This is a genomic window from Planococcus notacanthi (assembly GCF_030407825.1).
Lineage (GTDB): Bacteria > Bacillota > Bacilli > Bacillales_A > Planococcaceae > Planococcus > Planococcus notacanthi.
Genome location: NZ_JASDCQ010000009.1, coordinates 1 through 51,862 on the forward strand (window position 1 = coordinate 1; position 51,862 = coordinate 51,862).

General features: G+C 45.7%; 47 protein-coding genes, 1 tRNA gene and 1 rRNA gene. 44 read left to right on the top strand and 5 right to left on the bottom strand.

The window, feature by feature from the left end; all coding sequences use genetic code 11:
* Positions 1-104 precede the first annotated feature (104 nt).
* The 12 genes from rrf to rsmI all read left to right on the top strand — a co-directional run bounded on the left by rrf (position 105) and on the right by rsmI (position 11,040).
* Positions 105-220, top strand: a 5S ribosomal RNA gene (gene rrf / locus QMA01_RS17510).
* 160 nt (positions 221-380) lie between these two features.
* On the top strand, positions 381-1,814 hold the full coding sequence (locus QMA01_RS17515) for an aminotransferase class I/II-fold pyridoxal phosphate-dependent enzyme (protein ID WP_290215557.1): 1,434 nt from the start codon (positions 381-383) through the stop codon (positions 1,812-1,814).
* Positions 1,815-1,876: 62 nt separating this feature from the next.
* Positions 1,877-3,403: an exopolyphosphatase gene (ppx, locus tag QMA01_RS17520; protein WP_290215558.1), complete on the top strand. Its 1,527-nt coding sequence runs from the start codon at positions 1,877-1,879 to the stop codon at positions 3,401-3,403.
* A 90-nt stretch (positions 3,404-3,493) separates the two neighbouring features.
* Positions 3,494-5,605 (top strand): RNA degradosome polyphosphate kinase, encoded by a 2,112-nt coding sequence (locus tag QMA01_RS17525; RefSeq protein WP_290215559.1) that lies wholly within the window; start codon positions 3,494-3,496, stop codon positions 5,603-5,605.
* Positions 5,606-5,711: 106 nt separating this feature from the next.
* Positions 5,712-6,362: a dTMP kinase gene (tmk, locus tag QMA01_RS17530; protein ID WP_191716900.1), complete on the top strand. Its 651-nt coding sequence runs from the start codon at positions 5,712-5,714 to the stop codon at positions 6,360-6,362.
* Between the two features lie 117 nt (positions 6,363-6,479).
* A complete protein-coding gene (locus QMA01_RS17535; protein WP_191716901.1) occupies positions 6,480-6,809 on the top strand; it encodes a cyclic-di-AMP receptor in 330 nt (109 codons plus the stop codon).
* A 93-nt stretch (positions 6,810-6,902) separates the two neighbouring features.
* On the top strand, positions 6,903-7,895 hold the full coding sequence (gene holB, locus QMA01_RS17540; protein ID WP_203341414.1) for a DNA polymerase III subunit delta': 993 nt from the start codon (positions 6,903-6,905) through the stop codon (positions 7,893-7,895).
* Positions 7,896-7,898: 3 nt separating this feature from the next.
* Positions 7,899-8,711, top strand: a complete 813-nt coding sequence (locus QMA01_RS17545) for a PSP1 domain-containing protein (protein ID WP_191716903.1) — start codon at positions 7,899-7,901, stop codon at positions 8,709-8,711.
* An 11-nt stretch (positions 8,712-8,722) separates the two neighbouring features.
* The gene (yabA, locus tag QMA01_RS17550) at positions 8,723-9,082 is read left to right on the top strand and encodes a DNA replication initiation control protein YabA (RefSeq protein ID WP_191716904.1); all 360 of its coding nucleotides are present in this window, start codon (positions 8,723-8,725) and stop codon (positions 9,080-9,082) included.
* A gap of 98 nt (positions 9,083-9,180) precedes the next feature.
* Complete coding sequence (locus QMA01_RS17555; RefSeq protein ID WP_290187223.1) at positions 9,181-9,918, top strand: tRNA1(Val) (adenine(37)-N6)-methyltransferase; 738 nt, start codon at positions 9,181-9,183, stop codon at positions 9,916-9,918.
* Positions 9,905-10,174 (top strand): GIY-YIG nuclease family protein, encoded by a 270-nt coding sequence (locus QMA01_RS17560; RefSeq protein WP_203341416.1) that lies wholly within the window; start codon positions 9,905-9,907, stop codon positions 10,172-10,174. Before QMA01_RS17555 ends, QMA01_RS17560 begins: the two co-directional genes overlap by 14 nt.
* The gene (rsmI, locus tag QMA01_RS17565) at positions 10,171-11,040 is read left to right on the top strand and encodes a 16S rRNA (cytidine(1402)-2'-O)-methyltransferase (RefSeq protein ID WP_290215560.1); all 870 of its coding nucleotides are present in this window, start codon (positions 10,171-10,173) and stop codon (positions 11,038-11,040) included. Before QMA01_RS17560 ends, rsmI begins: the two co-directional genes overlap by 4 nt.
* A gap of 106 nt (positions 11,041-11,146) precedes the next feature.
* Here the strand turns inward: rsmI and QMA01_RS17570 are convergent, their stop codons facing one another.
* A complete protein-coding gene (locus QMA01_RS17570) occupies positions 11,147-11,425 on the bottom strand; it encodes an AbrB/MazE/SpoVT family DNA-binding domain-containing protein (RefSeq protein ID WP_006830747.1) in 279 nt (92 codons plus the stop codon).
* A gap of 335 nt (positions 11,426-11,760) precedes the next feature.
* Here QMA01_RS17570 and metG point away from each other — a divergent pair, with 335 nt between their 5' ends.
* The 19 genes from metG (at position 11,761) to QMA01_RS17665 (ending at position 33,520) form a co-directional block, all read left to right on the top strand.
* A complete protein-coding gene (gene metG / locus QMA01_RS17575; protein ID WP_290215561.1) occupies positions 11,761-13,719 on the top strand; it encodes a methionine--tRNA ligase in 1,959 nt (652 codons plus the stop codon).
* A 201-nt stretch (positions 13,720-13,920) separates the two neighbouring features.
* Positions 13,921-14,697 (top strand): TatD family hydrolase, encoded by a 777-nt coding sequence (locus QMA01_RS17580; protein ID WP_191716909.1) that lies wholly within the window; start codon positions 13,921-13,923, stop codon positions 14,695-14,697.
* 77 nt (positions 14,698-14,774) lie between these two features.
* Positions 14,775-16,136: a G5 and 3D domain-containing protein gene (locus QMA01_RS17585; protein WP_290187221.1), complete on the top strand. Its 1,362-nt coding sequence runs from the start codon at positions 14,775-14,777 to the stop codon at positions 16,134-16,136.
* Positions 16,137-16,251: 115 nt separating this feature from the next.
* Positions 16,252-16,812 (top strand): ribonuclease M5, encoded by a 561-nt coding sequence (gene rnmV, locus QMA01_RS17590; RefSeq protein WP_191716911.1) that lies wholly within the window; start codon positions 16,252-16,254, stop codon positions 16,810-16,812.
* Complete coding sequence (gene rsmA / locus QMA01_RS17595; RefSeq protein ID WP_203341420.1) at positions 16,809-17,687, top strand: 16S rRNA (adenine(1518)-N(6)/adenine(1519)-N(6))-dimethyltransferase RsmA; 879 nt, start codon at positions 16,809-16,811, stop codon at positions 17,685-17,687. The genes rnmV and rsmA overlap by 4 nt, the downstream gene beginning before the upstream one ends.
* Before the next feature lie 163 nt (positions 17,688-17,850).
* Positions 17,851-18,114: a biofilm formation stimulator Veg gene (veg, locus tag QMA01_RS17600; RefSeq protein ID WP_006830753.1), complete on the top strand. Its 264-nt coding sequence runs from the start codon at positions 17,851-17,853 to the stop codon at positions 18,112-18,114.
* Positions 18,115-18,261: 147 nt separating this feature from the next.
* The gene (gene ispE / locus QMA01_RS17605) at positions 18,262-19,125 is read left to right on the top strand and encodes a 4-(cytidine 5'-diphospho)-2-C-methyl-D-erythritol kinase (protein ID WP_191716913.1); all 864 of its coding nucleotides are present in this window, start codon (positions 18,262-18,264) and stop codon (positions 19,123-19,125) included.
* Between the two features lie 57 nt (positions 19,126-19,182).
* Positions 19,183-20,010 (top strand): pur operon repressor, encoded by an 828-nt coding sequence (purR, locus tag QMA01_RS17610; protein ID WP_191716914.1) that lies wholly within the window; start codon positions 19,183-19,185, stop codon positions 20,008-20,010.
* A 1-nt stretch (position 20,011) separates the two neighbouring features.
* Entirely contained in the window at positions 20,012-20,389 is a 378-nt protein-coding gene (locus QMA01_RS17615; RefSeq protein WP_290187218.1) for a RidA family protein, read from the top strand.
* 211 nt (positions 20,390-20,600) lie between these two features.
* Positions 20,601-20,885 (top strand): septation regulator SpoVG, encoded by a 285-nt coding sequence (spoVG, locus tag QMA01_RS17620; protein WP_191716916.1) that lies wholly within the window; start codon positions 20,601-20,603, stop codon positions 20,883-20,885.
* Between the two features lie 244 nt (positions 20,886-21,129).
* Positions 21,130-22,503 (top strand): bifunctional UDP-N-acetylglucosamine diphosphorylase/glucosamine-1-phosphate N-acetyltransferase GlmU, encoded by a 1,374-nt coding sequence (gene glmU / locus QMA01_RS17625; protein ID WP_290187217.1) that lies wholly within the window; start codon positions 21,130-21,132, stop codon positions 22,501-22,503.
* 15 nt (positions 22,504-22,518) lie between these two features.
* Entirely contained in the window at positions 22,519-23,481 is a 963-nt protein-coding gene (locus QMA01_RS17630) for a ribose-phosphate diphosphokinase (RefSeq protein ID WP_006830759.1), read from the top strand.
* 113 nt (positions 23,482-23,594) lie between these two features.
* Positions 23,595-24,242, top strand: coding sequence for a 50S ribosomal protein L25/general stress protein Ctc (locus tag QMA01_RS17635; protein WP_191716918.1), 648 nt, complete (start codon positions 23,595-23,597; stop codon positions 24,240-24,242).
* A 105-nt stretch (positions 24,243-24,347) separates the two neighbouring features.
* Positions 24,348-24,911, top strand: a complete 564-nt coding sequence (gene pth / locus QMA01_RS17640) for an aminoacyl-tRNA hydrolase (protein ID WP_191716919.1) — start codon at positions 24,348-24,350, stop codon at positions 24,909-24,911.
* A 68-nt stretch (positions 24,912-24,979) separates the two neighbouring features.
* A complete protein-coding gene (mfd, locus tag QMA01_RS17645; protein WP_290215562.1) occupies positions 24,980-28,513 on the top strand; it encodes a transcription-repair coupling factor in 3,534 nt (1,177 codons plus the stop codon).
* A 75-nt stretch (positions 28,514-28,588) separates the two neighbouring features.
* A complete protein-coding gene (locus tag QMA01_RS17650) occupies positions 28,589-30,193 on the top strand; it encodes a putative polysaccharide biosynthesis protein (protein WP_290215563.1) in 1,605 nt (534 codons plus the stop codon).
* Complete coding sequence (yabN, locus tag QMA01_RS17655; protein ID WP_290215564.1) at positions 30,190-31,653, top strand: bifunctional methyltransferase/pyrophosphohydrolase YabN; 1,464 nt, start codon at positions 30,190-30,192, stop codon at positions 31,651-31,653. The genes QMA01_RS17650 and yabN overlap by 4 nt, the downstream gene beginning before the upstream one ends.
* 2 nt (positions 31,654-31,655) lie before the next feature.
* On the top strand, positions 31,656-31,946 hold the full coding sequence (locus QMA01_RS17660) for an RNA-binding S4 domain-containing protein (protein ID WP_146559535.1): 291 nt from the start codon (positions 31,656-31,658) through the stop codon (positions 31,944-31,946).
* 131 nt (positions 31,947-32,077) lie between these two features.
* Positions 32,078-33,520, top strand: coding sequence for a D-alanyl-D-alanine carboxypeptidase family protein (locus QMA01_RS17665; RefSeq protein WP_290215565.1), 1,443 nt, complete (start codon positions 32,078-32,080; stop codon positions 33,518-33,520).
* Between the two features lie 55 nt (positions 33,521-33,575).
* Here QMA01_RS17665 and argF read toward each other — a convergent pair whose 3' ends face one another.
* The 3 genes from argF to QMA01_RS17680 are packed head-to-tail and all read right to left on the bottom strand — an operon-like array spanning position 33,576 to position 38,687.
* Positions 33,576-34,529, bottom strand: a complete 954-nt coding sequence (gene argF, locus QMA01_RS17670) for an ornithine carbamoyltransferase (protein WP_191716923.1) — start codon at positions 34,527-34,529, stop codon at positions 33,576-33,578.
* The gene (locus tag QMA01_RS17675; RefSeq protein WP_290215566.1) at positions 34,526-37,624 is read right to left on the bottom strand and encodes a carbamoyl phosphate synthase large subunit; all 3,099 of its coding nucleotides are present in this window, start codon (positions 37,622-37,624) and stop codon (positions 34,526-34,528) included. The genes argF and QMA01_RS17675 overlap by 4 nt, the downstream gene beginning before the upstream one ends.
* Entirely contained in the window at positions 37,617-38,687 is a 1,071-nt protein-coding gene (locus QMA01_RS17680) for a carbamoyl phosphate synthase small subunit (protein ID WP_290215567.1), read from the bottom strand. The genes QMA01_RS17675 and QMA01_RS17680 overlap by 8 nt, the downstream gene beginning before the upstream one ends.
* Before the next feature lie 280 nt (positions 38,688-38,967).
* On the opposite strand from QMA01_RS17680, the gene QMA01_RS17685 reads away from it, so the two are divergent.
* Both QMA01_RS17685 and QMA01_RS17690 read left to right on the top strand, forming a co-directional pair.
* Entirely contained in the window at positions 38,968-39,390 is a 423-nt protein-coding gene (locus QMA01_RS17685) for an FtsB family cell division protein (protein ID WP_191716926.1), read from the top strand.
* A gap of 116 nt (positions 39,391-39,506) precedes the next feature.
* The gene (locus QMA01_RS17690; protein WP_203341430.1) at positions 39,507-39,926 is read left to right on the top strand and encodes a S1 domain-containing RNA-binding protein; all 420 of its coding nucleotides are present in this window, start codon (positions 39,507-39,509) and stop codon (positions 39,924-39,926) included.
* Between the two features lie 186 nt (positions 39,927-40,112).
* On the opposite strand, the gene QMA01_RS17695 is transcribed toward QMA01_RS17690, so the two are convergent.
* A tRNA-Met gene (locus QMA01_RS17695) sits at positions 40,113-40,186 on the bottom strand.
* Between the two features lie 126 nt (positions 40,187-40,312).
* On the opposite strand from QMA01_RS17695, the gene tilS reads away from it, so the two are divergent.
* The 11 genes from tilS (at position 40,313) to lysS (ending at position 51,660) form a co-directional block, all read left to right on the top strand.
* A complete protein-coding gene (tilS, locus tag QMA01_RS17700) occupies positions 40,313-41,710 on the top strand; it encodes a tRNA lysidine(34) synthetase TilS (RefSeq protein WP_191716928.1) in 1,398 nt (465 codons plus the stop codon).
* A 25-nt stretch (positions 41,711-41,735) separates the two neighbouring features.
* Positions 41,736-42,287 (top strand): hypoxanthine phosphoribosyltransferase, encoded by a 552-nt coding sequence (gene hpt, locus QMA01_RS17705; RefSeq protein WP_191716939.1) that lies wholly within the window; start codon positions 41,736-41,738, stop codon positions 42,285-42,287.
* 121 nt (positions 42,288-42,408) lie between these two features.
* On the top strand, positions 42,409-44,427 hold the full coding sequence (ftsH, locus tag QMA01_RS17710; protein ID WP_191716929.1) for an ATP-dependent zinc metalloprotease FtsH: 2,019 nt from the start codon (positions 42,409-42,411) through the stop codon (positions 44,425-44,427).
* 115 nt (positions 44,428-44,542) lie between these two features.
* Positions 44,543-45,310 carry a type III pantothenate kinase gene (locus QMA01_RS17715; RefSeq protein ID WP_290215568.1) on the top strand — a complete coding sequence of 256 codons (768 nt, stop codon included), beginning with the start codon at positions 44,543-44,545 and terminating at the stop codon, positions 45,308-45,310.
* Between the two features lie 17 nt (positions 45,311-45,327).
* Positions 45,328-46,209 carry an Hsp33 family molecular chaperone HslO gene (gene hslO, locus QMA01_RS17720; protein WP_191716931.1) on the top strand — a complete coding sequence of 294 codons (882 nt, stop codon included), beginning with the start codon at positions 45,328-45,330 and terminating at the stop codon, positions 46,207-46,209.
* Positions 46,193-47,134 (top strand): peptidyl-prolyl cis-trans isomerase, encoded by a 942-nt coding sequence (locus tag QMA01_RS17725; protein WP_290215569.1) that lies wholly within the window; start codon positions 46,193-46,195, stop codon positions 47,132-47,134. Before hslO ends, QMA01_RS17725 begins: the two co-directional genes overlap by 17 nt.
* 131 nt (positions 47,135-47,265) lie before the next feature.
* Complete coding sequence (cysK, locus tag QMA01_RS17730; protein WP_290187212.1) at positions 47,266-48,207, top strand: cysteine synthase A; 942 nt, start codon at positions 47,266-47,268, stop codon at positions 48,205-48,207.
* Between the two features lie 132 nt (positions 48,208-48,339).
* On the top strand, positions 48,340-49,152 hold the full coding sequence (gene folP, locus QMA01_RS17735; protein WP_290215570.1) for a dihydropteroate synthase: 813 nt from the start codon (positions 48,340-48,342) through the stop codon (positions 49,150-49,152).
* Positions 49,152-49,517 carry a dihydroneopterin aldolase gene (gene folB / locus QMA01_RS17740; protein ID WP_290187210.1) on the top strand — a complete coding sequence of 122 codons (366 nt, stop codon included), beginning with the start codon at positions 49,152-49,154 and terminating at the stop codon, positions 49,515-49,517. The genes folP and folB overlap by 1 nt, the downstream gene beginning before the upstream one ends.
* Positions 49,514-50,005 (top strand): 2-amino-4-hydroxy-6-hydroxymethyldihydropteridine diphosphokinase, encoded by a 492-nt coding sequence (gene folK / locus QMA01_RS17745; protein ID WP_290215571.1) that lies wholly within the window; start codon positions 49,514-49,516, stop codon positions 50,003-50,005. The genes folB and folK overlap by 4 nt, the downstream gene beginning before the upstream one ends.
* Before the next feature lie 170 nt (positions 50,006-50,175).
* A complete protein-coding gene (gene lysS, locus QMA01_RS17750; protein WP_290215572.1) occupies positions 50,176-51,660 on the top strand; it encodes a lysine--tRNA ligase in 1,485 nt (494 codons plus the stop codon).
* Positions 51,661-51,862 lie beyond the last annotated feature (202 nt).

Here is a 51,862-nt window from a genome sequence, read left to right on the forward strand (position 1 = left end):
CGATGGTAGTTGGGGGTCTCCCCCTGTGAGAGTAGGACGTCGCTGGTCTATTTTATATTTTTTTCTAGTTATTCTTTTGAGTGAACAAACACTCAATCAAACAGTCCAGTGATGATGGCAAAGAGGCCACACCCGTTCCCATCCCGAACACGGAAGTTAAGCTCTTTTGCGCTGATGGTAGTTGGGGGTCTCCCCCTGTGAGAGTAAGACGTCGCTGGGCACAATGAAAGAAAGTCGTTACCGATTCCGGTAACGGCTTTTTTGTTTGGAGAAAACCGGTCACAGCCATTGAAAACATCCAACCGACTGTTTTCCGAACCGCTGCTCTCAACCGGAATTGTTATAATGAAGTTAATCAATCAATGTGAGGATGGAAAATCATGACGCAACGACGCCCAATTGTGGATGCATTAATCGAATTTCAAAATAAACAACCCATTTCTTTTCATGTACCAGGACATAAACATGGCATCCTGTCAGGACTGCCGCAAGAAATTCAGTCAGCTCTTCAGTATGATGTGACAGAACTGGCGGGTCTGGATGATCTTCATTATCCGGAAGAGGCGATCAACGAGGCACAGCTTTTATTAGCGGAAGCTTATGGTGCGAAACGCAGCTTTTTGTTGGTCAACGGTTCAACTGTCGGAAATCTGGCGATGATTCACGCCGCTTGCAGAGAAGGGGATGTGGTCATTGTTCAGCGCAATTCCCATAAGTCGATCTTCCATGCGTTGGAGCTTGCACATGTGCGGCCCGTTTACGTTTCACCGCAATGGGATGAGGAATCCATGACAGCGGCTGCAGTGCCTCTAAAGGCAGTAGAAGAAGCGATAAAGGCCTATCCGAAAGCCAAGGCCATTGTACTGACCTATCCCAATTATTATGGAATGGTTTCCTACGAACTTACTGCCATTATTTCTTTATGCCATGAACATGGAATTGTGGTTCTGGTGGATGAAGCCCATGGTGCCCACTTTCAGGCAGGTGCCCCGTTTCCAGTCTCATCCTTGTCTCTAGGTGCTGATGTAGTCGTGCAGTCGGCCCATAAAACACTGCCGGCTATGACGATGGGCTCTTTTTTACATATCGGAAGCGAACGTGTAGACGCGAAAAGAATCCAAAAGTACTTACGGATGTTTCAATCAAGCAGTCCGTCGTATCTGATCCTTGCCTCATTGGATGATGCACGGTCCTATCTTCAAAACTATTCGCAGCCTGACATGCGGATGTTCAATGAAAAGAGGGAGCGTTTTCTCAGCAGCCTGCGGATGATTCCGCATTTGACGGTGGTAGAGTCTGATGATCCACTGAAAATCATGCTGAGGGTTGCCCATCACAGCGGCTACCAGTTCAAACAGATGCTGGAGAAAACGGGGGTTCATGTTGAGCTGGCAGACCTTTATCAGGTCTTGTTGATCTTGCCTTTAATGAAACAATGGCATGCCTATCCATTTGCCGAAATTCGCAGCCGTTTAAAAGAAGCGGTACAGCTGTTGGAAGGCGAAGCGAGAAAAGACATGAGAGTCCAAGTGAAAACAGTATCCCAAGTAACAGTTCCCGAATTGTCTTTTGAAGAAATTGATTTGACGGATCAGGAATGGGTGCCTTATACACAAGTTATCGGCCGTATTGCAGCGGGTATGGTGATTCCATATCCACCGGGGATTCCGCTGATGGTGGCAGGCGAGAAATGGACATTGGCCAAAGTTGAGGAGCTCATGAATTACCTTGCTTCCGATGCGCAGATACAGGGAGACCATAGGCTTGCTTCCAAGGAATTGCCGGTGCTTCAGCACGAAATAACCCGAGCATAAGAAATGCTTAAAGAGGGTATACTGTAACATCATTTACTTGGTACAGAATGTGGGGGATTTTCATGGAACAGGAAAAGTATGCAATCATTGATATCGGCTCGAATACCATCCGGCTCGTCATTTACACGCGGGATAAAAGCGGACGTTTTACAGAGAGTGAGAACGTAAAAGCCGTTGCTCGTCTCCGTAATTATTTAAATGAAGACAATGTGTTGAAACAGGAAGGCATCGATGTACTGATCAAGACTTTAAAAAGTTTTCAGGAAGTGACCCGCCATCATCAATTGAAAGACATCAAATGTGTGGCTACGGCGGCTGTGCGCCAAGCTGTAAATCAAGACAGCATTCTGGCAGCAGTGGAAAAAGAAACAGATTTTACGATGCGTATCCTCTCGGAATTTGAAGAGGCGAACTACGGTTACCTGGCCGTCGTCAATTCCACACCATTCGCCAGCGGCATCACGGTTGATATTGGTGGGGGCAGTACAGAAGTTACCTATTTCCATAATCGCCAGCTGATTTTTTTCTACAGTTTTCCGTTTGGTGCTTTATCATTGAAACAGCAATTTGTCGAAGGAAACACACCGACCAAAGGCGAATTGCGCGAGTTGCGGTCGTTTTTAAAAGAGCAGTTTGATCAATTGGAATGGCTGGCTGATAAGCGTTTGCCGTTGATCGGCATTGGGGGAAGTGCGCGGAACATGGCTCAGATCCATCAGGAGCATATTGAATATCCGCTGTCTGGTGTTCATCAATACATGATGAGCAGAGATGACGTAGAAGAAGTCAGTGATTTATTGAAGTCAGTGGATTTTTCAGAGCTGCAGCGCTTGGAAGGGCTGTCGAAGGACCGGGCGGATATCATCATCCCGGCTGTTGAAGTGTTCCGCTATTTAATGGAATTGATCGACACCAAACAGTTTGCTCTCAGCAGAAAAGGCTTAAGGGATGGTGTGTTTTATGAAGAGACGACCAAGGATTTCGATTTGTCGGTATTTCCAAATGTCGTGGAAGAAAGTTTTCACGAGTTGGCTATCGATTATGACATCAATTTGACCCATGCATTCCATGTTGCCAATAGTGCTTTGCTGATTTCAAAGGAATTGGAAGAGTTGGGCTTGCTGTCATTGGAAGAGTTGGACTATAAGCGTTTGAAGCTCAGCAGTGCACTCTATAATTTAGGGAGCTACATCGATTCGGAATCCAGCCATCAGCATACTTTTTACTTATTGGGCAACCGCACCATCGATGGTTTGCTGCACAAAGACCGGATCGTCATTGCTTTGATGGCTTCATTTAAAAATAAAGAGGTCTTTAAACGGAACGTTAATGTGTATGAGGAATGGTTCAATAAAGAAGAGTTGGCGAAATACAGCCTGCTTGGCGCTATCATCAAGCTGGCGTACAGTTTGAATGCAACTAAACGTGATATTGTGGAAACGATTGAGCTGGAAGAAAACGAGGACAAACTTGTTTTTTCTGTGCAATGCCGAGAAGATTGGAAGCCGGAACAATACCAGGTGGAAAAACAGAAAAAGCATTTAGAGAAGCAGTTAAAGAAAACGATTGATTTTAAATTTTACAAATAATTAACATTTCAAGTGACATATCTCGTATTGCTGACAGGCAGATGGTGATAGGATAGATAAATGGATTATAAGTAAAAGGTGGAGTCAAAATTGGAGACTTTAAAAAAGAAAAGCGTGGAACTCAGGGATCCTTCTTATTACAATAACCGCGAACTGAGCTGGCTGGCTTTTAATGAACGGGTCCTGCAGGAAGCCCTTGATAAACGGAACCCGTTATTGGAACGATTTAAATTTCTGGCGATTTTCAGCTCCAACCTGGATGAATTTTTTATGGTCCGTGTAGCAGGGCTGCAGGATCAGGTGAAAGTCGGGTTTACGAAACCCGAGAATAAAGCGGGAATGACGCCAAAGCAACAATTAAATGAAATTGCGATGAAGACCCATCAATTGGTGGATCTGCAATATGAAACGCTGCAAAAAACATTGTTGCCAAAGCTTCAAAAAGAGCACGTAGAATTCGTCAAAATGGCGGATTTAAGTGCAGACCAATTGGATATAATGGAACGGCATTTTGAGGATCATATTTTTCCGGTACTGACGCCAATGGCCATCGATGCTTACCGTCCATTTCCCATGTTGCTCAACAAAAGCATCAATTTGGCGGTGGTGCTGGAAGACGCAGAAGACCAGGCGGAAGAAGGGCAAAAAATTGCCATTGTCCAGGTGCCTTCTGTACTGGAACGGTTTGTCCGCCTGGAATCGAAAAAGGGCAGCTACAAGCTGATTTTACTGGAAGATGTCATCAGTTTCTTCATTCGCAAACTTTTTCATGGTTTTAAGGTGATTTCAACGTCGGTATTCCGGATTACCCGCAATGCCGACATGACGATCCATGAAGAAGGCGCACGTGATTTGCTGAAGGAAATTGAAGAAGAGCTCCGGAAACGCAAATGGGGAGCGGCTGTCCGGCTGGAGATTCAGCAGCCAGGATTTGATCCGGCCATTTTGGAATACTTGACCAATGAACTGGAAGTCCATAAAAAAGATGTCTATGCTATTGAAGGATTTTTGGATTTGACGGTGTTTTTCAGCTTTTATAAAAAAATGGCACCAGTTTGGGAGCATTTGGTCTTTGAAGGCAAAGTGTCGCAGCTGCCGGCAGGGATGGAAACAGGCAAGCAGATTTTTCAAAAGGTCAGTGAGCAGGATGTTTTTCTTCATCATCCGTATGAATCATTTGAACCGGTCGTTCAATTTATTTCAGAAGCCGCTGATGATCCCGATGTCCTGGCCATCAAGCAGACCCTTTACCGGGTGAGCGGTGATTCTCCGGTAATCAAGGCTCTGAAAAGAGCTGCTGAGAATGGCAAACAAGTAACCGTGCTGGTTGAATTAAAGGCCCGCTTTGACGAGGAAAATAATGTCCAATGGGCAAAAGAGTTGGAAAAGGCAGGATGCCACGTTATTTATGGCATGACGCATTTGAAAACCCATAGCAAAATCACCTTGGTCGTGCGGAAAAAAGACGATAAAATTGAGCGTTTCGTGCATTTAGGAACCGGCAATTACAACGATCAGACGGCAAAAATCTATACAGATATGAGCTTATTCACCTCGAAAAGGCAGTTCGGAATTGATGCCACCAACTTCTTCAATTATTTAAGCGGCTATACCGAGAAGCCGGAGTTCCATTATTTATCGGTAGCGCCTTTTACGATTCGGACCGATATCATCGACTTGATCGATACGGAAATTCGTTTCCAAAAAAAGCATGGCAATGGCCGCATCATTGCGAAGATGAACTCACTGACGGATAAGCTCATTATTATGAAGTTGTATGAAGCGTCCAATGCAGGTGTGAAAGTGGATTTGATTGTCAGAGGGATCTGCTGCCTGCGTCCAGGAATCCCAGGGGTCAGTGAGAACATTCAGGTTCGGAGCATCGTGGGCAGCTTGTTGGAGCATAGCCGTGTCTATTACTTTAACCATAACGGCAAAGGACGGACCTTCTTATCTTCAGCGGATATGATGACGCGGAATTTAAATAACCGCATTGAAATTTTATTTCCGATTGTTGACGAAACCATTAAACAGCAAGTGAAAAACATACTGGAATTGGGGCTTGCCGATAATGTCAAAGCCAGACAGCAGGATGCGGACGGGGTTTACCATTATGTGCCGCGCAAGGACGATGAGCCAGTGATAGACAGCCAAATGGAGTTGTTCCGCCGGGCATATCAAGTGGCAGAAGATGAAGAATAGTTGGTTTTCTGCTGGTCACTATAAAATCGAAGCCATTTCGTGTATAGTAAAAAGAGTTTGAAACAGTAGAAAATAATTAACTTCATGGAATAAGGTGAGCTGGAAAATGAGTTATTTAATCAACCTAGAAGGTGGAGAAGGATCGGGAAAGTCAACGGTCCTGAAAATGCTGGCAACTGCGTTGGAGGAAAAAGGATTTTCTGTGGTTTGCACGCGTGAGCCAGGCGGCATCGACATAGCTGAACAAATTCGTCAAGTGATCTTGGACCGGAACAACACCGCAATGGACGCGCGAACAGAAGCTTTATTATATGCAGCAGCGAGAAGGCAGCATTTGGTCGAAAAAATTATTCCAGCACTCGAAGCGGGAAGCATCGTTTTATGTGATCGTTACATTGATTCGAGTCTAGCTTATCAGGGCTATGCACGGGGTCTTGGAATGGAAGAGATCTTCGCCATCAACAAGTTTGCCATCGATGAATACATGCCGGATCTGACGCTTTATTTTGATGTCAATCCGAAAGTGGGTCTGGCACGGATCGAAAAAGATTCAGACCGTGAGATCAACCGCTTGGATGTAGAATCAATGAAATTCCATTACAAAGTAAGAGAAGGATACCTCTTGCTGTTGAGCCAGAATCCGGAACGAATTCGCTTGATCAATGCAGAAAATGAACTGGACATCGTTTATGCTGATGCATTGGAAACAGCTGTACGATTTATAGAAGAACGGCAAGCGGCAGTTGATCCTTCTTAGGGTCAGCTGTCTTTTTGATGCAGCTATTTTTTTGGCAAAGAGCTGGAAAGATATGCAGCGTATATCTTTGTTCATGTTATACTTATATAGAAGAAAGACAAAAAGGAGTGAGTGCTGATGAAACTCGTAGTAGCAGTTGTACAGGACCAAGACAGTAACCGATTATCCAACGCGTTAACGAAAAATGATTTCCGGGCTACCAAGCTTGCCAGTACAGGGGGGTTTTTGCGCTCAGGGAATACAACCTTTTTAATCGGTGTAGAAGATGACCTGGTACCGAAGTTGCTGGATTTGATTCGTGAAAACTGCCGGTCTCGTGAACAGATGGTAGCACCTGTATCGCCGATGGGTGGAAATGCTGACTCGTATATTCCTTATCCTGTGGAAGTTGAAGTGGGCGGAGCAACTATTTTCGTCTTGCCGATTGAACAATTCCACCACTTTTAAATAAAGGCGGCTGCCCGGCAGCCAGTACGATAAAAGAAAACCCGTGCTCCAACCGGAACACGGGATTTTTTACAAAGTCTGAAGGTGAAGTTTGTGCAAAAAACAATTGATGAATTTTTGGAAATGCAGCCAGTGGTGATGAAGCGGCTCCAAGGTGCTTATTCAAAAGACCGGTTAGCGCACGCTTATCTGTTTGAAGGTCCGGCTGGTTCTGGCAAAACGGAAATTACGCATTTTTTCGTCAAGCTGCTGCTGTGTGAATCGCCTGTGGAAAATGTTCCATGTGAAACATGTCGAAGTTGTCAGCTCTATAATTCCGGCAACCACACCAACGTTCTTTTCATCGAACCGGATGGCCAAAACATAAAAATTGACCAAATCCGAGAGTTAATCTTCAAATTGAATAAAACCGGTTTGAATACAGGCCGTAAAATATACGTGATTGAACAGGCAGACCGCATGAACAATTCTTCTGCCAATGCTTTGCTGAAGTTTTTGGAAGAGCCTGAGTTTAATGTGACAGCCATCCTATTGACTGAGAGGCTCAATGCATTGATGAGCACAATCCGTTCCAGGTGCCAACTGGTTTCTTTTCGTCCGCTGTCGCGTCCCAAGCTTATGGAAAAACTGATAGCAGATGGAATGACTGGATCAATGGCTGCAACTGTCAGCATGCTGACGCAAAGTGAAGAAGAAGCTGTCTTGTTGGCTCAAGATGAGCAATTTGCCCAGGCCAGAAAAACCGTGTTGAAACTGGTGGAAGTGGCTGGCAGCAATGTTCATGAGGCTCTTTTGATGCTTCAAGCCGAATGGCTGCCATTATTTAAAGAAAAAGAAGATGCCGAAAGAGGTCTGGACATGTTATTATTTGCATATCGGGACATTGCTTCGGTAAAAGCAGGTCTTGAAACTGCACGAACATATCCAGACATGGAAGAAACTTGGAAGCAGATGGCTCTCCAGCGTTCTTTTACGGTATTGTCGAAGCAGTTGCAGGCCGTTTTACAGGCCAAACAACAATTGCCGCGCAATATGAACCGGACGCTGTTGATGGAGCAGTTAATGCTGAATCTGCAGGAGGGGTAGCAATTGTATAATGTCATAGGTGTCCGCTTTAAGAAAGCGGGTAAAATATATTATTTTGATCCAGGTGCATTAGGGATTGAAAAAGACGATTACGTCATTGTGGAAACAGCACGAGGCGTAGAGTATGGAAAAGTGGTTGTACCAACGAAAACTGTTGGAGAAAACGATGTAGTTCTGCCTTTGAAACAAGTGGTAAGAGTGGCAACTGACCGCGATCGCCACCAGGTGGAAGAAAATCGTTTGGAAGCAAGCCGTGCCTTCGAACTGGGAACCGACAAAATTGAAGAGCATCGCTTGGATATGAAATTGGTAGATGTCGAATACACTTTTGACCGCAATAAAGTCATTTTTTACTTTACGGCGGAAGGCCGTGTGGATTTCCGGAACTTGGTGAAAGACTTGGCTTCCATTTTCCGTACACGCATCGAACTTCGCCAAATCGGCGTTCGGGATGAAGCGAAAATGCTTGGCGGTATCGGTCCTTGTGGGCGGATGCTTTGCTGTTCAACATTTTTAGGGGATTTTGAGCCGGTTTCCATCAAAATGGCGAAAGATCAAAACCTATCGCTGAACCCTTCGAAAATCTCTGGTTTATGCGGCCGTTTAATGTGCTGCTTAAAATACGAGAATGACGAGTATGAAACAGCGAAAAAAGAAATGCCGGATGTCGGTACACGAGTAACAACACCGGATGGCGAAGGCCGTGTTGTAGGCATGAATATTTTAGAGCGGGTGTTGAAAATCCGATTGACTGAGCAGGAACAGACACTTGAATACACATTAGATGAGATAATGGGCCAAGGAACGAGAGCGTGAGGTGGTTTTAGGTGAAGGAAAAGAATTTTTTGGACACGGTAATGGAGTTTGAACAGCAACTCCAATCCATGCAAGAACAATTCAGCGAATTAAAAGCAGTGGTAGCTCGGACGATGGAAGAACATCATGCGCTGCAATTGGAGAATCATCATTTGCGCGCGCGGTTGGATGAGTTTCATCAAGCAGTGCCGGAAGTAGCTGCTGTAGATCCGGTGAAATTGAAAAAAGCTGTTATGGATATTGGTGAAGGCTATGATAACTTAGCCCGCTTGTATCATGAAGGCTACCATGTCTGCAATGTACATTTCGGCAGTTCCCGAAAAGGCGACGATTGCCTGTTCTGTTTATCGTTCCTGAATAAACAGAACTGAACATAAAGGCAGAAGAAAGCTGTCTGTAAGATAATAAAGAGAAAGGCTTCCGACACTTCGTGTGGCGGCAGCCTTTTGTTATGCTAGGAGTTGAAAAGATGTTAGTGGATGATGAAAGATTGGATTATTTATTGGCGGAAGACCTGCGGATCATTCAAAGTCCGTCGGTGTTTTCCTTTTCTTTGGATGCGGTATTATTGGCACGTTTTGCGTATGTTCCATTGAAGCGTGGCACCATTGTAGATCTGTGCACAGGGAATGGAGCGATTCCGTTGTTTCTGAGTGCCCGTACAGAATCACGGATCATTGGCGTAGAATTGCAGGAACGGCTTGCGCATATGGCACGCCGCAGCGTGGAATACAACGGCTTGGAGCAGCAAATTGAAATTGTTGAAGGCGACGTCAAAAATATGCCGGCGCAGCTTGGGTTTGAAAAATACGATGTAGTCACCTGCAACCCGCCTTATTTTCCAGCACATGAAATGAGCGATAAAAATATCAGTGAACACATGGCTATTGCGCGGCATGAGCTGCACTTAACCTTGGATGAGGCGGTATTGTCGGCGAGCCAATTGTTGAAGCAAGGGGGGAAAGCGGCATTTGTCCATCGTTCAGGCCGTCTGATCGATTTGATTGCGTCAATGCGTGCGAACCGCTTAGAACCGAAACGGATCCGCCTTGTATATCCGAAAGCGGGCAAGGAAGCCAATACTTTGTTGATTGAAGGCATTAAAGACGGCAAACCAGATTTAAAGATCTTGCCTCCTTTGATTGTCTACGGAGACGACGGCGAGTATACCGAAGAAGTGCGGGAATTGTTATATGGCAGCCAGTGATCATTATTTTTATGTGCTGGAATGTGCCGACGGGTCGTTTTATGCTGGCTATACCAACAACCTTGAAAAGCGGCTGGCGGCGCATAACGCTGGAAAAGGTGCGAAATACACACGCGCCAAAGGGCCGTCCAAGCTGATCCATCACGAATGCTACGACACGAAACCGGCAGCAATGAAAGCGGAATATGCCTTCAAGCAGTTAACGAAGGCACAGAAAATCCATTATATTGCTGAAGGAAAGGAGAACGGCAAATGAAATCCCAAAAAAGTTTCCAGCATCAACAACCCACCTTGTATTTGGTGGCCACTCCAATCGGCAACCTGGAAGACATGACAATCCGTGCATTGCGTATTTTAAAAGAAGTGGACATCATTGCAGCGGAAGATACGCGCAACACGAAAAACCTCTGCAATTATTTTGACATCCAGACCAAATTGGTCAGCTACCATGAACACAACCAGGAAAGCGGAGGCTTCAAAATCCTCTCGTACCTGGAAGAAGGCAAGTCAGTAGCTTTGGTCAGCGATGCCGGCATGCCGTGTATTTCCGATCCAGGAGAAGACATCGTCAAACGGGCGGTTGCCGAAGGCTTTCCTGTTGTGCCGATTCCTGGAGCCAATGCAGCCCTCAGTGCACTGATTGCGTCAGGGATTTCGCCGCAGCCTTTTTTGTTCTACGGATTCTTATCGCGCAATAAAAAAGAGCGGCAAGCAGAGTTGGAAATATTGAGCCAAAAAGAAGAGACCCTGATCTTTTACGAAGCACCTCACCGTCTGAAAGAAAGCTTGAAGAGCATGCAAAAAACGGTCGGTAACGAACGGAAAATCACTTTGGCACGCGAAGTGACGAAGAAATTCGAAGAGTTTCTGAGAGGCACTATTGAAGAAGCGGTAATCTGGGCTGAAGAAAATGAAATCCGCGGAGAATTTTGTTTGGTGTTGGAAGGCAATGCAGATCCAGAGCCTTTGGAGAACGTAAAGTGGTGGGAAAGTTTATCCATCGAAGAACACGTGGACCAGCTGATGGAAACCAAAAACCTGACATCCAAAGAGGCCATTAAAGAAGCGGCCATTGAACGCCAATTGTCGAAACGGGAAGTTTACCAGGCTTATCATACCTAGAAAAGCGGAAGCAGTCTCTACGCTGAAGCTAGGTACTGAAAATAGCTACTCTGTCTTTGCAAGCATCAAAAAACCAGGATGCATTAGCTTCCTGGTTTTTTTTATCTTACTTCTTTAAGTTGTTTTGGATCTCTTTTACCAGCATTTCTGCGCCTTCAGTGCTTAAGATCAATTTGCCGCCAACCAATTGCATGTTGTCGTCTGATACTTCGCCTGTAACTGCACAAGTCATGTTTGGTAAATACTTTTTCAAGATAATTTTGTCGTCATCTACGTAAATTTCCAAAGCGTCTTTTTCTGCGATTCCCAAAGTACGACGCAATTCGATTGGAATAACTACACGCCCTAATTCGTCAACTTTCCGAACGATACCTGTTGATTTCATAATGATAGTCCTCCTTTTATTTTATCGGGTGTATTCGTCAAAATTCGACATTTACCACTTCCTGTCATAAATCATACCAACTACTGGCAATTAGGTCAATAAAAAACTATCGAATTTATAATGAAATTTTATAAGTTGTATCATATTTTTGATATTCATGAGTTTTGAAGTCATAATTTTGACATAGTTGTATAGAAAGCCCTAAAAAACCGACGCAGCATTAGCTGGTAAATGTCGAATTTCACTGGAAAATGGCTTTGTCGAATTGAAAGATTGTACAAAATAGGGGACTTCGTTAAAATAAGGATTATACTAAAAAACTGGAGGAATTTTTCGTGACTGCTAACAAAGACACCTTTTATTTAACTACACCGATTTATTACCCAAGCGGAAAATTCCACATTGGAACGGCTTATACGACAGTCGCTTCTGATGCGATGGTGCGCTATAAGCGTTTGCGTGGATTTGATGTCCGGTTTTTGACCGGAATGGATGAACATGGCCAAAAAATTGAAGAAAAAGCAAAAGAAGCTGGCAAAGAGCCACAGGAATTTGTAGATGACATGGCCGAGGCTGCTAAAAAAGTTTGGGCGACTATGGATATTACGTACGATGATTTCATCCGGACTACGGAGAACCGCCATAAAGAAGGCGTCGAGCGGATTTTCAAAACGTTCCTCGACAATGGCGATATTTATAAAGGCGAATATGAAGGCTGGTATTGTACACCTTGTGAATCGTTCTTCACGGAAAATCAATTGGATAACGGCAACTGCCCAGACTGCGGCCGCCCAGTCCATAAAGTAAAAGAGGAATCGTATTTCTTCAACATGAAAAAATACGCTGGCCGTCTTTTGGAATACTACGAAAATAACGTAGAGTTTATTGAGCCTGAATCACGCAAAAATGAAATGATCAATAATTTCATCAAACCGGGATTAGAGGATCTGTCGGTTTCACGGACTTCCTTTGATTGGGGAATTCCGGTTCCTGGAGACCCGAAACATGTCATTTATGTATGGGTTGACGCGCTGTCCAACTACATCACGTCTCTTGGCTACGGCTCAGAAGATGATAGCTTGTTCAATAAATACTGGCCGGCTGATGTCCATGTAGTCGGCAAAGACATCGTCCGTTTCCACACAATCTATTGGCCGATTTTCTTGATGGCTTTGGATCTGCCCTTGCCGAAGAAAGTTTTCGCCCATGGCTTTATCATGATGAAAGACGGCAAAATGTCGAAATCCAAAGGCAATGTCGTTTATCCGGAAATGCTCGTAGAACGCTATGGCTTGGATGCGACGCGTTATTTCCTATTGCGTGAACTGCCATTTGGTTCTGACGGCGTCTTTTCACCGGAGTCGTTTGTGGAACGCACCAATTTTGATTTGGCTAATGACTTGGGGAATTTATTGAACCGTACAGTCTCGATGATCAATAAATACTTTGATGGAGCCATACCTGAAATTAACGGACTGCAAACCGAATTCGACGGGCCACTTCAACGTGTAGCCGCGCAGACGGTAAAAGTCTATGAGCAACATATGGAAAGAATGCAATTCAGCATCGTCTTAAGTGAAGTGTGGGCATTGATTTCACGGACCAATAAATACATTGATGAAACACAGCCATGGGTATTGGCGAAAGATGAAGCTGCCAAAGAGCAATTGGCATCTGTTATGGCGCACTTGGCAGAAAGCCTTCGCATGACTGCGGTTATGTTGCAGCCATTCTTACCGAATGCACCGAAACAAATCATCGAGCAGCTTGGATTGACAGAAGAAGCTCTTGGCTGGGATACGCTTCAAAGCTTCGGCCAAATTCCTGGAGGCACTCAAGTCGTGTCAAAAGGAACGCCAATCTTCCCGCGCCTTGAGCTGGAACCGGAAGTAGCATATATCCGTGATCAAATGCGCGGTACTGAATCGCCTGCTGCAGAAGAACCGGCGGTCGTGGAAGTTCCGGACGTACCGGAAATTGCGATTGAGGATTTTGCGAAAGTGGATTTGCGTGTAGCGACAGTGACAGATTGTGAAGCTGTGCCGAAAACGTCCAAACTGCTGAAACTTCAGTTGGACATGGGCTACGAGCAGCGGCAAGTGGTGTCCGGTATTGCGGAACATTACAAACCAGCTGACCTGGTCGGCAAAAAAGTAGTCGTCGTAGCGAACTTGAAACCGGTGAAATTGCGGGGCGAACTCTCGCAAGGAATGATCCTGGCTGGTGAAAAAGACGGGTATCTGACTTTGGCATCGGTCGCTGAAAAGCTCCCGAACGGCTCGAAAATTAAATAAGATTACTGGAAAAGACCTGTTTTGACCCACTGTTATCAGTGGGTCTTTTTTTGTTTTTGTGGGTTTTAATGCCCAGTATTACAGAGAGAAAAGCGCTTTTGACATTGAACTAACATGTTTTGTTACCTAATTGTAATGTTGTTGTGAAGAAAGATACAGGTAGAACCATTAGAATAAAGCTTAATGTGAGGAGAATGATTGATGTTTATCGATACCCATGTACATTTAAATGCAGACCAATATGATGAGGACCTTGTACAAGTCATTGAGCGCGCAAGAGAAAATCACGTGGAGAAAATGGTAGTCATCGGCTTCGACCGAAAAACGATCGAACGGGCCATCGATTTGGCCGAAACTTATGAATTCATCTTCGCGGTAGTTGGTTGGCATCCAGTTGATGCAATCGATTGTACTGAAGAAGATCTGAAATGGATTGAAGAGCTTGCTGCTCATCCAAAAGTAGTGGGAATCGGGGAGACCGGATTGGATTACTACTGGGACAAATCACCAAAAGAAGTACAGCAGGAAATTTTCCGGAAGCAAATCCGGTTGGCGAAAAAAGTCAAATTGCCGATTATCATCCATAACCGGGAAGCTACAGAAGATGTGCTGACAATTCTTCGAGAAGAAAACGCAAAAGAAATCGGCGGTGTCATGCATTGCTTTAGTGGCAGTGTGGAGACGGCCCGTGAAAGTATAGAAATGAACTTCATGATTTCGCTTGGCGGACCCGTAACATTCAAAAATGCCAAAAAGCCGAAAGAAGTGGCCGAGTTGATTTCACTTGATCACTTGATGATTGAGACAGATGCTCCATATCTAGCTCCCCATCCCTACCGGGGAAAAAGAAACGAACCATCTTATGTGCCATTGGTTGCGGAAGAAATTGCGCGATTGAAAGGAATTTCAGTAGAAGAGGTCGCCAAAGCGACAACACAAAACGCAGAAAAGTTTTATAAGCTTTCTCAAATAAAGTGAAATTGAGAAATTCGTATTGATTGACACATTGGAAATGAGCCCATATAATCACTCAGGTGAAGAAGGAGGAGTTATTTTTGTCAAATGAAGCAAATAATACCAATTCATCAAAAATATTCAAAGGTAAATCATTGGCGGTCACAATCGCAACTGTATTGTTGTTCGCAGCGGTTTTAACTTTTGCTATATATGAAGGTACAAAAAATACTGTTACCGTAACAGCGAATGGTGAACAGGAAGAAGTAAGAACACATGCAGAAACAGTTGGAGCATTTTTGGAGGAACAGGAAATCGAAGCTGGAGAACATGATTTCTTAAGCCATTCAAAGGAAACGCCGATCAATGAAGATCTGGCACTCGAGTGGGATGCAGCAGAACAATATAACGTAACAGTTGATGGAAAAGCTACTTCTGCATGGACAACTGAAAATACAGTGTCCGAAATTTTAGCTAAAGCGGATGTTGAACTTACAAAACATGACAAGGTATCACCTGCTTTGGATGAACAAGTAGATGAAGAAACAACCATTTCAGTTGAAAAAGCCTATGAAGTTACTATTCAAGACGGTCTTAATGAAAAGAAAGTATGGTCTACTTCGACTACGGTCGCTGACTTTTTAAAACAACATAAAGTTTCTTTAGGCAAACTTGACCGAGTGGAAAAAGAAATGGACGAACTGGTTCTTCCAAATTCAAAAGTCAAAGTGGTTCGTGTTGAAAAGGTCACCGATGTAGTCGAAGATACTGTGAAATATGCAGTAGAGACAAAAAAAGACGATTCATTGCTTAAAGGCAACGAAAAAGTCGTTCAAAAAGGCGCAAATGGTGTAGTTAAAAAAACGTATGAAGTAATCAAAGAAAACGGTAAAGAAGTAAAACGTGATCTTAAAAACGAAAAAGTTGTAAAAGAACCAACCAAGCAAGTAACGGCAGTCGGTACGAAGACAGTTGTAGCCAGCGTCTCACGTGGGGCTCAAACAAAAGCGGCACCAGCAGCAAAAGCAACACCTGCAACACAGGCAGCTCCTGCACAAGAGAAAAAGCAGGAGAAAGCAGCAGTGAAAACGGCTTCTGTTGAAAAAGCAGCAACGCCAGCACCAGCAAAAGCTGAACCGGCAAAAGCCCAACCAGCTGAAGAGCCAGCAGGCGGTAAAGAATTCTACGTGTCAGCTACAGCTTATACAGCAAGCTGCACGGGATGCTCGGGCATTACAGCGACAGGCATCAACCTGCATGCCAATCCAGGCCTTAAAGTAATTGCAGTAGATCCTAGCGTTATTCCGCTAGGCTCTAAAGTATGGGTTGAAGGTTACGGCAACGCAATCGCAGGCGATACAGGCGGAGCAATCAAAGGCAATAAAATCGATTTGTTCATGGCCAATAAATCCGATGCATTGTCATTTGGGCGCAAACAAGTAAAAGTGAGAGTACTTAACTAATCTACAAACCATTCCACTACAGGCTTTCCTGGGATATTTCCCGGGAAAGCTTTTTACATGTCTACCCGCCAACGTGTAGAATAAAACAAGAAGCTTGAAAAGAGGAACAGAATAAATGAAAATAAACGAAATTATAGTAGTTGAAGGAAAAGACGATACGGTAGCAATCAAACGAGCTGTCATTGCAGATACAATAGAAACAAATGGTTCGGCGATTTCAGCAGAAACGCTGCAGCGCATTGCTCATGCCCAACAAAAGAGAGGGGTCATTGTTTTTACAGATCCTGATTATCCCGGGCGGCGGATCCGTGCTATTATTGAAGAACATGTGCCTCAGGCGAAACATGCATTTTTGGCGAAGGAAAAAACGATTGCTAAAAACGGCAAAGGTTTAGGGATCGAGCATGCTCGCGATGAAGACATCCGAGAAGCCTTGCAGGCCGTCTATACGCCGCTTCAGGAAGAGCGTCCTGTAGAGATTACAATGGAAGACTTGATCGATGCCGGACTTGTCGCCCATCCTAAAGCGAAGCAGCGCCGTATACAACTCGGCAACACTCTGCAAATCGGCTATACGAACGGTAAGCAGCTCCAAAAGCGGCTTCACATGTTCGGTATCTCGAAAGACCAGTTCATCAAAGCGGTACAAGCGTTAATTCAGGAGGAAAACCAATGACTAAAGATATTGCTACACCCATCCGGACACAGCAGATTATGGCAAAATACAATTTAAAAGTGAAGAAAAGTCTGGGGCAGAACTTTCTGATCGACCCCAATATTTTACGTAAAATCGTTGGACAGGCGAAACTGACAAAACAGTCTGCTGCCATTGAAATCGGTCCGGGTATTGGTGCTTTGACGGAGCACTTGGCAAGAGAAGCAGGGAAAGTACTGGCTTTTGAAATCGATCAGCGTCTGCTGCCGGTTCTTGACGACACACTCTCTCCTTACGACAATATTTCTATCGTTCATGCCGATATTCTAAAAACGGATGTACAGGCAGCCATCGACAACGAATTGGCAGGGTATGACGACATTGTCGTTGTAGCCAATCTGCCTTATTACGTTACGACACCCATCATCTTAAAACTATTGCTGGAAAAGCTGCCGATCCGAGGCATGGTCGTTATGCTTCAAAAAGAGGTGGCTGAGCGCATTACAGCCAAACCTGGAACAAAGGCATACGGATCTCTTTCTATCGCTATCCAGTACTATACACAGGCTGAAATGGCGTTGACTGTTCCCAAATCTGTTTTCCTGCCGCAGCCGAATGTAGATTCCGCTGTCATCCGCATGACTAAACGGGAAGTGCCGGAAGTGGAAGTGATTGATGAAGACTTCTTCTTTAGCGTAACGAGAGGGTCGTTTGTTCAACGAAGAAAAACTATTTTAAACAACCTTCAAGTTGCGATGCCGCTTGGCAAAGAAAAGAAAGAACTGATTTTAAAAGCGTTGGAAGAAGCGGAAATCGATCCGGCACGGCGCGGAGAGACCTTGACCATTAAAGAATTTGGCTTATTGGCCGACAAATTATACGCTTATTTCCACTAATATCGGCATTCTGTTACAATATCGGCACAACTTATTTCGGGATAAAGATATTTCGAATAAAAAAATATTGACATAAACGGATAGACGCTGATAAAATTAGGAATTTGCTTGACTATTTCAATAAATTATGGTAGAATTTTGTCTATAGTGAGGTGTAGACAAAATGCCCAAAACTTTGGCGGATATTAAAAAATCGTTGGATCTGCATTTAGGAAAACGATTGCTTTTAAAGGCAAACGGAGGTCGCAAGAAAACGGTCGAACGTGCTGGAATCCTGCGCGAAACATATCACTCTGTGTTTGTGATTGAGCTTGATCAAGAAGAGCATGCATTTGAACGCGTGTCTTACAGCTACGCAGACATCTTAACTGAAGCGGTAGAAATTACTGTGTACGAAGGAACAGAAGATGCACTTGTCGTGAAATAATTGAACTACATTTTATAAGATTCTTCAAAACTTGCTACTGCTTAATCAAGCGGAAGGCGAGTTTTTTTGTTTCTGCCAGCACTTTGCTTTCCATTGCCTCGGGGTATGTTAAAATAGTCTTCATCAGAATATAAAGGAGGCAGTGAGATGCTCTACGTGAAAGCACCTGCCAAGATTAACCTAACACTTGATGTTTTACATAAACGTCCGGATAATTACCATGAAATTGAAATGATCATGACAACTGTGGATTTATCGGACCGCATTGGATTGATGGGAACAGCAAAAGGGATACATATTCAGTCTGCAGACCGTTTTGTGCCGAATGACTCCCGCAACCTGGCCTACCAGGCGGCACAATTGATTAAAGATACGTTCAATATAAAGACCGGCGTCATTATTTCCCTGGATAAGAAAATCCCGGTAGCAGCAGGATTAGCCGGCGGCAGCAGTGACGCAGCTGCAACATTAAAAGGCCTGAACAAACTTTGGCAATTGAACCTGTCGCTTGATGAGCTGGCGGAACTGGGTGCCAAAATTGGATCGGATGTTTCTTTCTGCGTTTATGGCGGTACCGCATTAGCCAGAGGCCGTGGTGAGATCATCCAGGAATTGCCGACTCCACCGAATTGCTGGGTTATCTTGGCAAAACCGACAATTGGCGTTTCTACAGCTGATGTCTATGGTGCATTTGATGTCCAATCTGCACAGCATCCAGATACAGAAGGGATGATTCGGGCACTCAATGAAGGCGATTATGAAGCGATGTGTGCCAATTTAGGAAATGCGTTGGAAAGTGTTACGTTGAAATTGTATCCGGAAGTGGAACAGATAAAAGAACAGATGAAAAAATTTGGAGCAGATGCTGTCTTGATGAGCGGCAGCGGGCCTACAGTTTTTGGCCTGGTCCATCAAGAAGCGCGCATTCCGCGGATTTATAATGGCTTACGGGGCTTTTGTTCGGAAGTATATGCAGTACGCTTGATCGGCGAACGGGAGCTGCTTGCTTAAATACGTACATTTATGGTAAGTTTTCTATAAATCATTCGTGTTTAGGAGAGGGTAGTTTTGAAGTGGAAGCGCAGTGAACGGCTTGTTGATATGACACAATTTTTATTGGAACACCCGCATAAATTGATTCCGCTGACGTATTTTTCGGATCTGTACCAATCCGCTAAGTCTTCCATCAGTGAAGATTTGGGCATTGTCAAAGAAACATTCGAAGAAAAAGGAACGGGTTTATTGATGACGGTTCCAGGGGCAGCGGGCGGTGTTAAGTATATTCCCAGGTTGCAGGCTAAAGACATCAAAGCCGTTATGGCAGACTTGATGGAAGAGCTGAGCCATTCCGACAGATTGTTGCCGGGCGGCTATTTATACATGACGGATGTACTTGGCAATCCCGAAATGATGAACCGTGTCGGAAAAGTATTTGCGACGGCATTTGCTGATGCAAAAATTGACGTCATCATGACGGTAGCTACAAAGGGCATTCCGATTGCCCATGCAATTGCCCGCCATTTGAATGTGCCGGTAGTCATTGTCCGGAGAGACAGCAAAGTGACGGAAGGCTCTACAGTCAGCATCAATTATGTATCAGGATCTTCCCGCCGCATACAGACCATGGTGTTATCCAAACGCAGCATGAAGAGCGGCCAACGTGTACTCATCACGGACGACTTCATGAAAGTCGGCGGAACGATGAATGGCATGAAGAACCTGCTGGAAGAGTTCGAATGCACGTTAGCGGGTGTTGCAGTCCTCGTAGAGGCGGAGCATTCGGATGAGCGGCTGGTTGAAAAATACCTGTCTCTTGTTAAATTGCATGAAGTCAGTGAAAAAGAACGCACCATTGCATTAGAAGAAGGAAACTACTTTGAAAATGGAGGAATTTAATATGAATTACGTAGCGACAGACAAAGCGGCGGCCGCGATTGGCCCTTATTCACAAGGCGTGGTTTCAGGAGGAATTCTATACAGTTCAGGTCAAATTCCACTAACGGCATCCGGCGAATTGGTTGAGGGTACAATTGCTGACCAAACGCATCAGGTATTTTCAAACCTGAAAGCGGTTCTTGCGGAAGCGGGCTCTTCTCTTGGTGAAGTAATCAAAACAACTGTCTTCATTAAAGACATGAACGATTTTGCAGAAATGAATGAAATTTATGCAGCGTATTTCGGAGACCATAAACCGGCGCGTTCAACTGTCGAAGTGGCGCGTTTGCCAAAAGACGTAAAAGTGGAAATCGAAGTTATTGCAAAAGTGAACAGCTAAGTAATTCTTGTTAAAGGATACAGGCAAACCCATCAACCATGGGCTTGCCTGTATTTTTTTGCCGATGAACTCAGCCATCTTTTCGTTTTTTTGTTCCATTGAGCAAATTTTCTAATAAGTTTTGTAAATTATGAAGGAGATTAGTCCTTTATGGCGAATACCCATAATTAGGAATGAAAAATAGCAGCTGAGATAAGGGGTGATGAAGAGAATGGAAGTAACAGATGTGAGATTACGACGTGTACAAACCGATGGCCGAATGAGAGCAATCGCTTCTATCACGCTAGACAACGAATTCGTCATCCATGACATTCGAGTGATTGATGGAAATGACGGCTTGTTTGTCGCAATGCCGAGCAAAAGAACTCCGGATGGAGAATTTCGGGATATTGCACACCCGATCAACTCGAGCGCGCGTACCAAGCTTCAAGAAGCTGTCTTAACTGCATATGAGCAAAGTGAAAACGAAGCGGTATTGGAAAATGCCAGCGTTTAATAGAGCTGAATCAAAGGGCCTTCTTTCATAATAAGGGCTCTTTTTTTGTTTGACTTTTTTTGTCATGGTATTGTCATGCTCTGAAACCTTGAAAAATCAAGGTTTTTCCGCTATAGTCAATAAGGAAAAGCGAATTTTTTAATTGACATAGCCAGCTGAAAACTGGATCTATCAAGCAATAGAAGAAATGACTGGATAGGATTGTGAAAAAGGAATTCTATCGGATTAAAAGGAGGGGTAAGGAATGGCAAATACATATGCAGTAATTTTAGCGGCTGGCCAAGGCACACGAATGAAGTCGAAACTGTATAAAGTGCTTCATCCGGTTTGCGGCATGCCGATGGTCGAGCATGTAACAGGAAATGTCGAACAGCTCGGCGTTGAAAAAATTGTCACGGTTGTCGGACATGGCGCTGAAAAAGTGCAGCAGCAACTGGGCGATAAAAGTGAATATGCCTTACAGGCGGAACAATTGGGTACGGCACACGCCGTACAACAGACAGCTTCATTGATTGAAGGACTGGAAGGAACGACATTGGTTGTTTGTGGCGATACGCCCTTGATCCGTCCGGAAACAATGCAGGCTTTGCTTGACCAACATGCGGAAACGCAGGCGAAAGCAACAATTTTGACGGCGATTGCCGAGAATCCGACTGGATACGGACGCATTCTTCGCAACAGTGCAGGCATTGTTGAAAAGATTGTCGAGCAGAAAGATGCATCCCCAGAAGAGCAGCAAGTAAAAGAAATCAATACGGGTACTTATTGCTTTGACAATAAAGCATTATTTGAAGCATTGAAATTGGTTTCCAACGATAACGTTCAAGGTGAATATTATTTGCCTGACGTAATTGAGATCCTTCAAAAACAAGGTGAAATCGTTGCGGCTTATGCGACAGACAGCTTTGATGAAACATTGGGTGTAAATGACCGTGTAGCATTGAGTCAGGCTGAAGGCATCATGCGCAAACGGATTGCTGAAAAGCACATGAGAGCCGGAGTGTCCATTATCGATCCTGCGACTGCTTACATCAGTGCACAAGCTGAAATTGGAGCAGACACCATTATCCATCCGAATGTCACGATTGACGGCAATTCGAAAATTGGAGAAGACTGCATCATTTCTTCCAATACCCATATTGTCAACAGTGTCATCGGCGACCGTACAGCAATCCGCAGTTCTGAAATCCATGACAGCAGCATCGGCACGGATACAGCTGTAGGACCATTTGCACACATTCGTCCACAGACTGTTTTGGGCAATGACGTGAAAATCGGCAATTTTGTCGAGGTCAAAAAATCAGAAGTCGGAAACGACAGCAAAGTTTCCCACTTGAGCTATATTGGCGATGCTCAAGTTGGCACTGGCGTGAATATCGGCTGTGGAACCATCACAGTGAATTACGACGGGAAAAATAAGTTTCAGACCGTTATTGAAGATGATACCTTTATCGGCTGCAACTCGAATCTGATTGCACCGGTCACTGTAGGCAAAGGATCTTATGTAGCTGCAGGCTCAACCATTTCCAAAGATGTACCTGAGGATTCATTGGCGATTGCTCGCGCGCGCCAGGAAAATAAAGAAGGCTATGCAAACAAACTGAACGGTAAAAAATAGGAGGGTTCACACCTAATGGGCTATCAAAATGCAAACTCAAAATTGAAAATCTTTTCATTGAATTCGAACCAGGAGCTGGCTGAAGAAATTTCTGAACACGCAGGCATTCCGCTTGGGAAAAGTTCAGTTACACATTTCAGCGATGGGGAAATCCAGATTAATATCGAAGAAAGTATTCGCGGTTACGATGTATTTATCGTGCAATCGACATCTCAGCCTGTCAATGAGAACTTGATGGAACTGCTGATCATGATCGATGCCGTCAAACGTGCTTCTGCCCGTACGGTCAATGTTGTAATTCCATACTACGGCTACGCACGCCAGGATCGTAAAGCCCGTTCACGTGAACCGATTACAGCGAAATTGGTAGCAAACTTATTGGAAACTGCTGGAGCTACACGCGTTATTGTTTTGGACCTCCATGCTCCTCAAATTCAAGGATTCTTTGATATTTTGATTGACCATTTGGTGGCTGTCCCATTGCTGTCTGATTACTTCCTTAACGAGAGCGGCATTGATTTGGAAAATGTCATCATCGTTTCGCCGGATCACGGCGGGGTAACACGCGCACGCAAAATGGCAGACCGTCTGAAAGCACCAATTGCAATCATTGATAAACGACGCCCACGTCCGAATGTTGCGGAAGTCATGAACATCGTCGGTAATGTAGAAGGCAAAACGGCCATCATCATCGATGACATCATTGACACGGCCGGTACGATCTCAATTGCTGCCAGCGCGTTAATTGAAAGTGGAGCGAAAGAAGTTTATGCGTGCTGTACACATCCAGTACTTTCTGGACCTGCCGTACAACGCATCAATGATTCAGTTATCAAAGAATTGATCATCACCAACTCGATTGCATTGCCTGAAGAAAAGAAATCTCCTAAAATCAAACAGTTGTCCGTAGCACGTCTATTGGCTGAAACAATCGTCCGTGTACACGAACAAAAATCAGTCAGCACTCTTTTTGATTGATCATCAACAATTTCTTTCTATGCTCCATGTTTCATAAATACAAAGAACGGGTATATACATATTATGTACCTATCGTGATTATGTACTTTTAATATAACTGGAGGCTGAAAGTAATGACTGTAAAAATGACCGCACAAAAAAGAGAAAGCAGCAATAAGAATTCTGCTTTGACCGAACTTCGTTCGAAAGGAAATGTACCGGGCGTCGTCTACGGTTTCCAAACCGAAACAACACCTGTAACTGTTTCTGAAATTGACTTAATTAAAACTTTGCGTGAATCTGGACGTAATGGCGTAATCAACCTGGAAATCGACGGCAAGACTATAAATGTTGTCTTGAGCGATTATCAAATGGACGCCCTAAAAGGAAGCTTTAAGCATGTCGACTTTTTGGCAATCAATATGTCCGATGAGCTTGAAGTGGCAGTAGCTGTTCACTTGACTGGCGAATCTGTAGGCGAAAAAGAAGGCGGCTTTATCACACAACCGAACCGTGAAGTAAATGTTCGTGTGAAACCTTCTGATATTCCGGATGCTGTGGAAGTGGATACCACTGAACTGGCGATTGGCGAAACAATCACAGTGGGCGATATCCGTGGAACTGTATCTTACGAAATCTTGGACGAAGATGACTTTATCCTTGTTTCTGTAACAGCTCCTCGTACTCAAGAAGAATTGGACGAGCTTGAAACTGTATCTGACGAAGATGCAGAACCAGAAGTGGTTGGCAGCGAAGATTCTGAAGAAAACAAAGAAGCGTAAATACGAACAAGAAATAAGGGGCTGTCGAGAGACAGTCCCTATTTTTTTGTTTCAAGATTGGTTATGGTAAAATAGAAGGCAGTGAAAAAGCAAAGGAAGATGGGTATGAAACTGATTATTGGCCTGGGAAATCCAGGTAAAGCATATGAAGATACACGCCATAACATTGGCTTTAAAGTTATTGACTATTTGGCTGCTCAATGGAACGCACCATTGACGCAATCCAAATTCAAGGGCATGTATTCCGTGACCCATAGGCCTGAGGGCAAAGTGATACTCTTGAAGCCATTGACTTATATGAATTTGTCCGGGGAAAGCGTCAGTGCGTTAATGGAATATTACGATGTCGCTCTAAAAGACATCATTGTCATTTACGATGATCTTGATTTGCCGACCGGGCAGTTGCGTTTGCGCCAAAAAGGCAGCGCTGGTGGACATAATGGCATCAAATCATTGATTCAGCATTTAGGCAGCCAAGAATTCAACCGGTTGCGCATTGGCATCAGCCGTCCGCCTGCAGGTATGAAAGTGCCGGATTATGTGCTGCAGCGATTCTCGAAAGAGGAAAGGCCGGAAGTGGATGACGCTATTAAGAAAAGCGCGGCAGCCTGTGAGACATGGTTGTCAAAACCGTATGTAGAAGTAATGAATCAATTTAATGGAGCATAACCGCTTTGACGCATTGGGCGTTCAGAGCTTTTTTCTGTTTCTTATATGTTTTGGAAGGAGGAAGTTGAATGAACCACATTTTACAAACCTTTTCGGAGGATACCCATACACAGAAATTTATAACCGATTTGAAAAAAGGGCAGGACCATCAACTGATTTCCGGTTTATCGGGCAGTGCACGGCCGATTTTCTACCAAACCATCTGGTCTGAAACGGAAAACCCGTTATTGATTGTGACGCCTAATTTATTGCATGCGCAGCGCGTATACGATGATTTGGTGCGTTTGATCGGGGAGGAGCAGGTTCACCTTTACCCAGCGGAAGAGTTGATTGCCGCAGAAGTGTCTTTCTCGGGTCCTGAACTACGGGCCCACCGAATTGATACGCTGGATCACATGAAGAGTGTAGGTAAAGGCGTGTACATCACACCGGTTGCGGGAATGCGTAAGCTCTTGCCAACGAAAGAACAATGGGATTACGCTACACTTCGGATTTCAGAAGGTGAAGAACTGGATACAGACGAATGGTTGTTGAAATTAGTGGCGATGGGCTATTCCCGGACGCCAATGGTGACCACCCCTGGTGAATTCGCACTCCGAGGCGGAATTTTGGATATTTATCCGCTTAACCTGGAACATCCGGTGCGTATTGAATTATTCGATACCGAAGTGGATTCATTGCGGCTATTTTCAGCTGAAGACCAACGTTCTCTCGAAAAAGTCCAGTCATTGTGCATTTTGCCAGCCAGCGAATTGGTGCTGTCGAAAGACCAACGCATCACCCTGGCAGGGAAACTGGAAGCAAAACTGGCAACAAGCTTGAAGAAGATAAAAGCTGACGATACGAAAACATTGATGCTTCAACATGTCCAACATGACATTGATTTATTGAAACAAGGTGAAACTCCCGAGCAGTTAGCCAAATATGCTTCGTTGATTGATACCCAAACGGCCTTTCTAGGTGATTATTTCCCGGGAAATGGACTGATCTTTTTTGATGAACTGGGTCGGATTCAGGAAATGACGGATACGCTGGAACGCGAAGAAGGCGATTGGATCGTTTCGTTGCTGGAAGAAGGCAAGTTTCTTCATGACGTTTCGTTAACGTATACATTCCGCGAAATCATGTCGAAGCTTCAACAGCAAGTAACGTTCCTGTCTTTATTCGTACGGACATTTCCTATGGTTTCGGTTAAAAAGTCGATTGCCTTTTCCTGTAAGCCGATGCAATCCTTCCATGGCCAAATGCATTTGCTGAAAGCAGAAATGGAGCGTTGGACTTTAGGGAAGTTCCAGATCTTTATCGTGGCGCAGGGAGACGATCGCCTGCAGAAAGTACGAGACGTTTTGGCGGATTACGATATGGAAGCTGAAATTGCCTCGCCTTCAACAGAAATCCAAGGCGGCAAAATCTATTTGGTCGATGGTGAATTGTCGACCGGATTTGAAATGCCGCTGCAGCGCTTGACCGTTATTACCGATTCGGAATTGTTCAAGCAGCAGCCGAAAAAGAAAACACGCGCGCAAAAGCTGACGAATGCGGAACGCATCAAGAGTTATTCTGAAATCAAACCGGGCGATTACATCGTTCACATCCATCACGGCATTGGCCGTTTTGTAGGCATCGAAACGCTGGAAAGCGGAGGAGTCCACAAAGATTACCTTCATATTGTCTATAAAGCGGACGACAAATTATTTGTGCCGGTCGATAAAATCGATTTGATTCAAAAATACATCGCGTCTGAAGAAAAAGAACCGAAACTGCATAAAATGGGCGGCGCCGAATGGAAGAAGACCCGGACGAAAGTGTCCGCAGCCGTACAGGATATTGCGGATGACCTGATCAAACTTTACGCAGAACGGGAAGCGTTAAGAGGGTTTGCATTTTCTGAAGAACAGGATATGCAGCGCCAATTCGAAGCGGAATTCCCCTACGAGGAAACCGTCGATCAATTGCGTTCCATAAATGAAGTAAAACGTGACATGGAAAATGAACGGCCTATGGACCGCCTGATTTGCGGGGATGTGGGCTACGGAAAAACTGAAGTGGCCATCCGTGCGGCTTTCAAAGCGGTATTGGACGGCAAACAAGTGGCGTTCCTGGTGCCGACAACGATATTGGCCCAACAGCATTTTGAAACAATGAGTGAACGATTCAAAGATTATCCGATCACCGTTGGTTTGATGAGCCGTTTCCGCTCCAAAAAACAACAGACCGAAACCGTTAAAGGCTTGAAGAATGGCTCGGTGGATGTTGTTGTTGGTACGCACCGGATTTTGTCGAAGGATATGCAGTATAAAGACTTAGGATTATTGATCATTGATGAAGAGCAGCGATTTGGCGTCACCCATAAGGAAAAGATCAAACAAATGAAGACCAATGTGGACGTCCTGACGCTGACTGCAACGCCGATTCCACGGACGCTTCATATGTCGATGATCGGTGTGCGCGACTTATCAGTTATTGAAACGCCGCCGGCCAACCGGTTCCCTGTGCAAAGCTACGTCATGGAGCATAACGGCGCTCTTGTGCGCGAAGCCATCGAACGTGAAATGGCACGCGGCGGACAAGTATTTTATTTGTACAACCGTGTAGATGATATGACGCGGAAAGTAGAAGAAATTCAACAACTGGTTCCGGAAGCCCGCGTCGGTTATGCCCATGGGCAAATGAGTGAGACCGAACTGGAATCCGTCATTCTCGGATTCCTGGATGGCGATTATGATGTTCTGGTGACGACCACTATTATCGAAACCGGTATTGATATTCCAAACGTCAATACGCTGATCGTCTACAATGCCGACCGCATGGGTTTGTCGCAGCTCTACCAATTGCGCGGACGTGTCGGGCGTTCGAGCCGTGTGGCCTACGCTTACTTTATGTACCAGCGCGACAAAGTGCTGACGGATGTGGCGGAAAAACGCTTAATGGCAATCAAGGAATTCACAGAGCTCGGCTCCGGTTTCAAAATCGCTATGCGTGATTTAACAATCCGTGGAGCGGGAAATCTGCTCGGTTCGCAGCAGCATGGCTTTATTGATTCTGTCGGCTTTGACCTGTACTCACAGATGCTGCAGGAAGCCATTGAGGAACGCCAGTCAGGAGTCAAAAAAGAAGTGGTGCCGGAAATCGAAATTGCGTTGGACATCGATGCTTATATTCCGGATTCCTATATCAGCGATGGCTACCAGAAGATTCAAATGTACAAACGTGTCAAAGGCATAGAGACGGAAGAAGAAATGATCGAGCTGCAGGATGAATTGATCGACCGTTTCGGCGATATGCCGAATGAAACCGACCGCTTGCTGCGCATTGCCCGCATGAAAGTATGGGCGCGCCAAGTAGGAGTGGAATCGATCAAGCAACATGGCAAAGTCGTAACCATCCGATTGACTGAAAGAGGCACAGCCAGCATCAATGGCGGCAAAGTGGTGGAGGAATCTGCTGCCTATGGCCGCGCAGTCGGGTTCAGCATGGCGGGCCAGCAGCTGGTCATGTCTATTGATGAAAATAAAACCAAGAAACTGCATCCGTTCGATGTATTGGAAGGCATGATCAAACTATTGCCGGAATCGCTCCGTGAAGAGAAGCCGGTTAGTTAAGTTAAAGGGTGTATAATGGTAAAATCCTTTTTCCCAACACATAAAGTCACTATAAGTAAGAGATGAGTGGATCCGGTGAACAATGAAGGCACAATGAAATCATTTATGAAAGGCGCTGTGCTGCTGACGATTGCTGGATTTATCGTGAAGCTGCTGAGCGCGGTCTATCGGGTGCCTTTCCAAAACCTTGTCGGAGACCAGGGCTTCTATATCTACCAGCAGGTCTATCCGTTTGTCGCTATTTTCGGCATCTGGACTTCCTACGGCTTTGCGGTAGCAGTTTCCAAATTGTTGGCGGATAACAGCAGGCAAGACCACGGTGCCATTCTGCGTGTCGCTTTCATGTATGTAGCCATCATTTCCTTTACCGTTTTCCTGCTGTTGTTTTTGGGTGCGGAACTGCTGGCGGGATGGATGGGCGACAGGCAATTGGATCAATTGTTGAAAGTCGGTTCGTTTTCAGTCTTACTGATGGCGCCGCTCGCCGTGCTGAAAGGCCATTTCCAGTCGCGCAATGATATGGCACCGGTTGCTTACGCCCAAGTGGTGGAGCAAGGGCTGCGCGTATCCGTCATTTTACTCGGTACGTGGGTTGTTGTTTCAAGCGGTTTTTCACTGTATGCTGCAGGGCAGATGGCGATGCTGGGCGCGGTTGCCGGAGGACTTGGGGCCGTGATTCTGCTGCTGCTCTATTTCCGCGGACATTCAAAGATGTTGAGGAATACTTCCGCAATCCGTACTTGGCCAATCATCAAGGAAATGACTGCCGTCAGTATAAGCGTCAGCATGAGTTCCTTGATCCTGCTGCTGTTCCAGCTGGTGGATTCGTTTACCGTTTTCCGTCTATTGGAAGCAAGCGGCATGTCGCGGCTTGCAGCCATGGAGCAGAAAGGCATTTATGACCGGGGCCAGCCATTGGTGCAATTCGGTATTTTGATTGCCACTTCACTGACTTTGGCGATTGTGCCTTTAGTGGCGCGGACTTCCCTAAAACACAGCGGCAGGCCAGCTGAAATGTATGCCAGATTGGCTTTCCGTGTATCGTTCCTGTTTGCATTCGCTGCTGCAGTGGGGCTGACTTTCGTCATGCCTTATGTTAATGAAATGCTGTTCCAGACACGCGAACAATCGGGTGCTTTAATCATCTTCAGCTGGCAGATTGTCTGGATGTCCTTGCTGCTGATTATGACGGCAATGCTGCACGGCTTCGGTAAGGTGAGGGTTCCAGCTTTGCTGTTGATCATGGGTTTAGCAGTGAAAGTCGTCAGCAATTGGCTGCTGCTTCCTGTATGGGGAGTGGCTGGCGCGGCTGTTGCGGGGAATATCGGTCTGGCTGTGATTGTAGCCGGTCTGCTGTTTTATTTCAAAAAAGTCTGGCCGCTGCAGTTTGCACCGTGGACCTATTATGCCTGGCTTTTTGGCGCCGCTGCAGCGATGTCCGCAATAGTGCTGGGCTGGTCGGTTTTGGCTGATGGCTATCTATTTGACAACTTATCCAGCCGCTTAGGTGCTGCGCTGACAACCGCAACAGCGATTCCGCTTGGTGCTGCAGTATTTATGACACTGATCGCCAAAAGCCGCATTATTACAGAAAAAGAATGGTACATCATTCCGTTTGGCCGCAAATTGGCCGGACTGCAATTAGCAATAAATTCAAAGAAAAAAGGTGAGAAGCGATGAACACCATTCACATAATCGGCCTCGGTGCCGGAGATTTAGATCAATTGCCGCTGGGTGTCTATAAAAAGCTGAAAGCTGCAGAAAATTTATACGTAAGGACCGCAGATCACCCGGTATTGACAGAGCTTGGGGAAGAAGGCGTAACATTCCAGAGCTTTGATGCCGTTTATGAAAAACACGATAGCTTCAGCCCGGTCTATGAAGAAATTGCGGAAACCCTGATCGGCCTGTCCCAACAGGCCGCAGTGATCTATGCAGTGCCGGGCCATCCATTAGTGGCGGAGCAGACCGTGCAAAACCTGATTGGAGCGGAAAAGCAGGGGCGTTGCAAATTAGCTGTCGAAGGCGGACATAGTTTCCTGGATTCGCTGTTCGGTGCGCTACGCATTGATCCAATTGAAGGTTTCCAATTGATGGACGGCACGGAAATGACAAGCGATCAAGTGAACATGACACAGCATTTGCTGATTGCCCAAGTTTATGACAGCTTCAGCGCATCCGAAGTCAAATTGACGTTGATGGAAAAATACCCCGATGATTATCCGGTGACCATCGTGACAGCGGCCGGATCTGCAGACGAAGTGCTGCGTACCGTACCGCTTCATGAATTGGACCGCTCGACAGAAGTCAACAACTTGACGACCGTCTACGTGCCACCCGCAGAGGAACAAACGCAGCGTCTGAAAGAATGGCAGACTTTCCGCAGCATCATTGCGAAGCTGAGAAGTCCTGAAGGCTGTCCGTGGGACCGTGAGCAAACGCATGAGTCACTGAGCCCATATTTGATCGAAGAAGCCCATGAGCTGCTTCAGGCGATTCGGGAAGGTGACGATGATGCGATTGCCGATGAATTGGGGGATGTGTTGCTGCAAGTGTTCCTGCACGCACAAATCGGGCAGGACAACGGCTACTTCCAATTGGAGGATGTGCTCGAATCCATCAGCGCCAAAATGATCCGCCGCCATCCACATGTCTTTGGTGATGTATCGGCTGACAACGCTGAACAGGTCATTGCCAATTGGCAGGAAATCAAAGCGCAGGAAAAACCGGCTGCAGATTCTTTATTGGAAGGGCAGGACCGTTTCAGTTCTTCATTGACCACATCGTTCAATTACCAGAAAAAAGCGGCGAAGGTGGGTTTCAGCTGGCCGGATGCTGCAGGTGCATGGGATAAATTCCATGAAGAATTGCAGGAGTTCCAACAAGAAGTGGCGAAAGGTTCCAAAGCCCGCCAATTGGACGAACTCGGCGATTTATTGTTTACTTTGGTGAACCTTGCCCGGTTCTTCGATTTGTCGCCGGAAGAAGCGATGATGCAGGCGAACCGTAAATTCCAAACACGTTTCCGCTATGTTGAACAGCAAGTAAAAGAAGGAACCGGAAACTTCAGCGACTACACATTGGAGCAGCTGGATGGATTCTGGAACCAAGCCAAACTGTTGGCAAGAAAGGAAGACTGACCATGCGACTCGATAAATTTTTGAAAGTGTCCCGTTTGATCAAACGCCGGACCTTGGCAAAGCAAGTGGCTGACCAAGGCCGCATCACGGTAAATGGCAATAAAGCCAAAGCCAGTTCGGTCATTAAAGAAAACGACGAACTGCAAATCCGTTTCGGCCAAAAAGTGGTTACGGTGCGCATCGATGGGCTGAAAGAAGTGGCGAAAAAAGAAGAAGCAGCCAATATGTACACCATTTTGAAAGAAGAAAAGCTGGAAAAGATCGAACCTGAATTTATTGATGACGAAGCATAAGCATTTGTCGAAGCCTGCCCAGTGCAGGCTTTTTTTCTGATTAAAATGCACCATGGAAAAGGCCTTTCATTTTCTATACCATGGAAAATAGAAAACAGACAGATTCGCCGCAAGGGATCTGGTGAAAGGAAATGATGGCATTGCCTCAAAAATCGATGGCTAAAAAAATCGGATTATCGGTCGCTGCGTTGATGGTCGCTGTTTCAGTGGTTCCTCCGCAACAAACTTCACCAATCGGCATGAGCCAGGCCAGCGCCGCAAGTTCTTTCCGGGACGTTACCACTTTCAAAAAGGAAGTTGATTTCCTGGCAGGTCAGGGCATCATTAACGGCTTTCCGGACGGCAGCTTCCAACCGGCAGCCACCATTACCCGCTTGGATGCAGTGCGGATGATTCTGCGTGAAATGAAACCTAAAAAAACCACTGTTCCTGATCCGGGCTTTGCAGACTTGAAACCAGGTGCTGCTGGATATGAAGAAGTTGCCAAAGCTGTTCAGCTTGGTTTTATTGAAGGCAAAGAAACCGGGAAAGGCATCAAATACTTTGATGCCAAAGGAGCTTTGACCCGTGCGGAAATGGCTAAAATTCTCACGAAAGCCTATCGTTTAACAGCTGATAAAGGTGTTTCTTTCTCAGATGTCAGTTCTGCTCATTGGGCGAATGCATACATAAGCCGGTTGGCGACGGCCGGCATCACCAATGGTTTTCCGGGAGGGGCATTCAAGCCGGCAGAGCCTTTGCAACGCCAGCATTTTGCTGGATTCATGGCACGGCTATTGGCTCCGGAGCTGTTCCCGATCGCCAAAGCGCAGCCTGGCAAACCCGTCACATACGTCACCCTTGACCAATTGAACATGCGCTCCAAGCCGGGTGCCAGCAATCCGATTGTGGGTTCGATACCTAAAGGGAAAATGGTCGAGTATCTTGGAAAAGACGCCAATTGGTATAAAGTGAAGTACGGCCAAAAAACCGGCTGGGTCAATTCAGCTTACTTGAGCAACGAAACGCCAGGCAAAGCGGCAGTTTATCCGGCACCTTCCACTGAAACGCCGGGAACTTATGCATCAGGTGTGCTGATCGTCAATAAAAAATACGGCCTGCCGTCCAGCTACAATCCGAGCGTCAGCAAACTGGCCCAAAAAGCGATGGACGCCATGACCGGTGAGGCGAGAAAACAAGGAATCCAGCTGACGGCGTTCAGCGGCTTCCGTTCTTATGCGTATCAAAATGAGCTGTACAACAGCTACGTCAGTAAGCATGGGGCAGCGGAAGCCAACCGCTTCAGTGCCAAGCCCGGCTATAGCGAGCATCAGACTGGATTGGCATTCGACTTTGGCGGAAGCGATCAATCCCAATGGCTGAAAGAATCGTTCGCCGCCACAAAAGAAGGGAAATGGCTGGCAGCCAATGCCCATCGTTATGGCTTTATTCTCCGGTATCCGAAAGGCAAAGAAAAAATTACAGGCTATCTGTATGAACCGTGGCATTACCGCTATCTGGGATCTGAATTGGCCGGGCAAGTGAAGAACAGCGGCAAGACTCTGGAAGAGTACTTGAAAGTTAACGGCAAGTAGACAAAAAACACCTCAGGAATCCATGGATTCCTGAGGTGTTTCTGTTTGCTGTGGGTTATTTGTCGCCCATCAAGGCAACAAGAACCGCTTTTTGAGCATGCAGGCGGTTTTCAGCTTCCTGGAAAATCACCGAATGCGGACCTTCCAAAATAGCTGTCGTCACTTCTTCTTCACGGTGTGCGGGCAGGCAGTGCATGAAAATGTAATCTTCATTGGCATGCTTAACGAGTTCTTCATTGACCTGGAAGCCTTGGAAGTGCTGCAGGCGTTCGATGGTTTCCTGCTCTTGCCCCATGCTTGCCCAGACGTCTGTATAGACCACGTCGCTTCCGGCAACCGCTTGTTCAGGGCTTTCCGTAATTTCGATTTTCGAGCCGGTATATTGGGCAATGTCTTTAGCCAACGCTACCATCTTTGCAGTAGGTGCATAAGCGGCAGGCGAAGCGACGCTGATGTCCATGCCGACTTTGGCAGCGCCGATCATCAACGAGTTGGCCATGTTGTTGCCGTCTCCGATATAGGCCATTTTCTTGCCTTTCAAAGTGCCGAAATGTTCGAGAACGGTCATCAAGTCCGCCAGCACCTGGCACGGATGGAAATCATCCGTCAAGCCGTTGATGACGGGAATGGAACTAAAGTCTGCCAGTTCCTGGACTACAGATTGATGGAACGTACGGATCATTAATCCGTCCAAGTAACCGGACAGTACGCGCCCGGTATCGGGAATGGTTTCTCCTCGGCCGATTTGCGTGTCCTGTGAGCTCAGGAACATGGCGTTGCCGCCCAGTTGGAGCATTCCGGCTTCGAAGGAAACGCGTGTGCGGGTGGATGATTTTTCGAAAATCATGCCCAGCACTTTGCCTTTCAACAGCGGCAGGTATTTGTTCTCAGGTTTTTTCAGTTCAATTGCCAGGTTCAGCAAATCCATGATTTCGTCTGTGCTGTAATCTTTCAGGGACAAGAAGTCCTCTTGGACAATCGATGGAGCAAACGGGATCGCCATTGTCATTTTGCAAGCACTCCTTTCGCTAATGCGGTAATGGATGAATACGTTCCGTTGAAGGCTGCTGCGGTTTCAGGGCGTGTCCATACGTGGAGACGGTGAATGGCAGCTTGCTTCGCGTTGGTGCTTTCCGGGTCAGGGGCAAAGTCGATATAAACTTTCTTCGTTTCTGTTTTCAGCCATTCCTCGAAAGGCATAGTCGCTTCTGTGACAATCCTGAACCCGAGTGCTTCCCATGAAGCGTTGTCCACTTGGTCAATTGAGCTGTCCTCGGCAAACACTGTCCCGCCGTCGGCCAAATTGGCCAATTGGACAGAGGCACCGGTCAGAGCTTTCGCCAATGCGGTATCGAGGTCAGGGCTTGAACCGATTACTTCACCTGTCGACATCATTTCAGGAGACAGGACAGGCGATAATCCAGGAAGTTTGATATGGGAGAACACCGGCGCTTTCACGGTATATTCCGGCTGTCCATTATAGCTTTCTTCAATATGGAGCTCTTCAAACGGCACTCCCAGCAATAAAGCCGTGGCGTGCTGAACGAGCGGCACGTCCGTTACTTTCGAGCTGATGGGCGCTGTCCGTGAAGCGCGCGGGTTGATTTCCATGACGAATAATTGATCGCCTTCATATACGAACTGGATATTAAATAAGCCAGTATAATCCATGTTGGTGGCAATGTGCTTCGCTGTTTCAGTAAGCTCCACAATAGCCTGCTGCGATAAGGAAACGGGCGGCGTGATGGAAATGCTGTCGCCGGAATGGACGCCGGTTCCTTCAACGTGTTCGAAAATAGCGGAAACCCAGATGTTTTCGCCGTCGGTCAGGATATCGGCTTCGACTTCTTTGCCGGTGACAAAATGATCGACCAGTACAGGGAATTCCATAGTCGTTTGCTGAATCCATTCGCTCAGCTCCGTTTCATTCTGCAACACGATCATGCCGCGTCCGCCAATGACGTAAGAAGGGCGAAGAAGCACCGGGAAACCGAGTGAGCGGGCTGCCGGGATGACAGCAGTAGCTTCGAGAGCTGTTTTGCCTGGAATAGTCGGCAAGCCGATTGACTCCAGGAATGCATAGAACCGGTCACGATCCTCCATTTGATCCAGCAGATCCACAGTAGACCCAAGAACGGTGATGCCGGCATCCTGCAGGGCAGCTGCCACATTCAAGGAGGTTTGGCCGCCGAACTGGAGGATGACCTGGTTGATGCCTTCAAAATCCAGGACATTGAGAATATCTTCCGGCGTCATCGGTTCAAAATACAGCGCGTCTGCCACTTCATAATCGGTACTGACGGTTTCTGGATTATTGTTGATCATGATCGCTTCGTAACCAAGTTTCTGTGCGGCCATGACGCTGTGTACGCAGCAATAGTCGAATTCGATGCCTTGTCCGATGCGGATTGGCCCTGATCCAACAACCGCCACTTTTTTCTTGTGGTGAGAGCGATCGACATCGGAAGAACCTTGCCAAGTCGAATAAAAATAATTGGTATCTGAGCGGAATTCAGCGGCGCATGTATCGATCATGCGGTAAGCGGGCGTCACTTGCCAAATGCGGCGCTGCCCCCAGATTTCGGGGCAAGAGACATTCCAAAGATCAGCCAACTGCTGATCGCTGAATCCGAGCGTTTTGGCTTGCAGGAGGCGGGAACGTGTCATGCTGTTCCAATCCAATTGCTGCAGTTCCTGCCATTCGTTCACGATATTGGCCATCACCGACAGGAAGTAAGGGGTGATACCCGTGATGTTGTGAAGAAATTCAATGCTCTGTCCACGCACCAGCAGTTCAAAAAGAACAAACAGCCGGCGGTCATCGGCTTCGATCGCCAATTGGCATAAGCTATCAGTAGAGAAGTCAGCAAGTGCCGCCAGCCGGAAGCCGTCAATCGGCAGTTCCAGTGAGCGGATTGCTTTTTGCAGCGCAGCTTCCATGCGCCGTTCGATGGCCATGACTTCGCCGGTCGCTTTCATTTGTGTGCCGAGTCTGCGTTCCGCCTGCGGAAACTGGTCAAACGGCCAGCGCGGAATTTTTACCGCTACATAATCCAGTGCAGGTTCGAAGCTGGCGAATGTTGTACCGGTCACTGGGTTTTTCAATTCTGCCAATGTGTAGCCGATTGCCAATTTAGCGGCAATCTTAGCGATTGGATAGCCTGTTGCTTTTGAAGCGAGTGCCGAAGAACGGCTGACACGCGGATTGACTTCTATCAGATAATAAGCAGAAGTTTCGGGATGCAGTGCGAACTGGACATTGCACGCGCCGATGATGCCAAGTGCTTCGATGATATGGATGGAAGCGCTCCGCAGCATATGGAAATCTTTGTCGTTCAGAGTTTGGCTTGGTGCCACCACAATCGAGTCACCGGTATGTACGCCGACAGGATCCAGGTTTTCCATGTTGCAAATGGTGATGCAGGTGCCATCTGCGTCACGCATGACTTCATATTCGATTTCCTTGTAGCCGGCGATGCTGATTTCTACCAGGCATTGTTGGATGGGGCTTGCGCTTAATCCTTGTTTTACCAGCTTGATGTAAGTTTCCTCATCTTCGGCAATTCCGCCGCCAAAGCCGCCGAGTGTATAAGCGGGGCGCACGATGAGTGGGTAACCGGCTGAAGCAGCAAACTCCAAAGCGCCTTCGATTGAGTAGATGATATTGCTGTCCGGGACCGGCTCGCTTAACTCATTCATCAAGGAGCGGAATTGCTCGCGGTCTTCAGCTTGTTTGATGGCTTTCATATCAGTGCCAAGCAAGGTGACGCCGTATTGCGCCAAAATGCCGGAATCGGATAAAGCCATTGCCAAGTTCAGGCCAGTTTGTCCGCCGACTGTTGCCAGTAAACCATCTGGGCGCTCTTTCTCGATGATGGCCGTAGCGCTTTCCAAGGTCATCGGTTCAAAATACACTTGATCGGAAACGGATTTATCAGTCATGATCGTCGCTGGGTTATTATTGATCAGGATTACATGGATGCCTTCTTCTTTCAAAGCCAAGCATGCCTGTGTACCGGAATAGTCGAATTCTGCAGCTTGTCCGATGACAATGGCGCCAGAACCGATGACCAATACTTTTTTGATTTGCTGTTGCTTAGGCATGCATTTTCACACTCTCTTTCTGTTGTGCCGCTGCCAGGAACTGATGGAATAATTCGAGGTGGTCAGCTGGTCCCGGCGCTGCTTCTGGATGGAATTGGACGGTCTTCAATGGTAAGGTGTCGTGGACTAGGCCCTCGACACTGCCGTCGTTAACGTTTTCGTAAAGGACAGAAAACGGGGTGTCCTGCAAACTGTTTTTTTCGACCACGTAACTGTGGTTTTGTGAACTCATGCTGACCCGTTTAGTCTGCAGGTTCATCACAGGATGATTGGCTCCCCGATGTCCATATGCCAGTTTTGTCGTTTTTGCGCCAAAGGCAGAAGCCAATACCTGGTGTCCAAGGCAGATGCCAAAGCTTGGGTAGCGTTCAGCCCAATCTCGATATGTAGGAAATAAATGCTGAAGTGCTGCCGGATCTCCAGGGCCATTTGAAAAAAGCAGGCCGTCCAGTTGGAGCGAATCGAGCGTTTCTGTAGCAGTTGCATATGGAATGATGCTGACTCGGCAATCCAATTCGAGCAGTTCATTTAAAATGGAGGATTTATAATGGAAATCAATCAAACCGATGTGGGCAGAACCCGATCCGACGGTCTGGATTTCGTCTGTGGTTGTGGTGGCCGGGAAAAAATAGGTCTGTACGGGTTCCCAGGCCAATTCCGGCAAAGAAGTATGGATTAGTTGGGATTGCATGGTTCCAGACTCGCGGACATTTTGGATGACCGACCGTGTATCTACGCCACTCAAAATCGGAATGCCGTGGTTTATGGCAAATTCGGCGAGTGGCATGGAACCTTTGCTCAAAGGCCCATCATACAAGCCGGCAACAATGATGCCGGCTACTTGAATGGAATCAGATTGCGCATAAAGGGATTGGATGCCATATTGACCAATCAGCGGATAGGAAAACACAATGATCTGGCCTTTATAAGAGGGATCTGTCAGAACTTCTTCATAACCGGTCATGCCTGTAAAAAATACAACTTCTCCTTGAATGGCAGAAGATTTGCCGTGCCAATGGCCTTTAAATGTTTGTCCATTCGATAATGTTAACAATCCGGTCATACACTTCACTCCAATTTTATTCATTAATTTTGTATATTTATTAGTGTGATTTTATTTTTTATGTGTAAAAAGCTTATGAATGTTCATATAAAGATAATGATTAGTATTATAAGACTGTATAAAAATTAAGTCAATAGTATTTTTATTAATAAAAAGAAAATTGAGAAGAATATAACGCCGAGAAATGCAGTGAAAATAGGGAAAATTATAGAAAAAGCTTATAATATCAAGGGTTTTCATGTATAATAATGACAAAGTTAGTAGGGAAGGGGAGCGGGTCATGAGTTTGAAGAGAGATCAAAAGGCGGAAACGCGCGAAGTCACCTCAATTCGCAATGACTATGTCCGTTCAGTAGAAATGGAAGGGGAACGCAAAAAAGCGCATCGAGTCCGGTTGTTCAGACGATTGACCGTCTTTGGCCTGCTGGTCCTGATGGCCACCATTTGGGTAGGCTCCACCATTTATGCACAAACACAGACGATTTCTGAAAAAGAAGAGCTTCGTATACAAGCTTTGCAGCAGCTTGAAGAGGTTGAAAAACAGCAGAGCCAACTGGAAGAGCAAATTCTACTACTGAATGATGAAGAATATTTAGCGAAATTAGCGCGTAAAGATTATTTCCTATCAGATGAAGGAGAAATCATTTTCACTACACCTAATACTGAAAAAAAAGATGAAGAAAAACCATCAGAAGAAGAGTAGTCGGTTGACACTCTTTTTTTGATGGTTATAATAAAAAGTGGGACAAGTCCCGCAAAATGACAGTGTGGCCCAGCTTTTTGGAGTCATCTTAATTTTTAAGGAGGAGCATTTTTTTTATGTCGATTGAAGTAGGCAGCAAGTTAGAAGGTAAAGTCACAGGTATTACAAACTTTGGAGCATTTGTTCAGCTTCCAACTGGTGCAACAGGCCTCGTGCATATAAGTGAAGTCGCCGACAATTATGTCAAAGATATCAACGATCATCTTAAAGTTGGCGAAATGGTAGAAGTGAAAGTCATGAATGTAGAAGCAGACGGTAAAATCGGTCTTTCCATTCGTAAAGCGAAGCCACAGCCAGAAGGCGGAACAGAACGACCACAACGACCACGCCCAAGCAATCGTTCATTTGATCGCGCTCCAAAAGAGAACTTTGAAACTAAAATGGCGAAGTTCTTGAAAGACAGCGAAGAAAACATGACGACCTTAAAACGCGCTACTGAATCAAAACGTGGCGGCAGAGGGGCAAAAAGAGGCTAACTTGCTAGCTGTTTTAATAGTATAGGGAAATGCTTCAACTCAGCTGGAATTTAATATTGAAACGCTTCTCACTTTGGGAAGCGTTTTTTTTAGCACATTCCAAAAGTTTGCCGAAGGTTTCCGTGAAAAAAAGCAGCGCCTTTATAAAGGCGCTGCTTGGTGTTAAGGTATTCAATTGAAAAATGATGGCGGCAGAGGGGATCGAACCCCCGACCTCACGGGTATGAACCGTACGCTCTAGCCAGCTGAGCTACGCCGCCTTGTTTAAACGAACATTTAATAGCATACTATTGAATGTTGGACATGTCAATTGCAAATTGAAATTTTGTTAACCTAACCTTCTCCAGTATTTGAAGAAAGAAGGCTTAGGCAAGTGAGGTGAGGAAATGAAGAGTTTTCAAGAGCGGATGATGCAGCATATCCACAAACACCAATTATTTGAACCAGGCGATCTGGTGTTGGTAGGCTGTTCAGGTGGGATTGATTCCATGGTATTGCTCCATTTCCTGAATTCAAAAAAAGAGGAGCTTGGCATTTCGCTGGCTGCAGTGCATGTCGACCATATGTTGAGAGGCGAGGAATCCCATCAGGATCGGTTGTTCACGGAAGCGACAGCGACTGAATGGGAAATCGGATGCTTTAGCCGGGCGGTTCCAATTCCGGCCATATGGAAAGAACAAGGCGGCAACAAACAGCAGGTATGCCGTTCGGAAAGATATCATTATTTTCAGGAAGTCATGGAACAGACCGGTGCCGCTAAGTTTGCAACCGCACACCATGCCGACGATCAGCTCGAAACGATTCTTATGTCAGGCGTGCGAGGAAGCCTTCAGGACGGCTCATTTGGAATGCAGGCCAGTCGGCCGTTTGGTCCGGGCTTTTTGATACGGCCTCAATTGGCAGTGACAAAGGAACAGGTTGCCGCGTACGCTGCACAGCATAAAGTCTCTTATCGGGAAGATTCCAGCAACCAAGAAGCAGTCTATACACGGAATCGTCTGCGCCAGCGGATTTTGCCGCTCCTTAAAGAAGAAAACAGCCAAGTCTCCCAAAATTTCGTGGAGTTGGCTGAAGATATGCAGCAGGATCAGCAGTTTCTCCAGGATTTGGCCCAAGAGAAATTACAGCAGTTGATCCAGGTCAAAGAAGATGAAATCAGTTTGTCTGCCAAAAGTTTCAGACTTGAAGCGTATGCTTTACAAAAAAGAATGGTTCTACTACTATTAAACTATCTATATAATCGGAAGCAAGTTCCCGTAACAAGACAGCTGGTTGAGCAAATGCAGGAGATGATGCAGAGCTCAGCGGGCACTGTTTTTTTACATTTGCCGCAAAATTATGTAGCGACCCGCCAATACGACACGGTTTTCCTCAATCGCCAATCGTTGGGAAAAGTGGCCGGAACAGACCCTGTACGCCTTACCGGGGATTGGTCGCAAGTTTATTGTGGCTGCCGATACAGAGTGCTGCCGTTCACCCAATTTGAACAAGCGGAAGATGCTGCGGTCTGGCATTTTTGCGCACCGGAAGATTCGCGATTCTTTGTAAGGAACAGAAAACCGGGAGACCGGATTCTGCTTGCTGGAATGGATCAACCGAAAAAATTGGCCCGCTTGATGATTGATGAAAAAATCCCTGTGCCTATGAGAGAAAGTTGGCCTGTCATTGCGACTGACAAAAACGAACTTTTATTAGTGCCAGGCATACGCCCATCCGCCAAGGTCAGCCAGCAAAGATGTGACGGAGACAATTGGGTACTAATTGAACAATTTAATAGAATGTAAAACAAGGAATACTAGGAGGTCCACCATTTTGCAGAATGACATTAAAGAAGTATTGATCAGTGAAGAACGGTTACAGGAAAAAGCCCGTGAATTAGGAGCGGTGTTGACAGAGGACTACAAAGACAAATATCCGTTGGCTATCGGCGTCTTAAAAGGTGCAATGCCTTTCATGGGCGATTTGATGAAACGCATTGACGGTTACGTCGAAATGGATTTCATGGATGTCTCAAGCTACGGCAACGCTACCGTTTCTTCTGGAGAAGTTAAAATCATCAAAGACTTGAACGCCAGTGTCGAAGGGCGTGATCTCCTGATCATCGAAGACATCATTGACAGTGGATTAACACTCAGTTATCTAGTTGACCTGTTCAAATACCGGAAAGCGAAATCAATCAAGATCGTTACCTTGCTGGACAAGCCAACAGGACGGAAAGTAGACTTGAAAGCGGATTATGTCGGCTTTGTAGTGCCTGATGCATTCGTTGTAGGTTACGGGTTGGACTATGCAGAAAGATATCGGAATCTGCCTTATATCGGAATCTTGAAGCCTGCAGTTTATAGTGGAGAAGAAGGATAGACAATGTTCGTTCACAGTCTGTTTATTTAACAGCGGGAATAAGGCCTTTTCGTTGTATGCTTAAATGTTCCTATGGTAGTATTTAGTATAGTTTTAGGGAAACTTTATGAGGAGGCGCGGGATGAATCGGATATTTCGATACACCATATTTTATTTACTGATTTTCCTAGTTATTATCGGGATTCTGGGTACCTTTAACAACAGTAACCAGCCGACTGAAAATATAGGATATAACGAATTTTTGGAAGCATTGGAAAATGGGCAGATTGAAGAAGTGACGATCCAGCCGGATGCTATGGTTTACGAAGTAACCGGGAAAATGACCGGTTATGAAGAAGGGCAATCTTTCGTTACCAATATTCCTTTGGAGAACGAGGCGTTGACTGCTGAAATCGATGCAGTTGCCAAAGCACAAGATGGTGTTGAAATTGAATATTTGAAAGCTCCACAAACAAGTGGTTGGGTTTCATTTTTCACTGGCATCATTCCTTTCATCATCATCTTTATCCTTTTCTTCTTCTTGCTTAATCAATCACAAGGCGGCGGAGGCGGCCGTGTGATGAACTTTGGCAAAAGTAAAGCGAAGCTATATGATGATCAAAAGCATAAAGTTCGCTTTAACGATGTAGCTGGTGCAGATGAAGAGAAACAGGAACTTGTAGAAGTTGTTGATTTCCTGAAAGATCCGCGCAGATTCGCAGACATCGGTGCCCGCATTCCAAAGGGGATTTTGCTTGTTGGACCTCCGGGTACTGGTAAAACTCTATTGGCGCGTGCTGTTGCCGGAGAAGCTGGGGTTCCTTTCTTCTCCATCAGTGGTTCTGATTTTGTTGAGATGTTTGTCGGTGTCGGGGCTTCCCGAGTTCGTGATTTGTTTGAAAACGCTAAGAAAAACGCACCGTGTATCATTTTCATCGATGAAATTGATGCAGTCGGACGCCAACGTGGCGCCGGTCTTGGCGGTGGGCACGATGAACGTGAGCAGACATTGAACCAACTATTGGTAGAGATGGATGGTTTCGGTGCAAACGAAGGCGTCATCATTATTGCCGCAACTAACCGTCCAGATATTCTGGATCCGGCGTTGCTGCGTCCAGGACGTTTTGACCGTCAGATTACTGTAGGCCGTCCAGACGTAAAAGGCCGTGAAGAAGTGCTTAAAGTACACGCACGCAACAAACCGCTTGACGAAAATGTTGATTTGAAAGCGATCGCTCAGCGTACACCTGGATTCTCGGGTGCCGATTTGGAGAACTTATTGAACGAAGCGGCACTTGTTGCAGCCCGTCGCAGTAAGCTTAAAATCGATATGTCCGATCTTGATGAAGCATCTGACCGCGTTATTGCAGGCCCTGCTAAGAAAAATCGCGTTATTTCGAAAAAAGAACGCAATATCGTGGCATTCCACGAATCTGGACATACTGTCATCGGTTTAATATTGGATGACGCAGATATCGTCCATAAGGTAACCATCGTTCCTCGCGGACAAGCAGGCGGCTATGCTGTTATGCTTCCAAGAGAAGACCGTTACTTTATGACGAAACCGGAATTGCTTGATAAGATTGCCGGATTGCTTGGTGGCCGTGTGGCTGAAGATCTTTCATTCGGCGAAGTATCAACCGGCGCCCATAACGATTTCCAACGTGCAACGGCTATTGCCCGCAGCATGGTTACGGAATATGGGATGAGTGACAAGATTGGACCTGTCCAATTCGGTACAGCACAAGGCGGGAATGTCTTCCTGGGCCGTGACTTTAACTCAGAACAAAATTATTCTGATGCGATTGCTTTTGAAATCGATCAAGAAGTTCAACGCATCATCAAAGAGCAGTATATCCGCACGAAAGAGATTCTGACTGAAAACGAAGATCTTCTGAAACTGATCGCGAATACATTGCTTGAAGTTGAAACCCTGGATGCTGCCCAGATCCTTCACTTGAAAGATCATGGAACGCTTCCTGAACGCTCGTATGAGTCACTTAATGGTGACTTTGGGGATGAAAGCACGCCTGATTTGAAAAAAGATAGCGATGTCCCAGATGCAGTAGGAGCGTCATCCGACCCTTCAGCTGGAGACCTGCCATCAGAAGAAGGCGAAGCAACTTCAGTAGGAGAGCCGATTCCAGAAAAACGCAAATAAGATAAACGATGAGCTGGTTGCCCGTTCCCTTTGAAGGGGAGAGGCAACCAGCTTTTTGCTTTCCTGAAATTATGGTATGATGTGTTGGAAATTCGTCAATAAGCGAGGGCAAATCATGATTCTAGTATTGGACGCAGGAAACACGAATATTGTCCTGGGTGTCTACAGCCAGGATCAGTTAATACATCATTGGCGAATGGAAACCCTTCGCCACAAAACGGAAGATGAATACGGCATGCAGATCAAAGCTTTTTTGAACGATGCAGGACTCGGATTTTCATCGATTGATGGCATTATTATGTCTTCTGTAGTGCCGCCGATCATGTCGGCGCTTGAGCGCATGTGCCAAAAGTATTTTCACGTAAAGGCCCTTATTGTGGGTCCGGGTGTAAAAACGGGATTGAACATCAAGTATGATAATCCTAAAGAAGTAGGTGCGGACCGTATTGTAAATGCAGTCGCAGCTATTCATGAATACGGCAGCCCGCTGATCATTGTGGACTTTGGTACTGCCAATACTTTCTGTTACATTGATGAAAAGCAGCAATACATGGGAGGCGCAATCGCTCCCGGCATCAATATTTCAACAGAAGCACTGTATGCCCGTGCTTCCAAATTGCCGCGGATTGATATTTCCACGCCTGACCAAGTCGTTGGGAAAAACACAATTTCGGCTATGCAGGCTGGGATCATCTTTGGCTATGTGGGCCAGGCAGAAGGCATTGTGGCCCGTATGAAAAAGCAAAGCAAGGAAAAACCGACTGTCATTGCAACTGGAGGAATGGCTTCTTTGATTGCCGGCGAGTCGACCATCATTGATTATGTAGATCCTTTATTGACATTAAAAGGACTGTATTTAATTTATAAACGCAACCAAGCGTAAAGAAAGGAACGATAAATGTGTCAGATTATTTAGTACGCGGCCTTGCATTTAATGGGAGTGTCCGTGCATTTGCGGTAGACAGTACGAAAACAGTGGGAGAAGCACAGCGCCGCCACATGATGTGGCCGACAGCTTCAGCGGCTTTGGGGCGCGCCATGACAGGAGGCGTCATGCTTGGCGCTATGCTGAAAGGCGACGACAAAGTAACGATTAAATTTGAGGGTGGCGGACCCATCGGTGCATTGCTGGTTGACAGCAACGCAAAAGGCGGCGTCCGTGGGTATGTTTCTAATCCTCAAACGCATTTTGATTTGAATGAAAAAGGGAAATTGGATGTCAGCCGTGCAGTTGGGACGAACGGCATGATGTCCGTTGTCAAAGATCTTGGCATGCGTGACAATTTCACAGGGCAGACACCGATTGTATCGGGTGAAATTGCTGAAGACTTCACTTATTATTTCGCATCATCCGAACAGGTTCCTTCCTCGGTCGGACTTGGTGTTCTGGTGGATACAGACAACTCGGTATTGGCGGCTGGCGGTTTTGTCATTCAATTGATGCCGAATACAGATGATGAAACCATTACGAAATTAGAAGAACAATTAGCCGCAATCGAACCTGTTTCCAAAATGATTCAGCGTGGATTATCACCTGAAGAAATTCTTGAAGCAGTGCTTGGAGAAGGAAATATTCAAATTCTTGATAAAATGCCGGTACATTTTGACTGCAATTGTTCTAAAGACCGTTTTGCTACAGCTATTCTGGGGCTTGGGAAAAAAGAAATTCAAGACATGATCGATGAAGACGGCATGGCAGAAGCACAATGCCATTTCTGTCTGGAAACGTATCATTATTCTAAAGAGGAACTTGAGTCGTTTATCAATGAACTCCAGTCATAATAACCGGCGACCTGTGCCACCGGCAGGCACGGGAAAGCCGAAAAGACATCTGAAGACCAAACCGGTGCTGCTGGTCATCGGCATTTTGCTGCTGGCCAACTTCCTGTGGTTTATTGCATGGCTGATACCCAACGATACCGGCAATGCGGAAAAAGTCGCTTCTGTCAGCGGTGATGAGATTACACGGGAAGAGTGGCTGGCTGCTATGGAAGAGCAGCATGGCCGCGAAGCATTGCTTGAACTGGTCAACGAAAAAGTAATGGCAACTGCAGCGAAAGATTATGGAATTAAAGTAAGTGATAAAGAAATTGATTTGGAACTGGCGCTTCTCCGCTCTTCGCAGGACGGTACGGAGACGGCTCTTTACGCAGCGGATGAAACACGCCAACGCGAGAAAGTTGCAGCCCAATTGATTCTGGAAAAAGTGTTGACGAAAGATATTGTCATTGAAGACAGCGAAATCAAAGCTTTTTACGATGACAATCAATCGCTTTACGATGTGAAAGACTCTTACCGAACGCGTATGATTATGTTGAACTCAGTAGCAGAGGCGGAAGAAACCATTGCAGAGCTGGAGAAAGGCTCTTCTTTCGAAGCGACTGCCCGTGAACGTTCGGTCGACAGCGCAACCGGTAATTTAGGTGGCGATATCGGCTATATTTCAAGTGGGGAGCCAGGCGTAGACGCTAATATCGCAAAGAACGTGGCGAAAGTGGATGTTGGCGGCTGGTCATCTCCTTTGGCACTTGAAAATGGCAAAACCGCCATTATTTCTGTAACGGAAAAAGTTGATGGTCAGACATTTTCGTTTGAAGATGTAGAAGGCCACATCAATCGTGAGCTGGCACTGGAACAATTGCCGCAATCAGTCACTCCGGAAGCATTCTGGCAGGAATTTGACGCAGAATGGTTTTACGGAGAATAAATTCTGGACGTTTCGGCAACGAAACGTCTATTTTTTATGAATTCATACAATTTGACAAACAGTCTATTTTATTGATACCATTAGCTTCATTAAAGTCGACAAAATTACTAGGGATTAGGAGTGTTGAAGATATGGCGCGTGTAGGAAATTCGATTACTGAACTGATTGGGCAAACCCCAATTGTGAAGTTAAACCGATTAACAGGTCCTGAAGATGCGGACGTTTACTTGAAATTAGAATACTTCAATCCAGGCAGCAGTGTGAAAGACCGCATTGCTCTGGCAATGATTGAGGCGGCTGAAAAGTCCGGAGATCTAAAAGAAGGCGATACCATCATCGAGCCCACAAGCGGCAACACAGGTATTGGCTTAGCGATGATCGCGGCGGCAAAAGGCTATAAATCTGTTTTGGTTATGCCTGAAACAATGAGTATGGAGCGACGCAATCTATTGCGTGCTTATGGAGCGGAGTTAATCTTGACGCCAGGAGCAGACGGGATGAATGGCCCGAATGGCGCCATCAAAACTGCTGAGAAAAAAGCGGCTGAAAACGGCTGGTTCATGCCACAGCAATTTAACAATGAAGCAAACCCTGAAGTGCATCGTTTGACGACAGGACCGGAAATTGTTGAAACAATGGGCGACCAATTGGATGCCTTTATTTCAGGGATCGGCACAGGCGGTACGATTACAGGTGCGGGACAAGTGTTGAAAGAGAAGTATCCTGATATCCAAATCGTGGCCGTGGAACCTACGGATTCTCCAGTATTGTCTGGCGGCAAGCCGGGACCGCATAAAATTCAGGGGATTGGAGCAGGGTTTGTTCCTGCTGTATTGAACACTGAAATCTATAGCGAGATTATCCAAGTCACAAACGACCAGTCCTATGAAACTGCACGCCAAGCAGCTCGTGAAGAAGGTATCCTTGGAGGCGTATCTTCAGGTGCTGCCATTTACGCGGCTCTTCAGGTGGCTAAACGATTGGGCAAAGGCAAGAAAGTGTTGGCGATCATCCCATCCAACGGAGAACGCTACTTAAGTACTCCACTTTACCAATTCGATGAATCCAACTAAAATACAAAAAGAGTGCGCTTTAATGGCCGCTCTTTTTTTGTGGAAAAAAACCAGTCAATTAAGGTAAGATGAAGGCGCGCTTTTATTTCCCAGGAAATCGATACATATTTAAAGTTTGGACGGTGAATCTGCATGAAAATTAATTTCGATGAGAAAACGCTCGTTATGGGCATCCTGAATGTCACTCCGGATTCTTTTTCTGATGGAGGCAAATACAATGGGGTGGAACAGGCGATAGTGCATGCCCGGCAAATGATTGCAGATGGTGCAGACATCATTGATGTGGGAGGCGAGTCAACGCGTCCTGGCTATGTGCGGATCTCAGATGAAGAAGAAATTGGACGGATCGTTCCTGTTATCGAAGAACTGCGCCGGCAGTTTGACGTGTTGATTTCCATTGATACCTATAAATCGAAGGTGGCCGATGCAGCGATTGCTGCTGGTGCACACATCATCAACGATATTTGGGGAGCTAAGTACGATCCCGCGATTGCAGGCATAGCGGCAAAATGGAATGTGCCTATTATCCTTATGCACAACCGTAACGATACGTTATATACGGATTTTCAAAAGGATTTTATGGAGGATTTGAACGAAAGTATAGAAATCTCTTTAAAGGCTGGTGTGAGCCGGGAAAATATCTGGCTTGACCCTGGCGTCGGATTTGTAAAATCAGTGGCGCAAAATCTTGAAGCGATGCAAATGATCGGCCAGCTTACGAACTTGGGTTATCCGATTCTTCTCGGCACTTCAAGGAAATCGTTTATTGGAAAGATTTTGGATGTTCCTGTTGATGAGCGATTGGAAGGATCGTTGGCTACTGTTTGCTATGGTGTCAATCAAGGCTGTCATATTGTAAGAGTCCATGATGTAAAAGAAACGGTACGTGTAGTGAAGATGATGGATGCGCTCAATGGCAAGTGGCCATACAAGGAGGAAGACTGATGGATTTTATTCACGTGAATGATATGGAATTCTATGGTTACCACGGGGTGTTCCCTGAAGAAACGAAACTCGGCCAACGATTTCGCTTGACGGTTTCATTGGCGGTAGATTTGAAGGAGGCGGGAGAAACGGATGCATTGGAACATACAGTGCATTATGGAGAAGTTTATGAAGCTTGCCGTTCAATTGTCGAAGGCGAACCGAAAAAATTAGTGGAGGCTGTAGCGGAAAGTATTGCCAGCCGCATTCTTTCGGAATTTCCGTTGGTGCAAGGCATCCGTGTCCAGCTCATTAAACCGGATCCGCCGATTCCTGGCCATTATAAATCAGTTGCCATCGAATTGACGCGAGGGAAATTCTCATGAACCTAAGTTATTTATCACTCGGCTCCAATATGGGAGACCGTTTTGAAATGTTGAGGCAGGCTGTCGCGCAGCTGGTGGAACATCCTGCTGTTACCGTTACCCGAATTTCTTCACTTTATGAAACGGATCCTGTTGGTTACACAGATCAGGAACCGTTCCTCAATATGGTTGTCCAGCTTGAAACGGAATTGACGGCATTGGCATTATTGGATGTCTGCCAGAAGATTGAGCAAAACTTGAACCGCAAGCGTCTTGTCAGATGGGGGCCGCGCACAATTGACCTTGATATTCTTCTATATAATCAGGACCGGATAGAAACAGACAGGCTTACCGTTCCGCACCCGAGAATGAATGAGCGGGCTTTTGTTCTCATCCCTTTGTTGGAAATAGATCCTGGTCTTGAAGTGGCAGGAACTATAGAAACTGATGGCGTACTTTTATGGAAATCCTATAATAGCCTCGCGGCGTTTCTGCAGGATGTGCATTAACAACTGTATTAAATAGGTGGGACGCGGAGATGTGGGCAGCAAAGATTCGTGTGTATGCAGAGACTGCCACAAATTTGTGGCAGCTTTTTTATGTAGTATGGTAAGAAATTGTGTACAATAGAGAAATACATGAATGAGATTGGCTTTATATAGATAAAGGAGTGTAGGACATGTCAGAAGAATTAAATGACCAATTATTGGTGAGACGCGAAAAAATGCAAGCATTCCGTGATCACGGAATGGATCCTTTCGGCGGCCGCTTTGAGCGGACTCACTTGTCGCAGGAAATTATCGAACAATACGGAGAGCTTTCTAAAGAAGAGCTTGAAGAAACGCCGCACGAAGTCGTCATTGCTGGACGAGTTATGACGAAACGTGGAAAAGGAAAAGCAGGCTTTGCGCATATTCAGGATCTTAAAGGGCAGATTCAAATCTACGTCCGCAAAGATGCAATTGGTGAAGAAGCTTATGAATTTTACAACACAGTCGACTTGGGGGATATCTTAGGCGTTAAAGGGACTGTCTTTAAAACAAACGTAGGGGAACTATCGGTAAAAGCGAAAGAAGTAACGTTCCTTACAAAAGCGTTGCGTCCTTTACCGGAAAAGTTCCATGGTTTAAAAGATGTAGAACAACGTTACCGCCAGCGCTATTTGGATTTGCTGACAAGCGAAAGCAGCAAAGAGACTTTCATTCTGCGCAGCCGGATCATCCAATCGATGCGCCGCTACTTGGATAACGAAGGATTCCTGGAAGTGGAAACGCCGATGCTGCATTCAATTGCAGGGGGAGCAGCTGCCAAACCATTCATTACACACCACAATGCGTTGGACATGGAATTATATATCCGCATTGCGATTGAACTTCACTTGAAGCGTTTGATTGTCGGTGGTCTTGAAAAAGTTTACGAAATTGGCCGCGTCTTCCGCAACGAGGGAATATCCACACGCCACAATCCGGAATTTACGATGCTGGAGCTTTATGAAGCATACGCTGACTTCAATGACATTATGGCGCTTACTGAAAACTTGGTTGCCCATATTGCTCAGGAAGTTTTGGGAACTACTACTGTCCAATACGGGGAAGATGAGATTGATTTAGCTGTAGGTTGGAAACGACTACATATGGCCGATGCCGTAAAAGAATATACAGGTGTTGATTTTTGGAAGTCGATGACAAAAGAAGAAGCGCACGCTTTGGCGAAAGAACATCAGATCGATGTGAAGCCTACTATGGAAGTGGGACATATTTTAAATGAATTCTTTGAGCAGAAAGTGGAAGAGCAATTAGTTCAACCTACTTTCGTTTACGGACACCCAGTTGAGATATCGCCTTTGGCTAAAAAGAATCCTGAAGATGAGCGGTTTACTGACCGTTTTGAATTGTTCATCGTTCGCCGTGAGCATGCCAATGCCTTTACGGAGTTGAACGACCCGATTGATCAGCGCCAACGTTTTGAAGCGCAGTTGATCGAAAAGGCTGAAGGAAATGATGAAGCCCATGAAATGGACGAGGACTTCATAGAAGCTTTGGAATACGGATTGCCGCCAACGGGTGGATTAGGAATAGGCATTGACCGCTTAATCATGTTGTTGACGAATTCTTCTTCTATTAGAGATGTTTTATTGTTCCCGCAAATGCGGTCGAAAGAATAAGAAGCCTTTAGGGGTAGCCGGTTTAAAGTGAAAAAGCTTTAAATCGGCTTTTTTTAAAAAAGACTTGTTTCTATTTTAAAACGATGCTATACTATTTCTTGTCGCGTTTTTCATAATAAATAACGCGGAAGAAAATAAAATAAAAAAGTTATTGACTTCCTGTTAGGAAGCTGGTAATATTGAAAAGTCGCCAATAAGCGCG

Bases quoted from the DNA above. Each gene is read 5' to 3' on its own strand.
- QMA01_RS17690 (WP_203341430.1), top strand. From the start codon at position 39,507: ATGTCGATTGAAGTAGGCAGCAAGTTAGAAGGTAAAGTCACAGGTATT.
- mfd (WP_290215562.1), top strand. From the start codon at position 24,980: ATGAACCACATTTTACAAACCTTTTCGGAGGATACCCATACACAGAAA.
- QMA01_RS17665 (WP_290215565.1), top strand. From the start codon at position 32,078: ATGATGGCATTGCCTCAAAAATCGATGGCTAAAAAAATCGGATTATCG.
- QMA01_RS17555 (WP_290187223.1), top strand. From the start codon at position 9,181: ATGTTAGTGGATGATGAAAGATTGGATTATTTATTGGCGGAAGACCTG.
- spoVG (WP_191716916.1), top strand. From the start codon at position 20,601: ATGGAAGTAACAGATGTGAGATTACGACGTGTACAAACCGATGGCCGA.
- pth (WP_191716919.1), top strand. From the start codon at position 24,348: ATGAAACTGATTATTGGCCTGGGAAATCCAGGTAAAGCATATGAAGAT.
- QMA01_RS17660 (WP_146559535.1), top strand. From the start codon at position 31,656: ATGCGACTCGATAAATTTTTGAAAGTGTCCCGTTTGATCAAACGCCGG.
- QMA01_RS17635 (WP_191716918.1), top strand. From the start codon at position 23,595: ATGACTGTAAAAATGACCGCACAAAAAAGAGAAAGCAGCAATAAGAAT.
- rsmA (WP_203341420.1), top strand. From the start codon at position 16,809: ATGACTAAAGATATTGCTACACCCATCCGGACACAGCAGATTATGGCA.
- QMA01_RS17725 (WP_290215569.1), top strand. From the start codon at position 46,193: ATGAACTCCAGTCATAATAACCGGCGACCTGTGCCACCGGCAGGCACG.
- cysK (WP_290187212.1), top strand. From the start codon at position 47,266: ATGGCGCGTGTAGGAAATTCGATTACTGAACTGATTGGGCAAACCCCA.
- ftsH (WP_191716929.1), top strand. From the start codon at position 42,409: ATGAATCGGATATTTCGATACACCATATTTTATTTACTGATTTTCCTA.
- folK (WP_290215571.1), top strand. From the start codon at position 49,514: ATGAACCTAAGTTATTTATCACTCGGCTCCAATATGGGAGACCGTTTT.
- rsmI (WP_290215560.1), top strand. From the start codon at position 10,171: ATGAAATCCCAAAAAAGTTTCCAGCATCAACAACCCACCTTGTATTTG.
- ispE (WP_191716913.1), top strand. From the start codon at position 18,262: ATGCTCTACGTGAAAGCACCTGCCAAGATTAACCTAACACTTGATGTT.
- rnmV (WP_191716911.1), top strand. From the start codon at position 16,252: ATGAAAATAAACGAAATTATAGTAGTTGAAGGAAAAGACGATACGGTA.
- QMA01_RS17630 (WP_006830759.1), top strand. From the start codon at position 22,519: ATGGGCTATCAAAATGCAAACTCAAAATTGAAAATCTTTTCATTGAAT.
- argF (WP_191716923.1), bottom strand. From the start codon at position 34,529: ATGACAATGGCGATCCCGTTTGCTCCATCGATTGTCCAAGAGGACTTC.
- folB (WP_290187210.1), top strand. From the start codon at position 49,152: ATGGATTTTATTCACGTGAATGATATGGAATTCTATGGTTACCACGGG.
- QMA01_RS17560 (WP_203341416.1), top strand. From the start codon at position 9,905: ATGGCAGCCAGTGATCATTATTTTTATGTGCTGGAATGTGCCGACGGG.
- lysS (WP_290215572.1), top strand. From the start codon at position 50,176: ATGTCAGAAGAATTAAATGACCAATTATTGGTGAGACGCGAAAAAATG.
- QMA01_RS17570 (WP_006830747.1), bottom strand. From the start codon at position 11,425: ATGAAATCAACAGGTATCGTTCGGAAAGTTGACGAATTAGGGCGTGTA.
- veg (WP_006830753.1), top strand. From the start codon at position 17,851: ATGCCCAAAACTTTGGCGGATATTAAAAAATCGTTGGATCTGCATTTA.
- glmU (WP_290187217.1), top strand. From the start codon at position 21,130: ATGGCAAATACATATGCAGTAATTTTAGCGGCTGGCCAAGGCACACGA.
- QMA01_RS17615 (WP_290187218.1), top strand. From the start codon at position 20,012: ATGAATTACGTAGCGACAGACAAAGCGGCGGCCGCGATTGGCCCTTAT.
- tilS (WP_191716928.1), top strand. From the start codon at position 40,313: ATGAAGAGTTTTCAAGAGCGGATGATGCAGCATATCCACAAACACCAA.
- yabN (WP_290215564.1), top strand. From the start codon at position 30,190: ATGAACACCATTCACATAATCGGCCTCGGTGCCGGAGATTTAGATCAA.
- tmk (WP_191716900.1), top strand. From the start codon at position 5,712: ATGAGTTATTTAATCAACCTAGAAGGTGGAGAAGGATCGGGAAAGTCA.
- QMA01_RS17685 (WP_191716926.1), top strand. From the start codon at position 38,968: ATGAGTTTGAAGAGAGATCAAAAGGCGGAAACGCGCGAAGTCACCTCA.
- folP (WP_290215570.1), top strand. From the start codon at position 48,340: ATGAAAATTAATTTCGATGAGAAAACGCTCGTTATGGGCATCCTGAAT.
- QMA01_RS17680 (WP_290215567.1), bottom strand. From the start codon at position 38,687: ATGACCGGATTGTTAACATTATCGAATGGACAAACATTTAAAGGCCAT.
- QMA01_RS17675 (WP_290215566.1), bottom strand. From the start codon at position 37,624: ATGCCTAAGCAACAGCAAATCAAAAAAGTATTGGTCATCGGTTCTGGC.
- QMA01_RS17580 (WP_191716909.1), top strand. From the start codon at position 13,921: ATGTTTATCGATACCCATGTACATTTAAATGCAGACCAATATGATGAG.
- QMA01_RS17515 (WP_290215557.1), top strand. From the start codon at position 381: ATGACGCAACGACGCCCAATTGTGGATGCATTAATCGAATTTCAAAAT.
- ppx (WP_290215558.1), top strand. From the start codon at position 1,877: ATGGAACAGGAAAAGTATGCAATCATTGATATCGGCTCGAATACCATC.
- QMA01_RS17535 (WP_191716901.1), top strand. From the start codon at position 6,480: ATGAAACTCGTAGTAGCAGTTGTACAGGACCAAGACAGTAACCGATTA.
- QMA01_RS17715 (WP_290215568.1), top strand. From the start codon at position 44,543: ATGATTCTAGTATTGGACGCAGGAAACACGAATATTGTCCTGGGTGTC.